Raw genomic sequence first — 57357 nt, 5'->3', positions numbered from 1 at the left:
GTACCGCCGCAAGGCCGAGCCGGAGACGCTCGCCGCCGTCCTGCGCGCCCTCGGGGTCGAGGATCCGTACGTCGTCCCCGAGGGCGGCAGCAACGTCCCCGCCGTACGCGGCTGCCGGGCCCTGGGCGAGGAGCTCGGCGACCGCGCCGACGTCGTCGCCCTGGCCTGCGGCACCGGCGGCACCCTGGCCGGTCTGGCCGCGGGCCTCCCGCCCGGCCGGCGCGTCCTGGGCGTGCCGGTCCTCAAGGGGGGCTTTCTGGCGGCGGACATCCAGGCCCTGCAGGAGCGGGCCTTCGGCGCCCGTCGCGGCACCTGGTGGCTCGACGAACGCTTCCACTTCGGCGGCTTCGCCCGCATCACACCCGAACTCGACGCGTTCGCCGAGGACTTCACCGCCCGGCACGGCGTCCCCGTCGAGTGTCTCTACGTCGCCAAACTGCTGTACGCCCTGGTCGCCCTGGCCGAGGAGGGCGCCTTCGCGCGCGGGACGACGATCGCCGCGGTCGTCACGGGCAGCCCCTTCCCGGAGCGGCCCTGACCCGTGTGCCCGGCTGCTTTCCCGCCCCGCTCACAGGGGCTCCCGGTGGGCGACCGCCTCCTCCAGGTCCAGCCTGCGCAGCAGGGTGCGCAGCATCTCGTCGTCGATGTACCGCTTGTCCCGCAGACGCACGAAGACCTCGCGCTCGGCGCCGATCACCTCCCGGAACAGCCGGCGGTAGGTGTCGTCCGCCGACTCGCCGGTGGCCGGATCGGTCTGGCCGAGGCGTTCCCACACGGAGTTGCGGCGGCGTTCCAGGGCCGCGCGGAGCCGGTCGGCGAGCGGCTGGGGCAGGGCGTTGCGCTCGTCCCTCAGGAGTTCCTCCAGTCGTCGCTCGGCGGCCCGGGAGGCCTGGGCCTGGGCGTTCGCCTCGGTCAGGGTCTCCTGCTGCGGGCTGCGGTGGGGGAACCTCAGCAGACGGATCAGCGGCGGCAGCGTCAGGCCCTGCACCACCAGCGTTCCGATGACCGTGGTGAAGGTCAGGAAGAGCAGCAGATCGCGCTTGGGGAACGGATCGCCGTCGTGCAGCACGGCCGGGATCGAGAAGGCGATGGCCAGGGACACCACGCCTCGCATCCCGGCCCAGGAGGTGACCATCGCGCCCTTCCAGGTGGGGTTCTCCTCCCGCTCGCGGATGCGCCGGAACAGCCCGCGGGGCAGGAACGTCGCCGGATACACCCACACGAACCGGGTGACGACGACCGCCAGGAAGACGGCGATCGCGTACCAGGCGGCCTCGGCGCCCGCGTGCGTCCTCAGAAGGCCCTCCAGGACGACGGGCAGTTGCAGTCCGATGAGGGCGAACACCGAGGACTCCAGGATGAACGCGACCATCTTCCACACCGCCTCCTCCTGGAGCCGGGTGGCGAAGTCGACCTCCCACGCGCGGTGGCCGAGGTAGAGGGCGACCGTGACGACGGCGAGGACACCGGAGGCGCCCAGCTCTTCGGCGACGCCGTAGGCGACGAACGGGATCAGCAGGGAGAGCGTGTTCTGCAGCAGCGGTTCCCTCAGGCGGGTGCGCAGCCAGTGCAGCGGCGCCATCAGCACCAGCCCGACGCCGACGCCGCCGGCGGCCGCGACCAGGAACTCCATGGCGCCCCCGGCCCAGGTCGCGCCCTCGCCGACCGCGGCGGCCACCGCCACCTTGTAGGCGGTGATCGCGGTGGCGTCGTTGAACAGGGACTCCCCCTGCAGGATCGTGGTGACCCGTGAGGGCAGCCCGAGCCGGCGGGCCACCGCCGTCGCCGCGACCGCGTCCGGCGGCGCCACCACCGCGCCCAGCACCAGCGCGGCCGTCAACGGCAGCCCCGGCACGATCAGATACACGGCCCAGCCGACCACGAAGGTCGCGAACAGCACGTATCCGACCGAGAGCAGCGCCACGGCCCGCAGATGCGCGCGCAGGCCGAGATAGGAGCTGTCCCGGGTCGAGGTGTACAGCAGCGGGGGCAGCAGCAGCGGCAGGACCACATCGGGGTCGAGGGTGTAGGCGGGGACCCCGGGGAGGGAGGAGACCGCCAGTCCGGTCGCGACCAGCAGCAAAGGCGCCGGTACGGGGGTGCGCCGGGCGGCCCCGGCCACCGCGGCGCTGCCCGCGACCAGCGACAGCAGCGGCATCACGTCCATCGCCCTCACCCGCCCGTCGTTCTCGCTTCTCTCCGGCTTTTCCGCACAGTTCCCCGCATACCCGTCGTAACCTGGCAACCATGAAACAGTGCACGCACGTCGGCACGCTGCCGCACCCGGAGCCCGCGCCCGCGAGCGAGACCTGTCCGGAGTGCCTGGCGGACGGCACGGATCCGGTGCAGCTGCGGCTGTGCCTGACCTGCGGGCATGTCGCGTGCTGCGACTCCTCGCCGGCACGGCACGCGACCCGGCACCACAAGGAAACGGGGCACCCGGTGATGCGGACCCTCGAGCCCGGCGAGAACTGGCGCTGGTGCTTCGTGGACCACGTGCTCGTGTGACCGCACCCCTGCGGCCCCTGCGACCCGTACAACGACTGCGCCCGTGCAACCGGCTTGTACGGCCACACCCCTGCGGCTGCGCTTCTGCGAGCAAGGCCGCGGCGGTTCGACGATTCGACCGTCCGGTGTCTGGGTACGAGATTCCGGCCCGCGCTGTTCCCCTTTGGGCCCGCAGACCTCTAGCCACGCAGTGTATTCGCGGCTTTACTACGAGTGACAGCGGGGGCTTGGGGTCCCGGGACAGGAATGCCGCGAGCGCGGTAGCGTCACCGCTGAACCATGAACCGCGTTACCCCGGGGGGCGACCCTCGGCCCTGAGAAAGCTTGTACCACCTTGGAGGTGAGGGTGTCCCAGATCGCAGGCGAGCCCGCGGCGAACCAGGACTTCGTGGAGGTCCGGCTGCCGGCTGCGGGTGCCTACCTGTCGGTGCTGCGGACGGCCACAGCCGGTCTCGCGGCCCGCTTGGACTTCACCCTCGACGAGATCGAGGACCTGCGCATCGCGGTGGACGAGGCCTGCGCGATCCTGCTCCAGCAGGCCGTGCCCGGCTCGGTGCTCAGTTGCGTCTTCCGGCTGGTCGACGACTCGCTCGAGGTGACCGTCTCGGCCCCGACCACGGACGGTCACGCGCCCTCGCGGGACACGTTCGCCTGGACCGTCCTGTCCGCGCTCGCGGGCAAGGTCTCCTCCGCCGTGGACGAGGACAAGACCGTGTCGATCAGCCTCTACAAACAGCGCGGCGCGGGACCAGGGCCGGCGTGAGGAACGGGGACGGGCCGGTGCGGGACGAAGAGCACGGCACACGGGAGCTGCCGGCCGAGGGCGGGACGTACGCCCGCACGGACGGGGCCAGGAGCCCGGGTGGTACCACCCCGGGCGGCCCGTCCGTGCCCCGGCGCGCGGCGGGCGGTATCGACGGCATCCCGGAGCAGGCCAGGCCGCACCCGGAGGACGAGCCGTCGGCGGCCGGCCGTACGGGCGGCAGGCGGGCGCGCGGCGGCGCCGTGCGGGGCACGCCCGCACGGGCGCGAGGTGGAGCCGGGGCCGGCCATGAAGGTCCTCCCCTTCACGGGGATTCCCCCCGTTCACGCGAAGACGCGAACGCGGGGAAGGAGGCGGGGGCTCGGGGAAGGGCAACGGGCGGGACGATGAGCGAGCACGAGCGAAACCCCGAGGACGACGGGCAGGGTGTGCCGAGCGTGCACGGCACGCGGCACGGTCCTCAGGACCGCAGTGGCGCACGCGAGATGTTCGTCAGGCTGCGCACGCTGCAGGAGGGCAGCCCGCAGTACGCGGAACTGCGCAACCAGCTGGTCCGCATGCATCTGCCGCTCGTCGAGCATCTCGCGCGCCGTTTCCGCAACCGCGGTGAGCCGCTGGACGACCTGACCCAGGTCGCCACCATCGGTCTGATCAAGTCGGTCGACCGGTTCGACCCGGACCGCGGCGTGGAGTTCTCGACGTACGCGACCCCGACGGTCGTCGGCGAGATCAAGCGGCACTTCCGGGACAAAGGCTGGGCGGTCCGCGTGCCGCGCCGGCTGCAGGAGCTGCGTCTGGCGCTCACCACGGCGACGGCCGAGCTGTCCCAGCTGCACGGCCGCTCCCCCACGGTGCACGAACTGGCCGAGAAGCTGGCCATCTCCGAGGAGGAGGTCCTGGAGGGCCTGGAGTCGGCCAACGCCTACTCCACCCTGTCCCTGGACGTGCCGGACACCGACGACGAGTCCCCGGCGGTCGCCGACACCCTCGGCGCGGAGGACGAGGCGCTGGAGGGCGTGGAGTACCGCGAGTCGCTCAAGCCGCTGCTGGAGGACCTCCCGCCGCGCGAGAAGCGGATCCTGCTGCTGCGCTTCTTCGGCAACATGACCCAGTCGCAGATCGCCCAGGAGGTCGGCATCTCGCAGATGCACGTGTCCCGGCTGCTGGCCCGCACACTGGCCCAGCTGCGGGAGAAGCTGCTGGTGGAGGAGTAGGCGGGCGGCTTTCCCGGGCGGGCCGTGCCGCCCCTGCCGTACGGCTGCCGCCGTCCGGTCACCGCCGTTCGGTCTCCCGGGTGCGGCCCGGACCCTTGATGCCGAGGGCCTGGGTCGTCGCCGGGTTCACGAGCAGCACCAGTGAGGTCACGGCCATGACGGCGAGCGCGATGCCGGCCCAGACGGCCATGCTGTCGGCCTGCAGCAGGCTGTAGGCCACGGGCAGCGCCAGGATCTGCGTGATGACCGCCGGTCCCCGGCTCCAGCCGCGGCGCAGCAGCAGCCCCCGGGCGGCGAGCAGCGGCAGCAGCGCGAGCAGGAGCAGCGTGATGCCGCCGGTGACGCCGCTTCGCCGGTCGCCCCCTCCGCCGGTGATGCCGAGGACGAGCATCCAGATCCCGCCCGCGAGCAGCGCGAGCCCCTCCAGCGCGGACAGCGCCGCCGCACAGGTCAGCCGCCACGGACGCGGGCCGGCGGTGTCCGTGGTCTCCGGGGTGGTCTTCTGCTCGCTGCTCACCCCAGCAGGGTATCCCTCGGGGCGCGGATTCCCGTGTGCGGGCCCGCGGCCGGATCCTTGCCCAATTCCTTCCTGGGTATGGGCCGGGTACTACCCGGTAGGTACGCTGCACCCCATGCGTGGACTTCTCGTGGTCAATCCGGCGGCAACCACCACAAGCGCGCGAACGCGCGATGTGCTGATCCACGCACTCGCCAGCGAGATGAAGCTGGAGGCGGTCACCACCGAGTACCGCGGCCATGCCCGCGACCTGGGCCGGCAGGCCGCGGACAGCGACGACATCGACCTGGTCGTGGCCCTCGGCGGCGACGGCACGGTCAACGAGGTCGTCAACGGCCTGCTGCACCGCGGCCCCGACCCCGAGCGGCTGCCCCGCCTCGCCGTGGTCCCCGGCGGCTCCACCAATGTCTTCGCACGTGCCCTGGGGCTGCCCAACGACGCCGTGGAGGCCACCGGCGCGCTCCTGGACGCCCTGCGCAACGGCAGCGAGCGGACGGTCGGCCTGGGCCTCGCCTCGGGAACGCCGGGCACCGACGACGCGGCCGTCCCGGAGCGCTGGTTCACCTTCAACGCCGGTCTCGGTTTCGACGCGGGCGTGGTCGGACGGGTGGAGCAGCGGCGCGAGCGCGGCAAGAAGTCCACGCACGCCCTGTACGTACGGCAGGTGGTCCGCCAGTTCCTCGGCGAGCCGAACCGGCGGAACGGGACGATCACCCTGGAGCGGCCCGGGGAGGATCCGGTCACCGATCTGGTGGTGGCCATAGTGTCGAACACCTCACCGTGGACGTATTTGGGCAATCGCCCGTTGTATACGTCTCCTAAGGCCTCGTTCGACAAAGGACTTGACGTACTCGGTCTCAGCCGTCTGTCCACCGCCGCGGTTGCCCGGTATGGGGCCCAGTTGCTCACTTCGTCCCCCGAGCGCGGACCCCGGGGCAGGCACGCCGTCTCCCTGCACGACCTGAGCGGCTTCACCTTGCATTCGAAGGTGCCACTGCCCCTTCAGATGGACGGTGACCACCTCGGGCTCCGCAAGAGCGTGACGTTCACAGGCGTTCGCCGTGCACTGCGTGTGATTGTGTGAGTAGAAGGGTCAAAAGTCCTTGCAGTCGAACGTTTAGGCCAGGATCCACCCCATGGAAGTATGGCTGTGACCTAGTCGACACCGAAGAATCAAAAAAAACTTTCCGGAAGGGGTTGTATCCGCAGCCGAGGTTTGCGAGTCTCTACGTGGCGATCGGGACGGCCCGCCACACGGGCCTCGGAGATCACCCGGAATCCCTCTTCAACCCACAGGACCACGCCAGGGAACCTGGTAGTCGGCCCTTCCCTTGTCGAGGGATTCGTGAAAGCGTTCACATTCACAAGCAACCTGCACGACACCAAGAGAGGTAGCAGCCATGGACTGGCGTCACAGCGCCGTTTGCCGCGAGGAAGACCCCGAGCTGTTCTTCCCCATCGGCAACACCGGTCCTGCGCTGCTGCAGATCGAGGAAGCCAAGGCCGTCTGCCGTCGCTGCCCGGTTATCGAGCAGTGCCTGCAGTGGGCGCTCGAGTCCGGCCAGGACTCCGGCGTCTGGGGTGGTCTCAGCGAGGACGAGCGCCGCGCCATGAAGCGCCGCGCCGCTCGCAACCGGGCCCGTCAGGCCTCCGCCTGACCGCGGCCACTCCACTGACAGCCTGAGCTTGGCGGCGCGTACAGCGCGTACGCATTCCCCGCCCCCGAGCCGCAGCGCGCAGTACTCCGGTGCGCACCCGAGCCGCAGCGAGCGACCGACCCCGGACCGCATCCCGGTCCGGGGTCTTTGCCGTGTGCGCCGCCTGTGTGCGTGCGTACGTCACTTGTGCGTCCGCACCGGGATGTCGAGGATCACACGCGTGCCGCGCTCCGGCGCCGGCACCATGTCGAAGGTGCCGCCCAGCTCGCCCTCGACCAGGGTGCGTACGATCTGCAGGCCGAGGTTGCCGGAGCTGTGCACGTCGAAGTCCTCGGGCAGGCCCACCCCGTCGTCCTGGACGGTCACGAGCAGACGGGTCTCGCGCGAGGTGCCGCCACGGACCGCGGAGACCTCCACGGTGCCGGTGTCGCCCTCGCGGAAGCCGTGTTCCAGGGCGTTCTGCAGGATCTCGGTCAGCACCATCGACAGCGGGGTGGCGACCTCGGCGTCCAGGATCCCGAAGCGGCCGCTGCGCCGGCCGGTCACCTTGCCCGGCGAGATCTCGGCGACCATCGCCAGGACCCGGTCGGCGATCTCGTCGAACTCCACCCGCTCGTCCAGGTTCTGCGACAGCGTCTCATGGACGATGGCGATCGATCCGACCCGGCGCACCGCCTCCTCCAGCGCTTCCCGGCCGCGCTCGGAGTCGATGCGCCGGGCCTGGAGCCGGAGCAGGGCCGCCACCGTCTGCAAGTTGTTCTTGACCCGGTGGTGGATCTCCCGGATCGTCGCGTCCTTGGTGATCAACTCCCGCTCGCGGCGGCGCAGTTCGGTGACGTCCCGCAGCAGTACCAGTGAACCGATGCGCGTGCCCTTGGGCTTGAGCGGGATCGCCCGGAACTGGATCACTCCGCCGTTGGCCTCGACCTCGAACTCCCGGGGTGCCCAGCCGCTGGCCTGCTTCACCAGTGCCTCGTCCACCGGGGTCAGGGAGGGGACGAGTTCGGCGGTGGTCTCGCCCAGGTGCTGGCCGACGAGGTCGGAGGCGAGACCGAGGCGGTGGTAGGCGGACAGGGCGTTGGGCGAGGCGTACTGGACGATGCCGTCCGCGTCCAGCCGGATCAGACCGTCGCCGACCCGCGGCGCCACGTCCATGTCGGCCTGCTGGTCCGGGAACGGGAACGCCCCGGCCGCGATCATCTGCGCCAGGTCCGAGGCGCTCTGCAGATACGTCAGCTCAAGACGGCTCGGGGTGCGCACGGTCAGCAGGTTGGTGTTGCGCGCGATGACGCCGATGACGCGGTCCTCCCGCCGTACGGGGATGGACTCGACGCGGACCGGGACCTCCTCGCGCCACTCCGGATCGCCCTCGCGCACGATCCGTCCCTCGTCGAACGCGACGTCCAGCATCGGGCGGCGGCCGCGCGGGACGAGGTGGCCGACCATGTCGTTCTGGTAGGAGGTCGGACCGGTGTTCGGCCGCATCTGGGCGACGGAGACATAGCGGGTGCCGTCGCGGGTGGGGATCCACAGGACCAGGTCGGCGAAGGAGAGGTCGGAGAGCAGCTGCCACTCCGACACCAGCAGATGGAGCCACTCGAGATCGGAGTCGTCGAGGGCGGTGTGCTGGCGGACGAGTTCGTTCATGGAGGGCACGAGTGCGAGCGTACTCGTGCGTTTGCGCGGTTCTGAAACGGTACGGGTGCATACCGCGGTGAACGGCGGCGTACGGCCCCGGCGACCGCGAGAACACCCGCGGGCCGCGGCGCCTGAGAGGGACCCTCAACCCTCCCGGCACCGCAGCCCGGAGCATTATCGGCCGTAGGGTGTGCGGTCCCGACCGGCCGAAGGGCGAGGAACCGGAGCAGTCAGGGCAGAGAACTCCGGATCCCCGGTCCGCCTTCCTGTGCGGAGAAGGCGGAGGCTCATCCGTTCATCCGTTGTGCACGGGCGGTGCCGCGTGCGCTGTTCCGAGACATTGTTGCGAGCATTCTGGACTAGACCACTTGCCCTGTCCATGCGCCGGACAGCGGTTGTTGCGGTTTCTTCATCAGCCGGCCGGACCGGCCCGGACGGGGCGGCCGGCCGCCGTGGCTTCCTGGCGTGCACCACGCAGCCTAGCCCGCCCGGCCCGGCCATGGGACCGGGTGGCCGGGGCATTTTCCGTGCACGCCTCGAGCGCCCCGGTCTCCTTGTGGCGCACGCCGTCGCACACCGGTCGCGCGTCCGCCCCGCGCCGGTGACATGTACGGCTGGAGGGAACGTAGGGTAGATTGGTCTAAACCAGATGCGTGCCGACCCTCGGCAACGGGTCCCGTCGTGCTCTTCCCGGACCCCTCGGACTCCTCCAGTCAGTTCCTCCAGACCCTTCGGTTCTCCTCAGATCGGCAGGCCCAGCGTGGAAGTTGTCATCGTTCCGGATGCCCGAGCGGGCGGCGAGCTCGTCGCGGAGGCCATGGCACAGCTGCTCCGCCGCAAGCCCGACGCCGTGCTCGGGGTGGCCACAGGTTCGACGCCGCTGCCCGTGTACGAGGCTCTGGCGGCCAAGGTGCGCTCCGGCGCCGTGGACGTCTCGCGGGCGCGGATCGCCCAGCTCGACGAGTACGTGGGGCTGCCCGCGGGGCACCCGGAGTCGTACCGCGAGGTCCTGCGGCGCCAGGTGGTGGAGCCCCTCGGCCTCGGGATGGACTCCTTCCTGGGGCCCGACGGCGCCGCGGAGGACATGCAGGCGGAGGCCGAGGCCTACGAGAGGGCGCTCGCCGAGGCCGGCGGCGTGGACCTCCAGCTGCTCGGGATCGGCACGGACGGGCACATCGCGTTCAACGAGCCGTGCTCCTCGCTGTCCTCGCGCACCCGGATCAAGACGCTGACCGAGCAGACCCGCAAGGACAACGCGCGCTTCTTCGGCGGTGACATCGCACAGGTGCCGACGCATGTCATCACCCAGGGCATCGGCACGATCCTCGACGCGCGGCACGTGGTGCTGCTGGCCACGGGCGAGAGCAAGGCCGAGGCGGTCGCGGCGGCCGTCGAGGGGCCGGTCGCCGCCGTCTGCCCGGCCTCGGCCCTGCAGCTCCACCGGCACGCCACGGTCGTCGTCGACGAGGCCGCCGCCTCCAAGCTGAAGCACACCGACTACTTCCGTCACGTCTACGCCAACAAGCCGGCCTGGCAGGGCCTCTGACTCCCGCACGCGCACACGAGGGTGCCGGCCGCCCCGGACGGGGGCCGGCACCTTCGGCGTCGGGCGACGGACCGGGCGAGAAACCGGGAGGGAAACCGGGAGAGAGACGGGAGGAAGGGGAGAAAGTCCGCCCCGCCCTCCCGTGACGCCCTCACACCCCCGCGATGACCTCCGCCGCCGCCCGGCCGCAGACGCGCGCCGCGCCATGGGTGGCGATGTGGAGCAGGGCCCGGGGGGCGGCCTGGGGGACGCCCATCTCCACGACGATCGTGTCGGGGCGGGCGGCGAGGAGGGTGTCGAGGGCGGAGGACATCCACGGGTGGCGGTGCTCGTCGCGGACGACGGCGACCACCCGCCGGTCCCCGGCCGCCTCCAGGACCGCGCGGCCCGCGTCCTCGCCGGAGAAGCTGCCCGTTTGCGTGCCCGGCAGGAGACGGGCGAGCTCGGCGGCCACGCCCCAGGGGGTCTCGTCGCCGACCGCGATGTTGGCGGCCGGGGTGAGGGCGGCGACATAGGGCGGTTCGGTGAGCGGGGTGAAGGTCTCGCCGCCGGTGATCCGCAGCGCGCGCCGGGCCGCCCGCAGACCGATCTCCTCGTCGGCGGGGCCGGCCGCTCCCGAGGGCGCGGAGGCCGTCCAGCGGGCGAGCGCGCGCACCCGTGCGGCCGCGTCCGCCAGCCGCTCCTCGGGCAGCTCACCGGCGCGGACGGCGGTGACGAGGGCGTCCCTGAGGCGCCGTACCGTCTCGTCGTCCGCCAGGCCGCCGCCCACGCAGATCGCGTCGGCGCCGGCCGCGATGGCGAGCACGCTGCCCCGCTCGATGCCGTAGGTGCCGGCGATGGCCCGCATCTCCATGCCGTCGGTGACGATCAGGCCGTCGTAGCCCAGTTCGCCGCGCAGCAGGTCGGTCAGGATCCGGCGGGACAGGGTGGCCGGGCGGTCCGGGTCCAGCGCGGGCACCAGGATGTGCGCGCTCATCACGGCCCTGGTGCCCGCGTCGATCGCCGCGCGGAACGGCGCGAGGTCGCGTTCCCGGAGCACCTGGTGGTCCACGTCGACGCGCGGCAGCGCGTGATGGGAGTCGACCGCGGTGTCCCCGTGCCCGGGGAAGTGCTTGGTGCAGGCGGCGACCCCCGCGGACTGCAGTCCGGTCACATAGGCGGCGGTGTGCCGGGCGACCAGCTCGGGGTCGGCGCCGAAGGAGCGGACCCCGATGACCGGGTTGCCCGGGTTGGAGTTGACGTCGGCGGACGGCGCCCAGTCGAGGTTGACGCCGCACTGTGCGAGCCGCCGCCCCAGCTCCAGGGCCACGCTCCGGGTCAGCTCCACGTCGTCCACCGCGCCGAGCGCGTGGTTGCCGGGGAAGCTGGAGCCGGTGCGCACCTCCAGCCGGGTGACGTCGCCGCCCTCCTCGTCGACGGCGACCAGGACGTCGTCCCGTTCCTGGCGCAGCCGTGCGGTCAGTGCGGCCAGTTGCTCGGGCGAGGTGATGTTGCGGCCGAACAGGCCGACCGAGGCCAGCCCCTCGTTCAGACGGCGCAGCAGCCAGTCGGGGGCCGTGGTCCCGGTGAAGCCGGGCTGGAGGACGGTCAGCGCGTCGCGGGTGAGGGTGTCGGTGCCGCCGGCAAGTGTCGTCATCGGGAGGCGTCATCCCTTCACGGCGCCGGCTGTCAGACCGCCGACGGCCCTGCGCTGCAGGAAGACGAAGAGGACCAGGATCGGGAGGGCGAACAGGGAGGAGGCCGCCATGGTCGCGCCCCAGTCGTCGCCGAACTGGGTCCGGAAGCCGGACAGCCACAGCGGCAGCGTCTTGGCCCCGGCCTCCTTGTTCAGCACCAGGACGAGGGCGAACTCGTTCCAGGCGGTGATGAAGCCGAACAGCGAGGTGGCCATCAGGCCCGGGGCGAGCAGCGGCAGGATGACCCGGCGGAAGGCCTGCACACGGGAGCAGCCGTCGACCATGGCCGCCTCCTCCAGTTCCCTCGGCACGGCGGCGACGAAGCCGCGCAGCGTCAGGAGGGTGAAGGGCAGGATCATCATCGTGTAGAAGAGCGTCAGCGGCACCAGGCTGTTCAGCATCGACGCGTCCCGCACGATCATGTAGATCGCGATGATCATGACTTCCCAGGGCGCCATCTGGGCCAGCATGAAGCCGATGACGAAGCCGCGCCGCCCCTTGAACCGCATCCGGGCCAGGGCGAAGGAACCGGCCAGCGCGATGATCAGCGAGAAGGCGACGGCCAGGACGGTGACGGTCAGCGAGTTGCGGACGTACGTCCAGAAGTGGTCGACGCCGGTCGCGGTCCTGAAGTGCTCGAAGGTGATGTCGACCGGGAACCAGACCGGGTCCTCGGCGATGATGTCGCCGGTCGGCTTGAAGGCCGTGGCGAACATCCAGTACACGGGGAAGACGAAGCCGGCGAACAGGACGACGGCCGTGACATTGGGCCACAGACGGCCGAAGAGCGAGCGCTTCACAGCTCGTCCTCCTCTTGCTTGAGCACGATCCTGAGGTAGTGGGCGGTCAGGCCGAGCAGGATCAGGATGGTCAGGACGGCGATCGCCGCGCCCATGCCGTAGTGCTGGTTGCCGACGCCCTCGACGTAGGCGTAGACGGGCAGGATCTCGGTGAGCCGGTCCGGGCCGCCGCCGTTGATGGCGAAGACCTGCACGAACGCCTTGAAGACCCAGATGATCTCCAGGAAGGTCGTGGCGTAGAGGAACGGCCGCAGAAACGGCAGGGTGACCGTGGTGAAGCTCCGCCAGGCGCCGGCGCCGTCGAGGGCCGCGGCCTCGTACAGCTCGGCGGGGATGGTGGTGGTCGCCGCGTACAGGTTGATCGCGACGAACGGGATGGACTGCCACACGATCAGCACGACGATGACGAAGAACGTCGACATCTGGCTGCTGGTCCAGCTGTAGTCGGCCATCGCGTGCCAGCCGAGCCTGTCCAGCACCCAGTTGACCACGCCGAAGCGCTGGGCGAACAGCCACTGGTAGACGGTGGTCGCCGCGATCACGGGCATCGCCCAGGCCAGCACGAGGCCGATCATCAGGGTGACCCGCATCCGCCTGCCGAGGCGGGCGAGCAGCAGGCCGACCAGCGTCCCCAGGACCATGATCAGGACGACGTTGACCGCCGTGAACAGGATCGAGCGCAGAGTGACCCGCCAGAAGTCCTCGCTGGTGAGGGCCTCCTGGTAGTTGTCGATGCCGTTCCACTCGGTGACGTGCTGGATCAGCTGCGTCATGTTGAGGTTCTGGAACGACAGCAGGAAGTCCTTCAGCAGCGGCCAGCCGAGCAGCAGCACGGTGGCCGCGCAGGCGGGCAGCAGCAACAGGTACGGGGCGAGTGCTCCGGCCCGCGGCACGGCGCGCGGTCCGGGCCTGCCGGGGGCCCCGTCGTCCCCCTTGCGGACGTCCGCCGTCCCGGAGGGCGGCCGTTCGATCTGCACGGTCATGCTCGCGATCTCTCTTCTCGGCCTGTGTACGTCGACCGCACACGGGCGCCGGGGCGGGCCGGCGTACGACGGCCCGCCCCGGCTCGTCCGGGTGCTACTGCTTCTGCGCCAGGCGCTTGTTGAACTCGCCCTCGACCTGCTTGGCGGCCTCGGCCGGGGACTTTCCGTTCAGCACGGCGGTCATGTAGGCCTTGATCGGGTTCGGCTCGTTCTCCACCGCGGCCCACTCCGGGATCAGCGGCGTGGTGCCGCCTCCCGCGGCGGCCGGGGCGGCGGCCTCGGCGGCGGGGTTGCCCTTGAGGTGGCTCTGCAGCGACTCCTTGTTCGGGATGACGCCGTTCTCCTCGGCCAGCCGGCCCTCGAACTCGTCGGACAGGGCGATCTTCAGGAACTCCTTGGCGAGCTCCTGCTTCTTGCTGCCCGCGGCGACGGCGAGGTTGGAGCCGCCGAGGAAGACGCCCTCGGGCCTGTCGGCCGTGGCACCCGGGATGGTGAAGTAGCCGATGTCCTTCTCCAGCTCCGGGTTGGCCTTGACGGCGATGCCGGCCTCCCAGCCCATGCCGATGATCGCGCCGACCTTGCCCTTGGCGAAGACCTCGCCCTGCTGCGGGGTGGCCTCGTCCTTGTCCTTGGGGGCCTTGGACAGGGCCTGGAACTTCTTGTAGGTCTCCATGGCGGCGGCGACCTTGGGGTCGTCGAGGTTGGAGACGTACGTGTCGCCTTCCTTCCTCACCAGCTCGCCGCCCTCGCCGATCACCAGGCCGACGAAGTGGTACCAGTTCTGGCCGGGCAGGTAGATCGGCTCGGCGTCGGTCTTCTCACCGATCTGCTTGAGCGCCGCGTAGAACTCGTCGCGGGTCCTGGGGACGTCCTTGATGCCGGCCTCGGCCCAGATCTTCTTGTTGTAGAGGACGACGCGGTTGGCGAAGTACCACGGTGCCGCGTACTGCTTGCCCTCGTAGACGGCGGACTTGTTGAGGGACTCGGTCCAGTCGGCGCCGATGGAGGCCTTCAGGTCCGCGAGATCGGCGAGGCCGCCGGTCTTGGCGTAGGCCGGGGTCTGGGTGTTGCCGATCTCGAAGACGTCCGGCGGGTTCTCCTCGGACAGGGCCGTGGTCAGCTTCTGCTGGATGCCGTTCCACTGCTGGATCTCGAACTTGACCTTCGCCTTGGTCTTGGCCTCGAAGGCCGCGGCGACGTCCTTCTGCCACTTGTCCGGGGAGGAGCCGTCCATCACCCACACCGTGAGCGTCTGGCCGGCGTAGCCGTCCTTGGCCTTGCCTCCCCCGTCGCCGCTGTCGCCGCCGCACGCCGCGATGGAGACCATCATGCCCGCGATACCGATCGCGGCAATCAGCTTGCGCTTCACGCCACCCTCCTCAGGGATGCCACAAACCCCCCTGCCTTCCCGCGGTTGAGCGACATACGAGCGTCGGCGCATCACCGCCCGTGGGGCCGGGTCCTGGACCAATGGTGTAGACCAGTAGGGGGAGCTTGGCTTAGACCAATAGGGCTGTCAAGGGTGCGCAAGCGGGCACGAGAAGCCCGTTATGGGACCGCGATATGCAGGGACCTTTCATTGCCCGACCGGCACCCGACCGGCCCGGACGGACGCCCTCGTTCCCCTGGACCACCGGCCGCCGCCTCCCGCCCGCGGCCCGTCCGCCGCCGTGGACCACCGGCCCCGTACCGGGGGATGGACTAGACCAACCGGGGTCACGGCGGTATACAGAGAAGATCACGGAGCGTGCGGGTGGACCACCGCGCACCGAGCCGTGCCACGATGTGAGCCGTGGCCGATGGGATGTCGGTCGCTTCGGCACAGGAGCCGGGAAGGCAGAGCATGAGCACCGACGTCAGCAGTGCGGAGAACGAGGGTGGGACGACCGTCCGTACCGCGCGTGTGCCCAAGTACTACCGTCTGAAGAAGCACCTGCTCGACATGACGGAGACCCAGGCGCCCGGTACGCCGGTCCCGCCCGAGCGGACGCTGGCGGCCGAGTTCGACACCTCGCGCACCACCGTGCGCCAGGCCCTGCAGGAACTGGTCGTCGAGGGCCGGCTGGAGCGCATCCAGGGCAAGGGCACCTTCGTCGCCAAACCGAAGGTCTCCCAGATCCTGCAACTCACCTCCTACACCGAGGACATGCGCGCCCAGGGCCTGGAGCCGACCTCGCAGCTCCTCGACATCGGCTACATCACCGCCGACGACCGGCTCGCGAACCTGCTGGACATCGCCACCGGCGGACGCGTCCTGCGCATCGAGCGGCTGCGCATGGCCAACGGCGAGCCCATGGCCATCGAGACCACGCATCTGTCGGCCAAGCGCTTCCCGGCGCTGCGCCGCAGCCTGACGAAGTACACCTCCCTCTACACCGCCCTCGCCGAGGTCTACGACGTCCATCTCGCCGAGGCCGAGGAGACCATCGAGACCGCACTGGCCACTCCGCGCGAGGCGGGCCTGCTCGGCACCGACGTGGGCCTGCCGATGCTGCTGCTCTCCCGGCACTCGCTGGACCAGGAGGGCCGGCCGGTGGAGTGGGTGCGGTCGGTGTACCGCGGGGACCGCTACAAGTTCGTGGCCCGGCTCAAGCGGCCCGCCGACTGAGGCGGGCGGTCACCGTCCGGCTCAAGACAACTGTGAACAAGGGGTTCCGTTCCCTCGGCACCGTGACCTAGATTTCCTGCGCACTTTGCCGGTGACCTGCGAGGGAGCGGAGCCGCACATGTCAGACGTCCCAGGATTCGGCAGAGGGGTGGTGACCCCCGCGCGGGTGGTCATCGGCCTCTGCCTCGTCGCACCGTTCGTGGCGATGCTGTGGGTCGGTTCGTACGCCAAGACCGACCCCGTGCTCATCGGGATCCCGTTCTTCTACTGGTACCAGATGCTGTGGGTGATCATCTCCACGGCGCTGACGATGGTCGCCTACAAGCTGTGGCAGCGTGACCAGCGCGACCGCGCCACCCGGTCCGAGGACGGAGGCGCGTCGAAGTGAAGGACGGCGTCAACGGCGTCGCGCTCGGCGTCTGCATCTTCTTCTTCCTGCTCGTCACCGTCATGGGCTTCATGGCCGCCCGCTGGCGCAAGGCCGAGAACGAGCACACTCTCGACGAGTGGGGGCTGGGAGGACGGTCGTTCGGCACCTGGATCACCTGGTTCCTGCTCGGCGGCGACCTGTACACGGCGTACACCTTCGTGGCCGTGCCCGCGGCGATCTACGCGACCGGCGCGGCCGGCTTCTTCGCGGTGCCGTACACGATCCTGGTGTACCCGTTGATCTTCACGTTCCTGCCGCGGCTGTGGTCGGTGTCCCACCGGCACGGGTACGTGACGACCTCGGACTTCGTCCGCGGCCGGTTCGGCTCCAAGAGCCTGTCGCTGGCGATGGCGCTCACCGGCATCCTCGCCACCATGCCGTACATCGCGCTCCAACTCGTCGGCATCCAGGCGGTGCTGGACGTGATGGGCGTCGGCGGCGGCGACAGCACCCACTGGTTCGTGAAGGACCTGCCGCTGCTGCTCGCCTTCGGTGTGCTGGCGGCGTACACCTACTCGTCGGGGCTGCGTGCGCCCGCGCTGATCGCGTTCGTGAAGGACACCCTCATCTACCTCGTCATCGCGGTCGCGATCATCTACATCCCGATCAAGCTGGGCGGCTTCCACGACGTGTTCGCCAAGGCGGGCGAGAAGTACGCCGAGGCGGGGGCGGGCGGTCTGGTGCCGGCACCGGCCGGCCAGTGGACGTACGCCACGCTGGCCCTGGGCTCCGCGCTCGCGCTGTTCATGTACCCGCACTCGATCACCGCGACGCTGTCCTCGCGCAGCCGTGAGGTGATCCGCCGCAACACCACCATCCTGCCGCTGTACTCGCTGATGCTGGGCATGCTCGCTCTGCTGGGCTTCATGGCCATCGCGGCCGGGGTGAAGGTGGACAACGGCCAGCTCGCCATTCCGCAGCTGTTCGAGAACATGTTCCCGGACTGGTTCGCGGGCGTGGCGTTCGCGGCGATCGGCATCGGTGCGCTGGTGCCCGCGGCGATCATGTCGATCGCCGCCGCGAACCTGTTCACCCGCAACGTCTACAAGGACTTCATCAGGCCGAACGCCACGGCCGAGGAGGAGACCCGGGTCTCCAAGATCGTGTCGCTGCTGGTGAAGGTGGGCGCGCTGGTCTTCGTGCTGGCCATGGACAAGACGGTCGCCATCAACTTCCAGCTGCTCGGCGGCATCTGGATCCTGCAGACCTTCCCGGCCCTGGTCGGCGGTCTGTTCACCCGCTGGTTCCACCGCTGGGCGCTGCTGGCGGGCTGGGCGGTCGGCATGGTCTACGGCACGGTCGCGGCCTACGGGGTCGCCTCGCCGACGCAGAAGCACTTCGGCGGTTCGGCGAAGGAGATCCCGGGCATCGGCGAGGTCGGCTACATCGGTCTGACGGCGTTCGTGCTCAATGCGGCCGTCGTGGTGGTCCTGACGGTCGTTCTGAGGGCGGTCAAGGCGCCCGAGGGCACCGACGAGACCAAGCCGGAGGACTACACGGCGGACGCGGGCGACCCGGGGGTCGAGGTGGAACTCCCGCCGGCCACCGCGGGAGCCGCCCGCTGAGGAACGGGTGTGACGCGGGCCGCCGGTTCTCCTCCGGCGGCCCGCTGTCGTATCCGTGCGGCACACTTCACGCCCATGGACTTCACGATCCGGCCGGTGGAACCCGGCGAGTACGACACCCTCGGGGAGATCACCGCCCAGGCCTATCTCCAGGACGGGCTCCTCGATTTCGGGGAGAGCGACGCGTACCTCGGCGAACTGCGCGACGTGGCCAAGCGGGCGGCCGCCGCCGAGGTGCTGGTGGCCGTGGCGGACGACAACGAGGTGCTCGGTGGCGTGACCTTCGTGCCCGCCGGAGGTCCCCTGGCCGAGATCTCCGGCCCGGGCGAGGCCGAGATACGGATGCTCGCGGTCGCGCACGCGGCCCGCCGCCGGGGTGTCGGCGAGGCGCTCGTACGGGCCTGTCTGGACCGGGCACGGGCCATGGACGGCTGTGTCCGCGTGGTGCTGTCGACCCAGAGCACCATGCACTCCGCCCACCGGATCTACGAACGCCTGGGCTTCGTCCGCACACCCGAACGCGACTGGAACCCCCTGCCGCACATCGACGACATCACTCTGCTCACCTACGCGCTGACGCTGAACTGACGACCGGACCGGCACCGAGCCGGCTCCGGGCCGACGCCACGTTACCCATCTGACCCAGGCTCAGCACAACATCTGGGGGTGCTTCCCCGCCCCGGCACAACATGTATGCTCATGCTCGCTGTCGCCGCAGGGGAATCCGGTGCGAATCCGGAACTGTCCCGCAACGGTGTATTCGCACACGTGTGCCCGCATGGCCGTGTACGTGCGTCAGTCCGAGTACCTGCCGGCAGTGCACCCGGCCGCCCGGTCCGGGTGCCCCGACGTCCAGGCCTCGTGGGGTGGGCCGGTGGACGCGACGCCGCGTGCGCTCGTGTGCTGCCCTGCCCTCGACGAGGCCCGTGCCGAGCGAGGGAGATCCCACGTGACCATCGCGTCAGCCGACCCGGCCTCAGCCACGGCCCCGGAGGCCGGCAGTCCCGGCGCCGCACTGCTGCAGACCCTGACCGAGTTGACCGCCGACCTTCCCGACGCCGACCCCGGCCGGGTCGCCGCCGCCGCGCTGCGCGGCCGGTCGGCCCACGCCGACGAGGCCGAGCTGCGGGAACTGGCCACGGAGGCGGCCGCCGGACTCATCTCCGAGGACCCCGCCTACTCACGGCTGGCCGCCCGGCTGCTGACCCTCGGCATCCGCGACGAGGTCGCCTCCCAGGGCGTCACGTCGTTCACCGGCTCCATCGCCGTCGGTCACCGCGAGGGCCTGATCGCCGACCGGACGGCCGCGTTCGTCCGCGTGCACGGCGAACGGCTGGACGCCCTGGTCGACCCGGCCGCCGACGACCGCTTCGGCTACTTCGGTCTGCGCACCCTGTACAGCCGCTATCTGCTGCGGCACCCGGTCAGCCGCAAGGTGATCGAGACGCCCCAGTACTTCCTGCTGCGGGTGGCGAGCGGCCTGGCCGAGGACGACACCGCGCGCTCCCTCGACGAGGTCGCGGAGCTGTACGGGCTGATGAGCCGCCTCGACTACCTGCCCTCCTCCCCCACGCTGTTCAACTCCGGCACCCGGCACCCCCAGATGTCGTCCTGCTATCTGCTGGACTCCCCCGGGGACGAGCTGGACTCGATCTACGAGCGCTACCACCAGGTCGCCCGTCTGTCCAAGCACGCCGGCGGCATCGGCATCGCCTACTCCCGCATCCGCTCGCGCGGTTCGCTGATCCGCGGCACCAACGGGCTCTCGGGCGGCATCGTGCCGTTCCTGAAGACCCTGGACGCCTCGGTGGCCGCCGTGAACCAGGGCGGCCGGCGCAAGGGCGCGGCGGCGGTCTACCTGGAGACCTGGCACGCGGACGTCGAGGAGTTCCTGGAGCTGCGGGACAACACCGGCGACGACGCCCGCCGCACGCACAACCTGAACCTCGCGCACTGGGTCCCCGACGAGTTCATGCGCCGGGTGGACGCAGACGAGCAGTGGTCGCTGTTCTCCCCCTCCGACGTGCCGGAGCTGACCGATCTGTGGGGCGAGGAGTTCGACGCCGCGTACCGGGCCGCGGAGGCCAGGGGCCTGGCGAAAAAGACACTGCCGGCCCGCGAGCTGTACGGCCGCATGATGCGCACCCTCGCGCAGACCGGCAACGGCTGGATGACCTTCAAGGACACCGCCAACCGCACCGCCAACCAGACGGCCGAGCCCGGCCACGTCGTCCACTCCTCCAACCTCTGCACGGAGATCCTGGAGGTCACGGACGACGGCGAGACCGCGGTCTGCAACCTGGGGTCGGTCAATCTGAGCGCGTTCGTGCGCGACGGGGACGGCGAGGACAGCAAGGACAGCGGGGACAGCGGGGGCGTCGGGAGCATCGACTGGGAGCGGCTGGACGAGACGGTCCGCACCGCCGTCACCTTCCTCGACCGCGTGGTCGACATCAACTTCTACCCGACCGAGCAGGCACGCCGGTCCAACGCCCGGTGGCGCCCGGTGGGCCTGGGGGTCATGGGCCTGCAGGACGTGTTCTTCAAGCTGCGGCTGCCCTTCGACTCCCCGGAGGCGAGGGCCCTGTCCACCCGGATCGCCGAACGGATCATGCTCGCCGCGTACGAGACCTCCGTCGCGCTCGCCGAGCGGCACGGCCCCCTTCCGGCCTGGGAGAAGACCCGTACGGCCCGGGGTGTGCTGCACCCCGACCACTACGACGTCGCGTTCACCTGGCCCGAGCGCTGGGCGGCCCTGCGCGAGCGCGTCGCCGCGGCCGGCATGCGCAACGCGCTGCTGCTCGCCATCGCCCCGACCGCCACCATCGCCTCGATCGCGGGCGTGTACGAGTGCATCGAGCCGCAGGTCTCCAACCTGTTCAAGCGCGAGACGCTGTCCGGGGAGTTCCTCCAGGTCAACTCCTATCTGGTGGCCGACCTGAAGAAGCTCGGCGTCTGGGACGCCCGGACCCGGGAGGCACTGCGCGAGGCGGGCGGCTCGGTGCAGGGCTTCGTCTGGATCCCCGAGGACGTACGGAAGCTGTACCGCACGGCGTGGGAGATCCCGCAGCGCGCCCTGATCGACATGGCGGCCGCCCGCACCCCGTTCCTGGACCAGTCGCAGTCCCTGAACCTGTTCATGGAGACGCCGACCATCGGCAAGCTCTCCTCGATGTACGCGTACGCGTGGAAGCAGGGCCTGAAGACGACGTACTACCTGCGTTCCCGCCCGGCCACCCGGATCGCCCCCGCGGCCCGGGCACAGCACCGCACCACCGCCCCCGCACCGCGGGCGACCGCGTCGGACGCCGTCGCCTGCTCCCTGGAGAACCCCGAGTCCTGCGAGGCCTGCCAGTGATGTCCACCCGTCCCCCGGCCGCCCGCCCCCAGAATCTGCTCGACCCCGGCTTCGAGCTGACCCTGCGTCCGATGCGCTACCCCGACTTCTACGAGCGCTACCGGGACGCCATCAAGAACACCTGGACCGTGGAGGAGGTCGACCTCCACTCGGACGTCCCCGACCTCGCGAAGCTGACGCCGGGCGAGCATCACCTCATCAGCCGGCTGGTCGCGTTCTTCGCCACCGGCGACTCGATCGTCGCCAACAACCTGGTGCTGACCCTCTACAAGCACATCAACTCCCCCGAGGCGCGGCTGTATCTGAGCAGGCAGCTCTTCGAGGAGGCGGTGCACGTCCAGTTCTATCTGACGCTGCTGGACACCTATCTCCCCGACCCGGACGACCGCGCCGCCGCCTTCGCGGCCATCGAGCACATCCCCTCCATCCGCGAGAAGGCCGAGTTCTGCTTCACGTGGATGGACTCGGTGGAGGAGCTGGACCGTCTGGAGACGAAGGCGGACCGCCGTCGCTTCCTGCTCAATCTGATCTGCTTCGCCGCGTGCATCGAGGGTCTGTTCTTCTACGGCGCCTTCGCCTACGTGTACTGGTTCCGCAGCCGGGGCCTGCTGCACGGGCTGGCCACCGGCACCAACTGGGTGTTCCGGGACGAGACGATGCACATGTCGTTCGCCTTCGACGTGGTGGACACCGTCCGCAAGGAGGAGCCGGACCTCTTCGACGACGCGTTGCAGCAGCAGGTCACCGACATGCTGAGGGAGGCGGTCGGGGCCGAGCTGCAGTTCGCGCGTGATCTGTGCGGTGACGGCCTGCCGGGGATGAACACCGACTCCATGCGGCAGTACCTGGAGTGCGTCGCCGATCAGCGTCTGACACGTCTCGGCTTCGCCCCGGTGTACGGCTCGGACAACCCCTTCTCCTTCATGGAGCTCCAGGGTGTTCAGGAGCTGACCAACTTCTTCGAACGGCGTCCGTCGGCGTACCAGGTGGCGGTGGAGGGCACCGTCGACCTGAACGAGGACTTCTGACCGGCGCACCTCTGCCGGGGGTCCCGGTTCTTCCGGGGCCCCTGGTCCTTCCGGGGCTTCCGGCCCTCCCGGGCCCGCCGGAGCTGACGGTCGATACGGAGGTCGCGGACGGCACCGATCGCCGCGGGCAGGACCATGAGGACCAGGAGCCCGAGGACGGTGATCAGGGTGATGAGACCTTGCAGCTGTGTCGTATCCATGGACACCACTGTCGCGCCGGGCACTCCCTTTCGTGAGTGGCAGGACTGCCGTACATCTTCAAATTCCTGCCACTGCCGCGGCATACTGGCAGCATGCTGAAGAACGTGGCCGCCGTCCTGCTGGACCAGGTGCATCCCTTCGAACTCGGCGTCGTCTGCGAGGTCTTCGGACTCGACCGCAGCGACGAGGGGCTGCCGGTGTACGACTTCGCGACCGTCTCCGCGGAGGGGACGCCGCTGCGCACCCACGTCCCCGGTCTCACGTTCTCGACGCCGTACGGCCTGGAGCGGCTGGAGGAGGCGGACCTGATCGTGGTGCCGGCCTCGGACGCGGCCCCCTCGTGCGACTTCCCGCCCGCGCTGCTCGACGCGCTCAACCGGGCCGTGGACCGCGGGGCGCGGGTGCTCAGCGTCTGCTCGGGCGTCTTCGTGCTGGGCGCCGCCGGGCTGCTGGACGGGCGGCGCTGCGCGGTGCACTGGCGGCACGCGGAGGAGCTGGCGCGGCGCTTCCCGCGGGCGGTCGTCGAGCCGGACGTGCTGTACGTGGACGAGGACCCGGTGATCACCTCGGCCGGGACCGCGGCGGGCATCGACGCCTGTCTGCACATCGTGCGCAAGGAGCAGGGCCCCCAGGTCGCCAACCGGATCGCCCGGCGGATGGTGGTGCCCCCGCACCGGGACGGCGGGCAGGCCCAGTACATCGAGCGGCCCCTGCCCACGTCTCCCTGCGACACGGTCGGCGAGGTGCTGGCCTGGATGGAGAGGCACCTCGACCAGGAGATCACCGTCGAGCAGCTCGCGGCCCGCGCGCACATGTCCCCGCGGACCTTCGCCCGTCGCTTCCAGCAGGAGACCGGTACGACCCCGTACCGCTGGCTCCTGCGTCAACGCGTGCTGCTGGCACAGGAGTTGCTGGAAGCGACGGACGAGACGATGGATGCGATCGCGAGCCGGACGGGGTTCGGGACGGCGGCGGCGCTGCGGCACCAGTTCATCCGCACGCTGGGCACCACCCCGAACGCCTACCGGCGCGCGTTCAGGGGCCCGCGGGCCGCCTGAACGCGTGGGTTCCCGCTCGCGTCACCTCGGCACCGGCCGGACCAGCAGATTCCGCGGACGCAGGGTGATGCCGATCTGCGGGGAGTCGTCCGACCCGGCGACCCGCTCCAGACGGAACCGTGCGGCCACCGCCGCCGTGAAGAGGCTCAGCAGCGCCATGGAGAAGTGGTCGGCGGGGCACTTCCGGTTGCCCACGCTGAAGGGGCTCATGGCGTATTTCGGTACGTCCTTGGCCCGCTCGGGAAGCCAGCGGTCGGGATCGAACGTCAGATGGTCCGCGTACGATCGCGGATCGCGCTGGATGGCGTACGGACTGTAGATGATGTCCGCCCCGGCGGGAATGCGCCATCCACCGAGTTCCGTGTCGGTGACCGCCCGCCGTGTCAAAACCCATACCGATGGCCGTAAACGCATCGTTTCCACGACGACATTGTTGGTGTGCGTGAGCATGCGGACGTCGTCGAATGTCACGGGTTTGCCGCCGGTCACGGTTTCAACTTCCGCGTGGATCCGGTCCGCGTGTTCCGGATGACTCACGAGTGTGTGCAGCAGCCACATGATCGTGGCGCCCACCGATTCACCGCCGGCGGTGAGTATCGCGACCACCTGGTCGTGGATCTCCTGCTCCCCGATCGGCTCGCCCGTGTCGTCCTTGGCCGTCAGCAATACCGTCAGCAAATCGTCCGGTTTTCGCCCTGACGCCCGGCGTTCGGCGACGACCTCGTCGACGAGGCGATGCATATCGGCCAATGCGCGGTTGAATGCGCGGTTGGCCGGAAACGGCAGCCGGTACAGCGGCCCGAGCGGCAGGACCATCCGCCGGTATGTACCGCGGAAAACAGTGGTGAGCGCTCCGCACAGCCTCTCGGCCCATGCGTCCGTGCACCGGCCGCTCAGCAGGCAGCGGGCCGAGGTGCGCACGGCGATCCGGAAGGCCTCCGAGGTGCTGTCGACCGGCCGGCCGGCGCTCCAGCGCTCGGTCAGCGCATGCACCTCCTCCTCCATGACCGGACCGTAGCCGGGGATGGCGTCGAGCCGGAAGGCGGGCTGGATGGTGCGACGCTGGCGGCGGTGCCGGGGGCCGTTGGAGGTGGCCACGCCCTCCTTGCCGAGCAGTGCCTCCAGGGACTCCCACAGCGGGCCGGAGATGATGTAGTCGGGGCTGAGGGCCACCGCTCCGGTGAGGGCGGGGGTGGTGACGGCGTACACCGTCTTGGGGCCGATCCTGACACGGACGACGTCGCCGTGGTCGCGCAGCCGGCTCATGAAGGCCAGGGGGTCGCGGACCAGTGCCGGACCGTGACCGAGAAGCGGTACCGCCCCCGGGGCCAGCGGTGGCTCATGCGCTTCTCCGGAATTCCGCCGGAATTCAGGGTTCGCCGACTCGACGGTCATTTCTCACCTGCCGCTTCATTGTTGACGTACGGGGGTGTGGACCGGTCTTCCCAGCTGTCGACCATGTACCGGCCGGACTCGTGATGGAACCAGTAGACGGAACTGAACCAGTTCCGCATGTTGCCGAGGCAGTCCCGTACGGCGGCACTCAATTCCTTTCCCCGCACCGTGCCGTCCGCGAGGTCGTCGGCGAAACGTAAGCCCTCCTGTTCGGCGACAAGGAATTCGGAAATGCAGTTCTCGATGCGCCGCCGCATTTCCTCCGTCGCCTCCTCGAGGGTCAGCCCGTCATGTCTGATGAGACTGATCCCGAGGTTGTGCACCTCGTTGCCCGCTAATTCCTTGGGCAGTGAGCACAGGTCGTTGTACCAGGCGGCGAATTCCTGGCTGAGCAGTGCCGGGCGCCGGTAGGCGGGGTTTTTCCTGACCTCGTCCGGGAGTTCGCAGCCGGCGCTCGGCTCCAGCAGGTCGGTCCAGATCCAGTGCGCGAAGGTGAGCCGGCGCAGGGCGAGGTACTCCTCGACCGTGGGCACCACGCCCTCGGTACGGTTGCGGAACTCCTGGTCGTACGCCTCGATCACCGCGTGGAAGTGCCGGGCGAAGCGGGCGTTCCAGGCCGGTGACAGGAACGAGTAGAGACGCAGCACGCTGTCCGCGAAGCCCGCGACCAGGGCGTCCCGGTGATGCAGATGGTCCCCGGGGGAGTCCAGGGCCGTGTGCAGCGCACTGCGCAGTCGCCGCCAGGCGGCGGACCGGCCGTGGACGATGTCGCGGTCGTGGCGGTCGTCCCAGACGAAGAACCACGCGCTGTAGTCCGCTATCGCCTGGAGCACCTCGTCGGGGGCGCCGATGTAGTACCCCGCCATGAGATCGGTGTAGCGCAGGCCGTCGACGTGTTCCTCGACCTTGTCGGCCGGCATGAGCCGCTTTTGCAGCAGCCAACTGCGGGTCTTCTCCTGGAGCTGGGGCCAATAGGTGTGCAGTTGCCGAGGAAAAGCGGCCTCGATCACCGGGAGAGCGAGTCGGGGCGGCACTTCGACCGCCTTCGGTATGGATGTCGTTGTGGTGCTGTTCGGGAAAGCTGGCACGGACAACCCCTCTCAGCCGCTGGTGACGTACACCCCTTCCGTTGGTGCCGAGCGCACGCCGTTGCGTATCCCCCTACCCCGATTCAGCGCCGCAACTGACCTTTCTGGGAACGGATTTGCTCCACTTGCCATTCCGGGATGCCGCGAATATCCCCTTGTGTGACTGATTATGAGGAAGGGAAGCGTACAAAGGATCGAATGGGCAACGCATCTGCACCACCCGTGCGACGGCATACGAACGGCGCCCGGACGGCTTTTCCTGCCGGCCGGGCGCCGTGGGGACAGGTCGCTTCCGTCCCGACTGCCGCGAGAGGTGTCAGTCGTTGGGGACGACGGGGTAGCGTGGCTCGTTCTCGGCCATCTGCCGCAGCGCCTCCTTGCGTTCGCGCTTGGAGAGCCGGTCGATGTAGAGATGGCCGTAGAGGTGATCGGTCTCGTGCTGCAGGCACCGCGCGAAGTACCCGGTGCCGCGCACCTTGATCGGGTTGCCCCGCTCGTCCTGGCCGATCACCTCGGCGTAGTCGGGGCGGGCGAGCGGCGCATAGGCGGTGGGCACGGACAGACAGCCCTCGTTGCTGTCGTCCAGGCGGCGGCGGTCGGCGGGCAGCTCGACCAGCTTGGGGTTGCAGACGACGCCGACGTGCCGGACGCCCTCGTCGTCGGGGCAGTCGTAGACGAAGACCTTCAGGTCCACCCCGATCTGGTTGGCGGCCAGGCCCACTCCCTCGGCGGTGCGCTGGCTGGCGAACATGTCCGCGATCAGCTGCTGGAGCTCCTCGCCGAAGTCGGTGACGTCCCTGCACTCCTTGTGCAGCACCGGGTTGCCGACGACCGTGATGGGCCGGGAGGTGCCGCGCTCGCGCCAGGCCGTCTCGCGCTCCTCGCAGTTCTCCGTGTCGACGACGTATCCCTCGTCGTCGACGGGGAGCACGCCCGCGTGCTGCTGATCGGTGTCCTGCTGCGCCATGACCGCCCTGTGCCTGCCTTCCTGAAACGACTGATGCTGTTAAAGAGTACGGGGAGTGTGCTCAGCAGACCTCTTCCAGGTCCCGCCAGTCCCGGGAGTCCGGGCTGTCGGCGACCCATCCGTCCAGCAGCCCCCTCACCAGCGAGGCGGGCGCGGCCACCCCGCACTCCCGCTCCGGCACCCACAGATGCCCGTCGGTGCGGTGGCCGAGGGGGCCGGGCTGCCCCGGTTCACTGTGGTCGTGCGGGTCGAGGTACTCGCCGTCGCCCTCGTCGGCCGGCATCCGCGACTCCGAGCACATCCGGCACAGCAGCCGTACGGACGACGACCAGTCCTCGGCGGCGAAGCCGGCGTCGGCGGCCAGTCGCTCCAGGGCGTCCCGGTCGGCCTCGGTGGCGGCCTCGATGAGGACCACCCAGGTGGGCACGGGCGAGGGCGCCCACAGCTCGATCTCGTCGAAGACGGGGTAGGTGTCGCCGGCCGCGGTGGTCCGCTCGCCGTGGGGCACGCCGTCGTGCAGCACGACCTCGCCCCAGCGCCGCCCCGAGGAGGGCAGCGGGATGGACAGCACCTCGATCCGGGCCGGGTCCAGGCGGCGGCCCCAGACCACCTCGGCCTCGCCCTCCGGCGACAGCCGCACGGCCGCGCTGCCCAGCTCCATGCCCACCGGCTCCCCGGCGGCGGCCGTGCCTCCGGGCACCTTCAGGCCGTACGCCTGCCAGGCCCGCCGGGCCAGCGGCCAGTCCTGCAGGGCGGTGGCGGCGATGCCGACGTTCCACCAGTCGGGCGCCCCGGTCTCCTTCTCCAGCAGGGCCACGGCCCTCAGCCCCGCCGCCCTGGCCTGCTCCCAGTCGTGGCGGAACTTGTGCAGCAGGGCGAGGTTGAACCAGGACTCGGACAGCCAGGGTTCCAGGTCGGCGGCACGCGTCAGCAGCCGGCCCGCGTCCTCGTACCGGCCGTCGCCGATCAGGGTGAAAGCGCGGTCGGTGGCCTGCCGCCAGGAGGCGGAGGGCCGGTGCCGTGCCTTGCCGAAGATCCTCACGATTCCCGCCTGCCAGTTCCGTTCAGTGGGCTGGCCTCTGCCCCCGGACACCCTCTTTCTCGCATCCAACCATGTACGGCTGGAAGGGCGCTCCTTACCCGTGGGTTACCCCACGACGGGCGACGCCGGACCGTCGCGTGAGAGTACACGGGCCAGCGACTCCACCACATCGGGGGCATGCTCGGCCGCCAGCCGCAGCTCCTCCAGGACCTTGAGCGACCCGCCGGGTCCCGCGTCGCGCACCTTCTCCTCGTAGGCGTTGACGGTCCGCACGATCCGCGCGGGCAGCGGCTGTTCCGGGCAGGGGTCGGCCTGGCGCTCCACCACGACCGCGACCCGCGCGTCCACCCCGGTCTGCCGGACGACGGCCCCGCCGAGCAGCGCGATGCGCCGCTGCTGCTCGGCGGGCAGACCGGCGGTGGCGCCCGCGGGAACCGGGTCGACCAGGCTGAGCTGGCCGATGTCATGCATGAGCGCCGCGTGCTCCAGCACGGTCAGCTCGGGCTCCGTCATCCCCAGCTCCCGGCCCACGGCCCGGCTGAGCGCGGCCACGCGCCGGGCGTGTCCCGGCGGGGTGTACCCGGCGACCTCGGTGGCCCGGGCCAGGGAGGCGATGGTCTGGCGGTAGGTGCTCCGCACGGCCGCGTACCGTCTCAGGGACAGCTGGGTGAGCAGCAGCGGCAGCGAGAACACGGGCAGCGCCCACAGCCCGGCCACGGCGACCGCGAGGGCCATGACCGCGCCGGTCGCGCACACCGCCGAGCCGATCCCGAGCAGCCCGCGCAGCTCCTCGCGCAGCAGCGGGCCGAACGGCCACCCGGTGCGGCAGTGCGCCGACACGGCGGACAGCACGGCGCCGCACAGCGCGGTGAGCACCAGCAGCGCGAGCAGCAGCAGGGCGTAGGCCGGGCCGATCCAGTCCCGGAACACCCCCGCGCCGTACAGCGGTTGGAAGCAGACGGCCGCGAAGGCGACGGTGAGGATCCGCCGGGTCAGGTGGCCGAGGGCCTGCTCCTCCCCGCGCGCGAGGTGCGGCACGCTGCCGAGCAGACACGCGCCGAGCACCACGGCGACGGTCTGGAAGACGCCGTGGTGACTGGCCCGCCCGGCGTCCTCGCCCAGCAGGGCGTACGACAGCGCTCCGGCGGCGCCCAGGGGCGCGGCCTCCCGGGCGTCGGTGCCGCTCCACCGCGCGAGCTCGCCGACGAGCACGAGCACCCCGAAGGCGAGGGCGGCCCCGCGCTCCTCCACACCGGTCCACAGGGTGACGCCGAGGGACAGCAGGGCGACGAGGGCGGCCGAACCGCGGATGAGGACCAGCAGCACGGACCGGCTCATCGGCGTGCTTCCTCACGGCCGGACGCGGACGACACCGGCGGGGAGGCGGACGCCCCGTCCTCGGCCGTGACCGCCGGATGCCAGCCGTACCGGTCCAGGGCCCGCGCCAGCGCCGCGACCATCCGTGGGTCGAACTGCGCGCCGGCGCAGCGCCTCAGCTCCTCCAGGGCGGCGTCGACCGGGCGGGCCCGCCGGTAGGAGCGGGTGGAGGTCATCGCGTCGAAGGCGTCCGCGACGGCCACCACCCGTGCGGACTCGGGGATCTGGGTGCCCGTCAGCCCGTACGGATAGCCGCTGCCGTCCAGGCGTTCGTGGTGGTGCAGGATCGCCGAGCGGGCCTCGCCGAGGAAGGAGATCCCGCGCACCATCTCGTGCCCGTACTCGGGGTGCAGCTCGATCACCCGGCGTTCCTCGGGGGTCAGCGGCCCGTCCTTGCGCAGCAGCCGGGTGGGCACGCCCAGCTTTCCCACGTCGTGCAGGATGCCGGCGAACCGCAGCACCTCGACGCGCTCGTCGTCCATGCCGAGTTCGCGCGCGATCATCATGGAGGCCCGGCCGACCCGCTCGCTGTGCCCGCGCGTGTATCCGTCCTTGAGGTCGACGGCCTGCACCAGCGCGCGGATGGTGGACTGATGGGCGGCCCGTTCCCGGTGGTACTGGGCGTACGCCCACCACGACACGCACATCGGCAGCAGCACCAGCAGCGCGGCGACCGGGCCGTAGGGGCTGCACCACAGCACGGCCATCATCAGTCCCGCGAGCCCGTGCACCCCGATCGGCGCCAGTGACCGGGTGAACATCCCCGGCCACGCCCTGTGCACCGGCATGCGCTCGGCGAGTCCGCGGATTCCGCCGTCCAGCGCCGTCAGCACCAGGCAGAAGGCGAGCACGGCGGCCCCGGCGGGGACGAGGGCACAGGGGAAGTCGGAGGCGACGACGGCCTCCGGACCGCCCAGTGCCCGGTGCGCCCGGGAGGCGGCCCACACGGCGAGGACGAGCTGGGCGGCCTGCCAGATCCGGCGCAGCGCCTCGGGCCGCTGCCCGGCGCGGGCGAACAGGGCGCCCGGCAGCGGAACCAGCGCGGCGGCGGCCGGCGGCAGCAGGAAGGCCGCCGCCAGCAGAACCGGGTAGAAGGGGCCGGCGAGGGTGCGCCGGGCGAAGTACCGGCAGCCGGCGTACACCACGGCGAGCAGGGCGACCGCCCACCAAGGGGTCCGGGTCACCGACAGCGGCAGCAGACAGGCCAGAGCCGCGAGAACCACACAGGCGACGTACGCACGGGCCCGCGGTGGAACCGCCTCCATGCCGCTCCTCCCCGGTCACGCCTGTCCACGCTGGGAGCGTAGGGCGGGCAGGGAGGAGTGCACGGGGCAAAGCCCCGTGGATTAGCACGTTCGGGTGAATACCCGGGCAGGCGTCCCCATGAGCGAGGGTCAGGACTCCTGCGGGGTCGGCGGTGTCGTCCTCGGCGCCGTCGGTGTCTTTTTCGGTGTTGCCGGTGTCTTTGCCGGTGTTGTCGATGCTGTCGGCGTTGTCGGTGTTGTCGATGCTGTCGGTGCCGCGGTCATGTCGTGCTCGGGAACCAGCTGCCCGGAGCGGATCAGTTCGATCCGCCCCATGACCTTGGCACGCAGGTCGGCCGGGACCTCGTCATGTCCGCAGCACCGCTTGACCAGCTTCTTCACGGCCTGCTCCAGGCCGTACTTCTCAAGGCACGGCGAGCATTCCTCGAAGTGGTGCTCGAACTTGGTGCGATCGGCTTCCGGCATCTCACTGTCGAGGAACTCGTAGAGATGCTCGAGTACCTCACGGCAGTCCGTCTCGTGCGGCTCTCCGCAGCTCATGAGCCCGAGCCTTTCGCTTCGTTCGACTCTCCGACACCGGCCGGGACCAGTCCGCGCTCACGGGCGTAGTCCTCGAGCATGCCGCGCAACTGGCGGCGGCCCCGGTGCAGCCGGGACATCACCGTACCGATGGGTGTCCCCATGATGTCCGCGATCTCCTTGTAGGCGAAGCCCTCCACATCCGCGAGGTAGACGGCGATGCGGAACTCCTCGGGGATCGCCTGCAGCGCCTCCTTCACGTCCGAGTCGGGCAGGTGGTCCAGCGCCTGCGACTCGGCGGAGCGCAGTCCCGTCGACATGTGCGACTCGGCCCGCGCGAGCTGCCAGTCCTCGATCTCCTCGGCCGCGCTGCGCTGGGGCTCGCGCTGCTTCTTGCGGTAGGAGTTGATGAACGTGTTGGTGAGGATCCGGTACAGCCACGCCTTGAGGTTGGTGCCCTCGCGGAACTGGTGGAAGGACCCGTACGCCTTGGCGTAGGTCTCCTGCACCAGGTCCTCGGCATCGGCCGGGTTGCGCGTCATGCGCAGCGCGGCCGAGTACATCTGGTCGAGGAATGCGAGCGCGTCCCGCTCGAAGCGCGCACTGCGCTCGGCACTCGATTCCGCGGACGCCTCCACACGCGCGTCCCGGCCCTCGGGCTGCTCCGCCTGGCCGTTGTCGGCCCCTGCGTCGGTACCGGGAACCGGACCCACCTCCTCAAGCAATGTCGCGGGGTCGAGAACGGCCCCACCCGAATCGGAGGATAGACGACGATCCGGTCCGCCCGCCGCCCGAACGGGGACGGTCCCGGCAGCGTGCAGCACCGTCCAGTCCAGGGCGGTACGGCTGCTGCGAGCGGGGCAGAAGGTCGAACCCATGGGGCGGACTCCCTCTCCTCTGACACGGCTGCCGGTGACCGGCACTTCCGTCCGCCTCAACAGCGCCCGGGGGCCGGACATTCCCGGGTGTCACCCGAGTGACGCGACCCACCGGGCGACGCCCCCGGTGATGATCTCCAGCGCCTGCTCCTGTGTGATGTCCGCCCGCTTCGGGACGGCGAAGCCGTGATCGGCGCACGGCACCTCGATGAGTTCGTACGCCCCCTGCGGGAACTCCTCGGGCCTGCCGAACGGGTCGTTGCCGCCCTGGACGACGAGAGCGGGCACCCCGGACGCGAGCAGTTCCTCCGCACGGGACTTCTCCGGCCTGCCCGGCGGGTGCAGCGGAAAGCTAAGCGCCAGAACGGCGTGCACGCCCAGCCCGGCCGCGGTGCGGCAGGCGACACGCGCGCCCGCGCTGCGGCCGCCGGAGATCACCGGCAGTCCGGGCGCGGTGAGCGCCGGCCAGAGCCCGCGCCAGCCGGTGTCCAGGGTCTTCGGCGCGGGGGCGACCTTCTTGCCGGCCACCCGCCAGGGCTGCTCGACGAGCGCGACGGTCACACCGTGCCCGGGGAGCGTCCTGGCCAGCGCCTGCAGGTCGCGGGCCTCGATGCCGCCGCCGGCACCGTGGCTCACGGCGAGGACGAGCCGCGCGTCGTCCGCCCGGTGCCAGGTGATGCGGGCCGGGCCCGCATCCGTCTCGACCGTCTCGACCGTCCCGGTGTTCTCCGCGTTCTCCGTTCTTTCCGTTTCCGTGCCTTCCGCGCCTTCTGCTCCTTCTGTTCTTGCTGTTCTTGCTGTTCTTGCTGTTCTCTCTGCTCTTGCGGTGTGCTCGCTCACGTCCACCGGAAACCTCCGGGGACGCCCCGCTCCGGCCGGGGAGTGAAGGACACCGCCCGCACGGCCGGACGCGCCGGCTGTCGTGCGGCATGAGGGTCGCGCACGCGTGACTCCTTGCTCCTCGCCTGCCCGAACCGCTCGGGCAGGAGCTCTCCCGCTTCGGCCGGGAGAGGCCCACGTCAGAAGAGTGTGCCCTCTTCCGGGGCGGGCAGCTCCCTGAGCAGCTCCGGGCCGTTGTTGCGGACATTGCTCACGGCCGTCGAGACGGGATAGGCGCGCATCAGACCGGGCGGCGGGGGCTCCAGCAGGGTGCGCAGGTCGTCCACGTCCGTGCGGGTCGGATCCAGCCAGGCGTCCCACCGGTCGGGGGTCAGCATCAGCGGCATCCGGGGATGGATGTCGTACAGCGAGCGCGGGCCCTCGGCCGGGGCGACCGCCAGCGGGGTCCGCTCGGCCTCCGTGGTGATCACCGCGCAGGTCACCCACCAGGCCTGCGGGTGGTCGTCGGGCAGCGTACGGTCCCGCCAGAACTCGTAGAGCCCCGCCATCGCGAGCACCGAGCCGTCCGCCGGGGTGACGAAGTACGGCTGCTTGCGGGGCCGCTTGCGCCTGCCCTCGACCTCCAGCTCGCGCTCCTGGGGGCCGGTGACCCACTCGTAGTAGCCGTCGGCGGGCAGGATGCAGCGCCGGGCGGCGAAGGCACGGCGGTACGACGGTTTCTCGTGCACGGTCTCCGCACGTGCGTTGATCATCCGGGCGGCGCCCTCGGGGGACTTCGCCCAGGAGGGGACGAGCCCCCACCGCAGCTTCCGCAGCTGCCGGACCGGGCGTCCCGCATCGGAGGAACCGGCCGCCGCGGCGTCGGCGCCCTTCAGGGGGCGGTCCAGGACGACGGGGACCTCCTTGGTCGGGGCCACGTTGTAGTCGGGTGTCAGGATCTCCTCCGGATCCCATTTCTCGATCCCGAAGATTTTCGCGAGATCCTCGGTTCCGCGACTCGCTGCATACCGTCCGCACATACGTGCAACACTGCCAGGCCCACCCGTCACCCGACCACCGCCCCTCAACGACGGCGCTGCGCGCCGACCCCTACTGACCCGTCACCCGACCACCACAACTCACAACCTCACAACGACGGCGCTGCGCGCCGACTCCTATTCACTGCGCGTCGCTTCGAGGACTTCGAGGACAGGGAGCCACTGGGAACCATGGCCAGCACCGCCGCCACCGCGCTGCCCGATCTCTGGGACCGGTTGACCGGTACCCAGCCCGACCCCGACCTGTGGGTGGTGATCGCCACAGCGGTCGCCGCGCTCGCCGCGGTCGTCCCGCACCGTCTGTGGCGCGTCTCCCGCAACGCGATCACCATCGCGCACGAGGGCGGCCACGGACTGGTGGCACTGCTCACCGGCCGCACGCTGACCGGGATACGTCTGCACTCCGACACCAGCGGCCTGACCGTCAGCCGCGGCAAGCCGTACGGCATCGGCATGATCCTCACCGCGGCCTCCGGCTACACCGCTCCCCCGCTGCTGGGCCTGGGCGGTGCGGCCCTGCTCGCCGCCGGGCGCATCACGCTGCTGCTGTGGGCGGCCACGGCGCTGCTGATGGCGATGCTGGTGATGATCCGCAACGCGTACGGGGCACTCACCGTGATCCTCACCGGCGGCACGTTCCTGCTGGTGTCCTGGCTGGCCGGGCCCCAGGTGCAGGCGGCGTTCGCGTACGCGGTGGTGTGGTTCCTGCTGTTCGGCGGGGTGCGTCCGGCCTTCGAGCTGCAGGCCAAGCGGTCCCGAGGGGGTGCCGGGGACTCGGACGCGGACCAGCTGTCGCGGCTGACGCACGTACCGGCGGGACTGTGGCTGTTCCTGTTCCACGCGGTGTCGCTGTGCTCGCTGATCGGCGGCGGCCGCTGGCTGCTGGAGGTGTGATCACCCGCCGGATCGGCCGACGGGCGGTCCGACCGCCTCCTTATAGAGTGGGGGCCATGCTTCCGAACCCCGCGCCCTCCGCCCTCTGGCCCGCCCCGCACGCGAGCGGAGCCGTCGATGCGACGGTCCACGTGCCGGGGTCCAAGTCCGTCACCAACCGCGCCCTGGTCCTCGCCGCCCTCGCCTCCGAGCCGGGCTGGCTGCGCCGCCCGCTGCGCTCCCGGGACACGCTGCTGATGGCGGGCGGCCTGCGGGCGATGGGTGTGGGCATCGAGGAGGGCGTCGGCCCGGACGGCACCGGAGAGGTCTGGCGGGTGATCCCCGCGGGTCTGCACGGCCCGGCCACGGTCGACGTCGGCAACGCGGGCACCGTGATGCGCTTCCTGCCGCCGGTCGCCGCGCTGGCCGACGGCCCCGTCCGCTTCGACGGCGACCCCCGGTCGCACGAGCGTCCGCTGCACGGGGTCATCGACGCGCTGCGCGCCCTGGGCGCCCGGATCGACGACGACGGCCGGGGAGCGCTGCCGATGACCGTGCACGGCAGCGGCGCGCTGGACGGCGGCCCGGTGGAGATCGACGCCTCCTCCTCGTCCCAGTTCGTCAGCGCCCTGCTGCTGTCCGCGCCCCGCTTCAACCAGGGCGTGGAGGTCCGGCACACCGGTCCGACGCTGCCGTCGATGCCGCACATCCGGATGACGGTGGACATGCTGCGCGCGGTCGGCGCCCAGGTGGACACCCCCGAGTCGGGCGGCGAGCCGAACGTGTGGCGGGTCACCCCGGGTGCCCTGCTGGGCCGGGACCTGACCGTGGAGCCGGACCTGTCCAACGCCCAGCCCTTCCTCGCGGCTGCGCTGGTGACCGGCGGCAGGGTCGTCATCCCCGACTGGCCGGCCCGGACGACCCAGCCGGGCGACCGGCTGCGGGAGATCTTCACCGAGATGGGTGGTTCCTGCGAGCTCACCGACCACGGTCTGGTGTTCACCGGTTCGGGTGCCGTGCACGGCATCGACGTCGACCTGGGCGAGGTCGGCGAGCTGACCCCGGGCATCGCGGCCGTCGCCGCCCTCGCGGACTCGCCCTCGACCCTGCGGGGCGTGGCCCATCTGCGGCTGCACGAGACCGACCGGCTGGCCGCTCTGACCAAGGAGATCAACGCGCTCGGCGGCGACGTGACCGAGACGGCCGACGGCCTGCACATCCGTCCGCGCCCGCTGCACGGCGGGATCTTCCACACCTACGAGGACCACCGCATGGCAACCGCCGGTGCGATCATCGGCCTGGTCGTGAAGGGCGTACAGATCGAGAACGTGGCGACCACCTCGAAGACCATGCCGGACTTCCCCGAACTGTGGACCGGGATGCTCGGGGAGTAAGGGCGCGGGGGACACGCCATGCGGCGCTACGGCAAGCACACCGACGAGGACGACATCCGCATCCGCCCGGGCCGCCGGGGCAGCCGACCACGTACGAACATCCGTCCGAAGCACGAAAATGCCGTCGAGGGCATGGTGCTCACCGTCGACCGGGGCCGTCTGACCTGCCTGGTCGACGGTCGTACGGTCGTCGCGATGAAGGCCCGCGAACTGGGCCGCAAGGCCGCCGTCGTGGGTGACCGGGTCGCCCTGGTCGGCGACCTGTCCGGGAAGAAGGACACCCTCGCGCGCATCGTCCGCATCGAGGAGCGCACCTCCGTCCTGCGGCGCACGGCGGACGACGACGACCCGTACGAGCGCGTGGTCGTGGCCAACGCCGACCAGCTGGCCATCGTCACCGCGCTCGCCGACCCCGAGCCGCGCCCGCGTCTGATCGACCGGTGCCTGGTGGCGGCGTACGACGGCGGCCTGGACCCGCTCCTGGTCATGACCAAGTCGGACCTGGCCCCGCCGGACAAGCTCCTGGAGCTGTACGGCACGCTGGACATCCCCCATGTCGTCATCAACCGCGAGGAGCTGGAGAAGGGGGACGCGGCGGACCGGGTGCGCGAGCACCTGGCCGGAAGGATCACGGCGTTCGTCGGTCATTCCGGCGTCGGCAAGACCACGCTCGTCAACGCGCTGGTGGCCGAGGAGAGGCGGCGGGAGACGGGCCGGGTGAACGCGGTGACCGGCCGCGGCCGGCACACCACGACCTCGGCGCTCGCACTGCCGCTGAAGGGCGCGCCCGGCTGGGTCGTCGACACCCCGGGCGTACGGTCGTTCGGCCTCGCGCACGTCGACCCGTCCCGGGTCATCCACGCCTTCCCCGACCTGGAGCCGGGCACGGAGGGGTGCCCGCGCGCCTGCAGCCACGACGAGCCGGACTGCGCGCTGGACGAGTGGGTCGCCGAGGGCCACGCGGACCCGGCGCGTCTGCACTCGCTGCGCCGGCTGCTGGCCTCGCGGGAGCGCAAGGAGGGCGACTGACCTCCGCCGAGGCCTTCGCGTTGTTTGCACGGGCATGGTCCGGCACGTGCATAATCGCTCGGAGCCGGACGGGGGACCTGCCCCGAACGCGATCGAGCGGTCACGGCGCGCGGACCCACGGGAGGACAGCACATGGCGTGGCTGCTGGTCATTGTGGCCGGGTTGCTCGAGACGGGCTTCGCCGTGTGCCTGAAGCTGTCGCACGGTTTCACCAGGCTCTGGCCCACCATCGGCTTCTGTGTCTTCGCGCTGGGCAGTTTCGGGCTGCTCACCCTGTCGTTGAAGAAGCTCGACGTGGGACCGGCGTACGCGGTGTGGACCGGCATCGGTGCGACGGGCACCGCGATCTACGGCATGGTCTTCCTCGGCGACCTGGTCTCCACCCTGAAGATCGTCTCGATCAGCCTGGTCATCATCGGCGTGATCGGGCTGCAGCTGTCCGGTTCCGCGCACTGAGGGCCCGTCCGGCCCCCGGGCGGATCAGGCGGGCCGGCGGTGCAGGGCACCGCGGACGAGTCCGGCGACCCCGCCCTCGCCCGGTGGCACCATCACGCACGACAGGGCGAGACGGAGCACCAGTTCACAGGTGCGGGCCAGGTCGGCGGTCTCCGCCCCGGAAGCACCGGGCGCGGACAGCAGGGCCACGGCACGGTCGCGGACGGCCGCCGCCAGGTCCTCGGGCGACGGCAGCGGGCCGTCCGCCCTGCGCTGCGCCGGCACCACGGAGGAGGACGGCACCGCCGAGAGCGTGGGCGCGGGCAGCCGCTCACTCCAGCAGCCGGTGAGCACCGCTCTCATCAGCGCGTTGTCACGGGCTGCCGACACGATCCACTCGGCGACGGCGACGAGCCGTTCGCATGTGTCCCCCTGGGTGGCGAGAGCGCGTTCGACGCCGGCGAGACAGCCGTCCGCCTCTCTTCTGACGAGCGCGCGGGCGAGTCCCTCCTTGCTGCCGAACTCGTTGTAGAGCGTCTGCCGGGAGACTCCGGCCGCCGCGGCCACGTCCACCATCCGCACGTCGGACCACGGCCGGCGCAGCAGCGCCGTACGGGCGGCGTCCAGCAGGGACTCCCGGGCTGCAGGCATCATCGCCTCCCTGGGGCGGAGCAACTCTGGGCCCAGATTTGACGTAGGGGAACACAGTGTCAAGGGCGCATGACGGGTTGTGGAGGAGCACCGTCCCGCGGCCGGCGGCCCACCCCCGAACCGCCCCTTGCTCCACTCACGTGCACCGCCGTACCCACACCCCCGGTAGCCCCGCACCCGTGGGGCGGATACCGTGCCTTACATGTCCGACTACCTCGATGACCTGCGTCTGGCCCACGTTCTCGCCGACGCCGCCGACGCCGCGACCATGGAACGCTTCAAGGCCCTCGACCTCGAAGTCGAGACGAAGCCGGACATGACCCCTGTCAGCGAGGCGGACAAGGCGGCGGAGGAGCTCATCCGCGGCCAGCTGCAGCGCGCCCGCCCCCGCGACGCGATCCTCGGCGAGGAGTACGGCATCGAGGGCACCGGACCCCGCCGCTGGGTCGTCGACCCGATCGACGGCACCAAGAACTACGTCCGCGGTGTACCCGTCTGGGCGACGCTCATCGCCCTGATGGAGGCATCCGAGGGCGGCTACCAGCCCGTCGTCGGTGTCGTCTCCGCGCCCGCGCTCGGCCGCCGCTGGTGGGCCGCGCGGGGCCACGGCGCCTTCACCGGCCGCGGCCTGACGAAGGCGAGCAGGCTGCGGGTCTCGCGCGTGGCGAAACTCGCGGACGCCTCCTTCGCGTACTCCTCGCTCAGCGGCTGGGAGGAGCAGGGCCGCCTGGACGGCTTTCTGGACCTGACCCGTGCGGTGTGGCGCACGCGCGCGTACGGCGACTTCTGGCCGTACATGATGGTCGCCGAGGGTTCGGTCGACCTCTGCGCCGAACCCGAGCTGTCCCTGTGGGACATGGCCGCCAACGCGATCATCGTCACCGAGGCCGGCGGCACCTTCACCGGACTGGACGGCCGCCCCGGCCCGCACAGCGGCAACGCGGCGGCGTCCAACGGACTGCTGCACGACGAGATGCTGGAGTACCTCAACCGGCGCCACTGAGAAACGCCCGGTGCCCCGCGTGCTCCCCGACGAGCCGCGCGTGCCCTCTTGTTGGCTCCCGCTTTGCCTGCGACTCTGAGAGTCCCCCCACTTGTGAATTTGTGAATCCGCGAACTATCCGGATTCCCCGAGGAGGTGGCTCCAGCCATGCTCGTCCGTGACGCCATGAGCACCGTGGTTCTCACCATCGGCCCCACGCACACCCTCCGCCAGGCGGCGGCCCTGATGTCCGCGCGCCGCGTCGGCGCCGCCGTGGTCTACGACCCCGACGCCGGGGGCATCGGCATCCTCACCGAACGCGACATCCTCAACTCCGTCGGCCTGGGCCAGAACCCGGACACCGAGCACGCGCACGCCCACACCACCACCGACGTGGTGTTCGCCGCTCCGACGTGGACCCTGGAGGAAGCGGCCCGGGCCATGACGCACGGCGGCTTCCGGCATCTGATCGTCCTGGACGGCGGCGAGCCGACGGGGATCGTCTCCGTCCGCGACATCATCCGCTGCTGGGTGACGGCCCGGCAGCAGGCGACTCGGATACCGGCCTGATGGCTCCGGCGGGACCCTGACGTTCCGGTCCCGGCGGACACGACGGCGGGCCGGCCCCGGAGGAACCCGGCCTGCCCGCCACGGCAGGCGGTCCGGCTCCCGGCCGGACGTCCGGTCGCTTCTCTTGACCGCCGCCGGGATCGACCTCACGCTGGACAGCGTCAAAGTCAAGCAAAACTCCAAAGTCACACCCATTCGGGGGGCTATTCCCCTGCTGTTAGGCTGGTCCGCATGAGTGACCTTCTGGAACGGCTGCGTGGACGCGGGTGGCGCATGACCGCGCAGCGGCGCGTCGTGGCCGAGGTACTCGATGGTGAGCACGTTCATCTGACGGCCGACGAGGTTCATGCGCGGGCCGTCGCGAAGCTGCCCGAGATCTCTCGCGCAACCGTCTACAACACGCTGGGCGAGCTGGTCTCCCTCGGCGAGGTCCTCGAGGTGACCACGGACAAGCGCGCCAAGCGGTACGACCCCAACGCCCACCGGCCGCACCACCATCTGATCTGCTCCGGCTGCGGCACGATCCGTGACGTCCACCCGAACGGCAATCCGCTGGCCGACCTGCCCGACTCGGAGCGCTTCGGCTTCACGGTCTCGGACGTCGAGGTGACGTACCGCGGCCTGTGTCCGAAGTGCGCGGCGTCCTGACCGCGACGACGCCTTCCGCGGCCTGTGAGGTTCGCGGGGACCCCGGCACCGTCGAGGTGCCGGGGTTCTTTCGTTCTCTCGTGACGCGTGCGGCGGCGCCGGAAGGCCGCGCCGGAAACACCGAGGGCCGGAATCCTCGATCGGATTCCGGCCCTCGGCCTTCAGTAGCGGGGACAGGATTTGAACCTGCGACCTCTGGGTTATGAGCCCAGCGAGCTACCGAGCTGCTCCACCCCGCGTCGACGACTGCAACATTACGTGAACGACGGGGAGAGAAGCAAATCACCCGGGCCGCGCGCGGCGCGATGTACGTCACATCGCGTACATCCGCCCCGCGCCCTCGCCCCCCTGCGTCGCATTCTGCGTGCACACAACATTCCGTGCACCACTCCTGTGTCACGCTCCGTGACGCCATGCCGCGGATCATGCCCCAAAGGTCACGCCGACAGCTCCTCGCGCAGTGCGTCCCGCAGCCGCGCCGCCCGCTCGGCGACCGCCGCCGGCCCCAGCTCCACGGCCCGGTCGGCCCACCGCTGGCCCTCGGACAGCTCGCCCCGGCGCGCGTGGACCAGGGCGAGCCGGAGCGCCGCCCGTCCATGCCCGGCGTCGGCGGCCCGTTCCCACCACACGGCGGCCTCCGGCTCGCTGCCCTCCCGGGCGAGCAGCAGCCCCAGGTTGAACGCACCGTTGCTGGAGCCGGCCTCCGCCGCCGTCCGGTACCAGCGTGCCGCCTCCACCACGTCCCCGCGGGCCGCGGCCAGCATCCCGACCCGGACCTGTGCGCGCCGGTGCCCCTGGGAGGCCGCCCGCTCGTACCACTCCTCGCACTCGGTCTTGTCACGGAACGCGGGCTCGCCGAGCTCGTGCGCGCCCGCCGGCGGCCGGCGGGCGTCGAGCAGGGTGGCCAGCCGGTACGCGGCCTCCGCGCTGCCGCCGCCGGCCGCGCACCGCAGGTACCGCTCGGCCTCCTGCTCGTCCCCCGCGCGCAGCCGAGCGATCCCCACCTGCAGCGCCGCCTCCGTGTGCCCGGCGGCCGCCGCCCGCTCGTACCAGCGCAGGGCCTCGGGCTCCAGCTCCCGCCCCGCGTAGAGAATTCCCAGGTTGAACGCGGCGTCGACGCTGCCGGCCTCGGCCGCCTTGGAGAACCACGGCTCGGCACCGCCGGTGTCGCCGCCCTGCATCAGCAGGACGGCGAGTGCGTTCGCCGCCTCCCGGTGCCCGGCGTAGGCCGCGCGCCGGTACCACTGCTCGGCCTGGGTGATCCGGCCCTGCTCGGCGCAGAGCAGCCCGAGGTTGTAGGCGCCGTTGATGTCGCCCGCGTCCATCGCCGCCCGGTACCACCGCTCGGCGGTCTGTGTCTCGCCGCGCTCGGCGTGCAGGGCGCCCAGCGCGTTCGCCGCGTTGCCGTCGCCGTTCTGCGCGGCCCGCAGCCACCACGCGGCGGCGCCCTCGAGGTCGCCGGCGTCCCTCAGCAGGAATCCGAGTGCGCAGGCGGCCCGCACCTCGCCGTCCTTGGCGGCGGTCAGGTACCAGCGGCCGGCCTCCTCGATCTCGCCGCGCTTCTCCAGGATCGCGCCGAGGTGCAGCGCGGCCCGGCGGTGCCCGCGTGCGGCGGCCTGCCGGTACCACTGCTCGGCCTCCGTTCTGAGGGCGACGACGTCGTCACCGGCGGCCCGTCGCGCGGCCCGCCGCTCCAGTGTCCGTGCCAGCCGGTACCCGGCCTCCCGGTGGCCTCGCTCGGCGGCGGCCCGCATCCAGCGCTCGGCCTCGGCGTCACCGCGGTGCTCCAGCAGGTCGGCGAGCGCGTAGGCACCGAGGACGTGCCCCTGCTCGGCGGACTGGCGCAGCCAGTACTCGGCGGCGGGCTCGTCGCCGCGCTCACGGTGGTGGCGCCCGAGCGCGTGCGCGGCCGCCGCGGATCCGGCGACGGCGGCGATCCGCCACCATCCGGCGGCCTCGTCGGCGTATCCCCGCTGATGGAGAAGGACTCCCAGGTTGTTGGCGGCGGCGCGGTCACCGGCCGCGGTGGCGGCCCGCAGATGGGGTTCGGCTCCGTCGAGATCGCCGCGGCGCAGCAGCATGGCCCCCAGGACGCTCATGGCCTCGACGTCCCCCGACTCCGCGGCGAGGCGACGACGTGCCAGTTCCGCGACCTCCTCGGCGGCCACTCCGGTCTCGTCCCGATCGTCGCTTCCGGTCCCCTCGGAGTCGGAAGCCCGTACAAATCGCCCCGTCTCGAACAGAGTTGCCTTGTCCCCCATAACGTCCATCGTCGCACCACCTGCAACCTGGGTACACCTGGTATACCGCAGTCAGTGAGGTCACTTCAGCGTTTTGTCGACATGCCCACAGAGAGACAAGTCAAACACAGACGGCCCAACTCCCCACGGTGGCGCGGCCGCAGAACATGTCGGCACATGCGTTCGTACACCGCGAAGGGCCCGGATCCACGGCACGGATCCGGGCCCTTCCTCGGCTCGGCCGGAGCGGTCAGCCGTCGACCGCGCCGGGACCGGCGCCCGAACTCTGCTGCGTCGCCGGTGTGTTGGCGTCGCCTCCGCCGGCGTTCTCGCCGGCGCTCTCGTCGGCGTTCTTGTCGGTGCTCTTGTCGGTGCTCTTGTCGGCGTTCTTGTCACCGCCGCCGGACTTCTCCGCCTGCGCCTGCGCCTCCGCGGCCCGCTTCAGCGCGTCCTGAAGGTCCTTCTGCGCCTGGCCGTAGGCCTGCCAGTCGCCCTTCTTCAGGGCCTCCTGCCCCGCGTCGAAGGCCTTCTGCGCGTCCTTCAGCGCCTGCTGGACCGTCGGGTTGCCGCTCGCCGGGGGCGGCGGGGTCTCGCCGGTCCCGGTGTCCTCGGACGGCGGCGGTGCCGAACCCGAGGTGCCGAAGACCTTGTCGAGGGCCTCGTCGAGGGTGTTCTCGAACGCGGTGACACCGTCGTAGGTCACCAGCACCTTCCGCATCAGCGGGTACTTCAGCTGTCCGCCGCGCACGTAGACCGGCTCCACGTAGAGCAGCCCGCCGTCCAGCGGGACGGTCAGCAGGTTGCCGTACTCGATCTCCGAGTCACCGCCCCGGATGAGCCGGACGAACTCGGCGATGTTCTGCTGCGAGTTGGAGTTGAACTGGCTCTGCACCTGCTTGGGACCGCCGACCGTGGTGCTCGCCGGCAGCTTCAGGATCCTGATCTGGCCGTAGCCGGGCGTGCCCGCCTCGGCGTCGACCGCCATGAAGGCGCTCAGGTTGTCCCGGCCCGTCGGCGTGAACGTCGTCGTCAGCGAGAACGCCTGGGACTCCTGGTCGGGCATCTTCATGGTCAGGTAGTACGGCGGCACCGCGTTGCCCGACTTGGTGGTCGGGTCGTCCGGCACCTGCCACACCTCGCTGCCGCTGAGGAAGGTCTGCGCGTCCTGCACGTGGTAGCGGGTGAGCAGCTCACGCTGGACCTTGAACAGGTCCTGCGGGTAGCGCAGGTGCTCCATCAGCGCCGGCGAGATGTTCTCCCGGGGCTCGACCGTGCCGGGGAACGCCTTCATCCAGGTCTTCAGGACCGGGTCCTCGGTGTCCCACTCGTACAGCTTGACCTCGCCGCTGTAGGCGTCGACGGTCGCCTTCACCGAGTTGCGGATGTAGTTGACCTGGTTCTGCTGGGCCACCACCGCGCGCTGGTTGTTGTTGAACGTCAGCGAGTCGGCCGTGGTGTCCCCCAGCGTCGTACGGGAGGAGTACGGGTAGCCGTTCGTCGTCGTGTAGGCGTCGACGATCCACTGGATACGGCCGTCGACCACCGCCGGGTAGGCGTCGCCGTCGATGGTCAGCCAGGGCGCCACCGCCTCGACGCGCTCCTTGGGCGTGCGGTTGTACAGGATCCGCGACCCCTCGCCGATCGCGCCGGAGTAGAGGATCTGCGGCTCGCCGAACGCCACCGCGTACGCGGCCCGGTTGACCGGGTTGGAGAGGCTGACACCGCTGTTGCCCTGGTAGCGGGTGGTCTTCTCACCGCTGTCGTCGGAGTAGTCGACCTCCTTCTGGGGGCCGCCGACGATCGAGTACGTGGTGGTCTTCTCGCCGTAGTAGATCCGCTGCTCGTACTTCCCCAGCTCGCCGGTGGAGGGCAGGTCGGACTCGATGAAGGACGGCTGGCCGTTGTCGTTGGCCTCGGCGCCCTTGGCCGCGACGACGCCGTAGCCGTGGGTGTAGCGGAAATGGTTGTTGATCCAGTTCTTCTTCGGGATGCCGTCGAGGTTCAGCTCGCGCAGGCCGACGACCGTGTCCTGGCTCCTGCCGTCCTTGGTGGTGTAGCGGTCGACGTCCAGGTTGGCCGGGAATCCGTAGAAGTTCCTGATCTGCTGGAGCTGCTGGAACGTCGGCGAGACGACGTTCGGGTCGAGTATGCGGATGCTCACGGTCTTCTCGACCTCGTCGCGCAGCTTCGTCTTGTCCGCGGTCTGGCTCTTGCCCGCGTACTCGGACACCTTGGTGTTGTCGATGCCGTACGCCTCACGCGTCGCCTTGATGTTCTTCGCGACGTAGGGTGCTTCCTTGGCCTGCTCATTGGGCTGGACCTGGAACTTCTGCACGATCGCCGGGTACAGGCCGCCGATGAGGACGGCCGAGAACACCATCAGGCCGAAGCCGATGACCGGCAGCTGCCAGGTGCGCCGCCACAGGGTGGCGAAGAACAGCAGCGCGCAGATGACCGCGATGCAGAACAGGATCGTCTTGGCCGGCAGATAGGCGTGGGCGTCGACGTACCTCAGCCCCGTCCAGTTGCCGGCCGCCTTGAAGTCGCTGGACTTCACCGCCAGCCCGTAGCGGTCCAGCCAGTACGCCACCGCCTTCAGCGCCACGAAGACGCCGAGCAGTACCGACAGGTGCCCGGTGGCCGCGGCCGTGGCACGCGTGCCGGGGCTGGTGACGCGCAGCCCGCCGTACAGGTAGTGGGTGAGCGCCGCGGCGATCAGGGACAGGATCGTGGCGGCGAAGCCGAAGCCCAGCAGGAACCGGTACCAGGGCAGGTCGAAGGCGTAGAAGGAGACGTCCAGGTTGAACTGCGGGTCCCGCTTGCCGAACGGCACGCCGTTGACCCACATCAGCCAGGTCCGCCACTGGCTCGCGGCGGAGGCCCCGGCGACCAGGCCGACCAGCGCCGTGATGCCGAGCAACAGCCACTTCTTGTACGGCGCGATGCCCATCCGGTAGCGGTCCAGGCTCTGCTGCTCCAGCGACATGGCGCTCAACGGCGGCCGCAGCCGGTGCGCGAGCCAGATGTTGAACCCGACCACGCCCGCCATCAGCAGGCCGAAGACGAAGAACAGGCCGATCTTGGTCCACAGCGTGGTGGTGAACACGGACGAATAACGCACCGACCGGTACCACAGCCAGTCCGTCCAGAAGCCCGCGAACATGGCGAACGCCATGCCGAGGCCGGCAAGGACGCCCAGCGTCATGAGCAGGGTCCTGGCACGCCGGGACGGGCGGCCCACTCTCATCCGCGGCCCTGTCGGGCCTCCGCCGCGGTCCGGCATCTGGAAAGCCAAGGGTGTGCACCTCGAAGTTCGCTGTTGGATTGGGTCTCGTTTGCGTCAGGCCCTGTCCGTGGACCGTACGGTGCGCCCCCGCGAACGTGGGCCCACACTTATGCAACTTACTCACCCTTTACTCAGTTCCCGGTTCCGGCCGAGAACGAGGCAGGATTGTGACCATGTCCAACACTCCCATGGCAGCGAGCCCGCTCACCCGGGCCGTGCTCGAGATCGACGAGTACGCCTCCGGCCTCGGCTGGGATCAGCCCGCTCGTCTCTTCGCGCTCGTAGACACCGCACGCCTGCGGGCCCAGGAACCCGCCCTCGCGGCCCAGCTCGGTCTGGGGGACGAGCAGGGGGCCGCCGGTTTCACCCCGATCGAGCAGGACGAGGTCCCGACGGACCGGCCGCTCGACGAGTTCCTGGGCACGATCGCCTGGCCCGAGACGGTGACCGGCTGCGCGCTGACCGTGGAGCGCCTGATGCTGCCGCCGTCCGCCGAGGAACAGATCCCCAAGGGGCTGGACGAGGCGGCGCTGGCGCAGTGGGTGGCGGACCACCCCGAGCGGCAGGAGGTCCGCATGACGGTGGCGGTCCTGCGCGACGGCACCCGGGAGTCGGCTCTGCGGCTGCGGGAGAAGGACTCCCCGACGGAGGTCCTCACGGGCGCGAACCTGGTGCCGGGGCTGGCGGAGGCGCTGGCGGCGACGTTCGAGGAGTGACGGCGCTCAGGGCCGGCAGGGACCGCCGGCGAGGGCCGGCGAGGACCGGTGCCGACGGCCGGTGCTGACGGCCGGCACCGGCGGCTGACACCGGCGGCCGGCACCGGCGGCTGACGCCGATCGATACCGATCGACGCCGATCGATGCTGATTTACATCGAAAAGAACCGATAAGAGCCGACAAGGGCCGGATGGCGTCCAAGGGCTGAGGCCCCTCGCGGGCCGGTGACCGCCCGCCGCCCCCGAGGGGCGCCGCCCGTCAGCCCTTGGTCGTGCACTTCGGCAGATCGGCGGTGTTGCCGCCGCGGATGTCCTCCAGGGCGGCGAGGGCGTCGCGCAGGGTGTTCACCTTCACGAGGGTGAGCCCCGGAGGCGTGTCCTTGACGGCGGACGCGCAGTTGTCGGCGGGGGTCAGGAAGAACCGGGCGCCCTTGTCGTGCGCGCCGACGATCTTCATCTCGATACCGCCGATCGGACCGACCTTGCCGTCGTTGTCGATCGTCCCGGTGCCGGCCACGAACTTGCCGCCGGTCAGGCTGCCCGGGGTGAGCTTGTCGTAGATGCCGAGAGCGAACATCAGTCCGGCGCTCGGTCCGCCGACGTCGGCGAGCTTGATGTCGATCTTGAACGGGAAGGTGTGATCGGTCCCGGCGGAGATCCCGACGATGGCGCGCTTGGCGCCGGCGTCGTTGGACTGCGCCGTGGTGATGGTCACGTCCTTGGTGACGGTTGCCGTCCTGCGCTGCTTCTCGGCGGCGGCCTGCTCCTTGGCGGGCACGATCGTGAAGACGACGTCCTGCCCGGGCTTGTGCTTGGTGACCAGCTTGGCGACGTCGGAGGGCTGCTTGACCTCCGTGCCGTCGACGGCCTTGATGACATCGCCCGCGTGCAGCTTGCCCTGGGCAGGGGTGCCCTTGACGACCGTGGAGACGATCACCCAGGACCGCACCGGGAGACCCAGCTCCTTCAGTGCGGCGACCTTGGCGCTCTCCTGGGACTGGGTGAACTCCTCGGCGTTCTCCTGCGTCGACTGCTCTTCCGTCTTGCCGTTGGGGTAGAGCGTGTCGTGCGGGACGATCTTGTTGTTGTGCGCCAGCCAGCCGTAGATGGCCTCGACGAGGTTCATCCGGTAGTCAGCGCTGGTGACCCGGACGGTGGTCATGTTGAGATGGCCGTCCGCCGGGTAGGTCTTGTGCCCCGAGATCTGCAGCACCGGCTCACCGTTGTGCTCACCGAGGGTGTTGACCGTCGGTCCCGGAGACATCTCCGAGTACGGCACGGGAAGGAAGACTCCCGCGCACAGGAGCACGATCAGCATCAGTGTGGAGGCGAGCATCGTCGCGGTGCGGCGTGGCATGACTCGACAGTACGGGACGCGCCTGTCAGAGCACCGTCAGGGCAGCCTCACTCACGTACGGGAGTGCGTCCGCTCCATGGCCTCGCGGAATCGGGCATATCCGTCCAGCTCGGGACCGTCGCTGCGTGCCTTGCGGGTTCGGTTCGCCCAGCTCCCCCACAGTCCTGCGCCTATCGCGGCCACAAACGGAATCAGCAACCAGGCGAGAGCCGCCATGCCGACCTCCCAACCCCGACCGAATGAGGGCAACTGACTGATCAGCAGATTAACCATCCGCAGTGACAACGCTCACGTCCAGGGTGCGGTTACGCAACCGGAACTACGCCGAAGGAGTGCGGGCCCGGTGGACGCGTGGGATGAGCGGATACGTGTGGGGCGGCAGACATGCGTGGGCCGGCAGAGGCATCCGGGGCAGCAGACACGCATGAGCCGGCAGGCTCACGGGCCTACGGGTGCACGCGGGCCGGCCGGTGCACGCAGGCCGGCGGATGCCGGCGAGTCAGCAGGCGCCCACCCACTCCTCGGTGCCGTCGGAGAACTTCTGGTGCTTCCAGATCGGCACCTGGTGCTTGAGGTCGTCGATCAGTTTTCGGCAGGCCTCGAACGCCTCGGCCCGGTGCGGACACGACACCCCGACCACGACGGCGAGATCCCCCACCTTCAGATCTCCCACGCGGTGCACCGCCGCCAGCGCCCGTACCGGGTACTCGGCGACGACCTTCTCGGCGATCCGCCGCATCTCCGCCTCGGCGGTGGGGTGGCAGGAGTATCCGAGCTCCTCGACGTCGGCGCCCCCGTCGTGGTTCCGTACGGTCCCCACGAACAGCGCGGTCCCGCCGGCGGCCTCGTCCCCCACGGCCCTGAAGACCTCGTCCACGGAGAGCGGGGTCTCCCTGATGCCGATCAGTTTGATGGGCTCGTCGGCGGCGTACTCGCCGGGGTGATCACAGGTGGCTGCCATGGTTCCATCGTGCCGCACCACCTGCCGGCGTGCCGCACCGCCTGCCGGCGTGCCGCACCGCCTGCCGGCGTGCCGCACCGCCTGCCGGCGGCCGTCCTCAGATCCGCCGCCGGGCCTTCCGGGCCCGCCGTACGACCGCTGCCGCACCGAGCAGCGCGACCGTCGCCCCCGCGGCTCCCGCGGCCGTCGCGTCCTTCCGTCCCAGCCGCCGCCCGGCGACGGTGTGCCGTCCGGACACCTCCTCCAGCAGCGCCGCGAGGACCTCCTCGTTCGTCCACTTCGGCCGCCACCCGGCATCGTGCAGCCGGCTCCCGCTCACCACCCACGGGTACATCGTGTACGCCAGGTCCCCCGCCGGCGACGGGGTGAGCCCGATCCGGTGCAGCCGGGCCGCCGCCCCCAGCGCGATCGCCGACGGCAGCTCCATCCGCCGGATTCCGCTGAGCTCCTCGACCTCCTCCTGCTCCAGCCAGCCGTCGCACCCGACGGCCAGCTCCCCCTCGACCTTCTCCAGCACGGCGTACTCCAGCGCGCTGCACAGGTCCTCGACGTGGCAGAACTGCCACGCGGGCCGCGACCCGGCCACGACCAGCAGCCGGGGTGACTCGAAGTACCTGGTCAGCGCGGTGTCCGTGCCTCCGACCAGCACGGCGGGCCGGACGACGGTGACATTCAGCCCCGGATGGGCCCGCGGCGCGCGGCGCGCCAGCCGTTCGATCTCCAGCAGATCCCCGACCCCGGTCGCCTCGGCGGTCGCCCTCAGCTCCGCGTCCTCCGACAGCGGCAGCTCGTTGTCCGGCAGGGCTCCGTACACCATCGCGGAGGTGCAGAGCACCACACGGCGCACCCCGGCCGCCGCGGCCGCGGTCAGCACGGTCTGCGTTCCCCGGACGTTGTAGGCCGTACGCGCGGCCGGGTCGGTTCCCAGGTTGAGGTCGAGCGCCAGGTGCACCACGACGTCCACGCCGCGCAGCCTGTCCGCGATCGCCGGGTCCCGCACGTCGAGGATGTGCCACTGCGCCGCCGCGCACTCCCCGCGCCGCTCGTCGATGGCGACGACCCGCCTGATCTCGCCGGATGCGGCCAGCCGCTCGGTGAGCAGCGCGCCCACCCCGCTCGCGGCTCCGGTGACCGCGACGACGGGCCCTCGGGCGGCGGGGGTGCTTTCATGGTTTCGCGCTGCGCGAACCTGCGGATCTGGGGAACTCACCGGGCGTCTCCAGAGGTTGTGTTCCATACGGGCGCGAAGGACGCGTACGTACCAGGTGGCATCCATCCTGCCGCAGGCGTTCTGCCGGCGGAGCACTGAGGCTCGAACGGCCCTCGGTGTCTACGCTGGGTGGTGTTGTCGGGCAGCCGCGCCGCCGGAGGGAACCGGTGGCCCTACCAGCCGAGGAATCCCGTGAGTGACACCCCATTCGGATTCGGCCTTCCGCCGGAGGAGCCGGACGACGGCGACGAGGGCAAGAAGAAGGACCAGCAGAGCGGTGGTGGGCAGGGACCGGCCAATCCGTTCGGTTTCGGGCTGCCCGGTGCCGGAGGCTTCGGCGGCCCCGGGGCCGACAACCCGTTCGCAGCCGTGTTCGGCTCCCTGAACCCCAGCGACCTGGGCGCCGCGTTCCAGCAGCTCGGCCAGATGCTCTCCTACGAGGGCGGGCCGGTGAACTGGGACATGGCCAAGCAGATCGCCCGCCAGACGGTCTCCCACGGCACCCCGGACGGCACCAAGGACGCGAGCGTCGGCCCCGCCGAGCGCACCGCGGTCCAGGACGCCGTCCGCCTGGCCGACCTGTGGCTGGACGATGTGACGTCCCTGCCCTCGGGGGCCGCCTCCGCGGTGGCGTGGTCCCGCGCGGAGTGGGTCGAGGCGACCCTGCCGGCCTGGCAGGAGCTCGTCGACCCGGTCGCCGAGCGCGTCGGCAACGCCATGGCCGACGTGCTGCCGGAGGAGATGCAGGCCATGGCCGGCCCGCTGATCGGCATGATGCGCTCCATGGGCGGCGCCATGTTCGGCACGCAGATCGGACAGGCTGTCGGCGTGCTGGCGGGCGAGGTCGTCGGCTCCACCGACATCGGCCTGCCGCTCGGCCCGGCCGGCAGGGCCGCGCTGCTGCCGGTGAACATCGAGGTGTTCGGCAGGGACCTGGGCGTGCCCATGGACGAGGTGCGGCTGTACCTCGCCCTGCGCGAGGCCGCCCACCAGCGCCTGTTCGCGCATGTGCCGTGGCTGCGCTCGCACCTGTTCGGTGCGGTCGAGGGGTACGCGCGCGGGATCAAGGTCGACACCGCGCGGCTGGAGGACGTGGTCGGCCAGTTCGACCCACAGAACCCCGAGCAGCTGCAGGACGCCCTGCAGCAGGGCATGTTCCAGCCGCAGGACACCCCCGAGCAGAAGGCCGCCCTGGCCCGCCTGGAGACCGCCCTGGCGCTCGTGGAGGGCTGGGTGGACGCGGTGGTGCACGCGGCCGCGAAACCGCGTCTGACGTCCGCGGACGCGCTGCGCGAGACGCTGCGCCGGCGCCGTGCCTCGGGCGGCCCGGCCGAGCAGACGTTCGCCACGCTGATCGGTCTGGAGCTGCGTCCGCGCCGGCTGCGCGACGCCTCCCGTCTGTGGGCCTCGCTCACCGACGCGCGCGGGATCGACGGCCGTGACGCCCTGTGGGCCCACCCGGACATGCTGCCGACGGCCGCCGACCTGGACGACCCCGACGGCTTCGTCCACCGTGAGCAGATGGACTTCTCCGAGCTGGACAAGATGCTCGGCGAGGCCGCGAGCGGCTCCGCGCCCGGGCCGGACCTGCGGAAGAAGGACGGAAAGGACGGAAAGGGCGGAAAAGGCGGGGAAGAGGCGCCGGACACGCCGGACGCGAAGGCCGAGGGCGACGAGGGCGACAAGGGCGACAAGGGGGACCGGGGCGACGGGGGCGACGGCACCGAGTGAGCCTCCACGACGACGCGGTCCTCGTACTGAAGGAGTACAAGGAGCACGGGGACCAGCCCGAGCTGTGCCAGGTCTACCTGGACCATCTGGCGGCGCATCCGGACGGTGTGTGGAAGGCCTGCCACGCGGGCCACATCACCGCGAGCGCCCTTGTGATCGACCCCGAGCACGAGCGGGTGCTTCTGACACTGCACCGGAAGCTGCGGATGTGGCTGCAGATGGGCGGCCACTGCGAACCCGGCGACACCGCCCTGGAGGCCGCCGCCCTGCGGGAGGCCACGGAGGAGTCGGGCATCGCCGGCCTGGCGCCGCTGCCCGGCGGGCCGGTGCGGCTGGACCGCCACACGATCCCGCCGCCGTGCCACTGGCACCTCGACGTCCAGTACGCCGTCCTGGCCCCGCCCGGCGCGGTCCAGAAGATCAGCGACGAGTCCCTGGACCTGCGCTGGTTCGCCTACGACGAGGTGGCCGACGTGGCCGACGAGTCGGTCGTACGGCTGCTGGAGGCGACACGCGCCAGGCTCTGAGGGCTCCGAGGGTCCCGAGGGCTCCGACGAGGCGAGGGGCGACCGTCGTGACGGTCGCCCCTCGCGCCTTGTTCCGTGTCTCGTCCCGGCTCGGCGTTCCGGATCAGCTCCAGACGTTTCCCGGGTTCTGCCCCCGCGCTCCCTGCATGCCCATGCCGAACTGTGCGGCGAGGCCCTGCCCGGTCATCGCGTTCTGCGGCGGCAGCAGCTCGCTGGGCTGGACGAGCACGTACCCGCTGCCCATGAAGCTGAGCTCCCAGCCCTCACCGGTGGTGCCGCGGCGCCGCCACACCCCGGCGGAGTGCGTCTGGGCCTGCATCTGCACCCGCAGGCCGGTGGACCAGGCGACGATCGCGTCGGCGTCACAGCTGACGTACTTGTCGGGGGTCACCTGCATCAGCAGCGGCGCGCCCGAGGTCATCAGGGCGACCCGGCCGTGGCCGGTGATGTTCAGCTGGTACTTCCCCGAGCCGGAGATGCCGTACAGGCTGTCGACGGCGACGACCTCGTGGTGCAGCGAGGAGTCCATCGCCAGCACATAGCTGCTGTCGACGGACAGACCCTCATGGTCGACCTCCATGATGTGCACGTACTGGGCGAGGTTGGCGAAGTAGACCGTGCCCTGCCCGTGACAGCGCATCAGGTCCAGGCCCTCACCGGTGTACGCATGGGTGCGCGCCTGGGCCTGGCTCCGGTACTCGGCGTCGAACTCGATCATGCCCTGGTAGGCGACCATCGTGCCCTTGCGGGCGAGAACGTCGTCGTGCCCCTGCAGGGCGACGCGCAGCATCTGCTCGTTCTGCAGGCTCCAGCGCTCCTGGGTCTGGACCTCGTTGAAGGCGAAAAGCGGGCTCTGCATGGTGTTCTGTCTCCCCCTCAGCCCCGGAACCGGAGGCGGTCGGTGCTGTCCTCGCTGGGCTGGACGACGACGATGCCCTGGCCGGAGAAGGCCATCTGGAAGGCCTCGCCGCTGCCCCGGCCGATCAGGGACTGCGCCTTGAAGCTGCGCTTGCCCTTCACCTTCAGGTTCGGCGACCAGGCGATGAGCGCGTCCGGGTCGACGTAGGTCTCGTTCTCTCCGTCGCCGCAGTCGACGACGATCGGTTCGCCCCGGGAGGTCAGCGCGACCCAGCCCTGCCCGGAGATCGTGGTGTTCCACAGGCCCTGTCCGGCGAACTTGGCCAGTCCCTTGACCCGCTCGACGCCCCAGGTCAGATGGGCGTCGAAGGCCAGCAGATTGGTGGCGTTGACGGAGATGGCGTCACCGGCCAGGTTGATGACGACGACGTCGGCCCCGTAGTCGGCGAGGTAGAGCAGTCCGTCGCCGGAGCACCTCATCAGCGGGGCGCCCTCGCCGGTGATCCAGTCGCGTGCGATCTGGCGCACGGCGGCCGGGTTGGGCTCGTACCGGATGAAGCCCTCGTAGGCGACCATCGACCCCGCGCGCGCGAAGAGGTCGTTCCCGGTCTGCATGGCGACCTTCAGCATGTGGCTGCCGTGGTTCTCCATGCGGGCGGTGACAGGTGCGGGGGCGTAGCCCGCGAGCGGCTGGTTCATGACGGGCTCCCTATCAGACCTCGTAGGGCTGGACGACGACGAAGTTGCCGGGGGCGGCCCGGAACTGGAGGTTGACGCCCTCTCCGGTGGCGCCGGGGTAGGCGCCGCGGCGCATGCGCACCTGGCTGGAGACGATCACCTGGGCGGCGGCCGACCAGGCGACGACGGCGTTGGAGTCGACGAACGTCGTCGGTGTCACGGGCAGGACGACGGGCTTGCCGTGCGTCTTGACGACGACCGTGCCGGTGCCCTGGAACTGCATGGTGAACAGGGCACCGCCGGGGATGCCGTGTCCGTCGATGCGGCGCACCTCGTACCGCAGGCTCTCGTCGAAGGCGAGGACGTTCTCGGCGGAGACGCAGATGGCGTCGCCCTGGAGCTCGACGGGGTGCAGATGGGCGGAGTTCTCGGCGAAGAACACCTGGCCCTGGCCGGTGCAGCGCATCAGCTGCATCTCCTGGCCGGTGGCGTTGCCCACGATCCGGCCCATGAAGCCGGCGCCCTTGTAGCTGAAGTCGACCTTGCCCTGGTAGAGCACCATGCTGCCCTGCCGGGCCAGCACCGGCTCGCCTCCCGTGCCGAGGTCGGCGCGGATCAGCTTGCTGTTCTGCAGCGTCCAGCGCTGACCGGCGGGCTTCTCCTTGTAGAGCTGCAGTGCCCCGGCCACACCGGCGGCCTGGGCGGTGCCCTGCGGGGTGCCGTGGGGCGCGCCCTGGCCGGGGACCTGTCCGAACGGCGGCGGCTGCTGCCCGTAGCCCGGGGGCGGGGTCTGCGGCACCTGGGGCTGGGGGTGGCCGGGCGGCGGGGTCTGCCCGTGAGGAGGACCGTACGGCGGCTGCTGGCCGGGGTGCCCGTACGGCGCGGGCGCCGGGGCGGGCGGCGGCACGGTGCCGCCGGGCGGGGTCATGGGGGCGACGACCGTCGGCGCGGCGTGCGTCTGGGGTGCGGGCGGCGGCGGGGTGGCCCCTGGGGGCGCGGGCGGTGGGGTGGCTCCCGGTGGCGGCGCGAAGCCCTGCGGGGCGGGCTGGGGCGCGGGAGCCGCCGGGGCCGGCGCGGGTGCGGCGGGGGTGACCGGAGCGGAGGGTCCGGAGGGAACGGCGAACGGCGGAGGCGGGGCGGCCTGGGCGGGCGGGGCGAAGCCCGGGGCCGCACCGGACTGCTGCTGCGGGTCCTGGGCGGGGGCGCTCTCCTCCTCCAGGACCTCGCCGCCGAAGTTCTTCAGCAGCGCCTCGAGGCCGCCGTCGAAGCCCTGGCCGACGGCCGCGAACCGCCATACGTCCTTGAAGTAGAGGTCGCCCAGCATCACGGCCCGCTCGGTGGAGAACTCCGAGCCGTCGAACGCGTACCGGGCCACCTCCTCGCCGCCCGCCACGATGCGCAGGTAACCGGGGTTGATCTGCGACATCTGTCCGGCGCCGTCGATGGTCGCGGTGAACGACAGCTTCCGGATGTGCGGCGGGATCTTCTCGAGCGTGACCCGGAAGGACTCCGTGTCGCCCGCCTGCGGCCCCAGCAGCTGGATGGCTTCCTCGGGGGATTTCGGCTGGTTGTAGAAGACGAAGTACCGGTCGTCCGAGAGGCGTTCGTCGGCGTCCAGCCCGAAGCAGCTGATGTCGAAGGTCAGTCCGGGAGCCGAGATCTGCACGCCCACGTACAGATCCGTGCCCGCGGTCAGGTCACTGAGCCTGGCCTTGTGGCCGCGCTGGAATTCCCTGGGCATACGCAACGACCGTCCCCCATACCGAAGTGCGAGTACGTCGGGTCAGGCTAACCGCAAACCCTGACATCGGATGAAGTCGGTACAGATCCGGTACACAGCCCCGGTCCGGTGGTCCGGTGGAGTCCTCCGGGATCCCGGGGGCCGGGGTCACTCGCCGCGGGCGTCCGGCCCCTGCGGCAGCCGTCCGGCGGCGGCCACTCCCTCGAGGCAGCCCCGGGCCCGCTCGGTGCGCGGACAGGCCTCCAGCAGTCGCCAGAAGTCGGGGCCGTGACCGGGGACCAGCAGATGGGCGAGCTCGTGCAGGAGGACGTAGTCCACGACGTACTCGGGCATCCCCCGCAGACGGTGCGAGAGCCGGATGCTGCCCTCCGCCGGTGCGCACGAGCCCCAGCGTGTGTTCTGGTGGGTGACCCAGCGCACCGAGGCGGGCCGGGCCCGGCCGTCGAGGAACCGGGCCGACAGCCGCTCGGCCCGCTCGGCGAGCTCCGCGTCACCGAGCGGGTGCCGGCTCTCCCGCGCGGCCGGCTTGTCGAGCATGACGGTCACCCAGCGCCGCTCCTCCGCCTCGGACATCCGGGCAGGAATCAGCACAATGGTGCGATCGCCCTCGCGGTACGCGGAGACCGTCCGGCGGCGACGGGCGCTCCTGCGGACCTCGATCGCGCCCGCCGCCGGAAGGCCGGGCGGCGGGGTCGTCTTGCCGCGCCGGGGCGTCCCGGCGCGGCACGGTGGATCGGCGGACACACCCCGACGTCACCGGGTGCGGGTGCGGGAAGTCCCGGGTCCGGAACAGTTCCCTGCGGACGCCTCACCCGGCGTCATGCTTGTACGACAAACATCCCCAGCCTGTGGACAACTTTCGGCGCCGGCCGGCGGAGGCGGGCATGCTGGCACTCACTTCGTTCTTCGGGCTACGGGGGCTCGCATGCATCCGATGGTGAAACCCGCGCTCCGGCGCGGCTGGCGTGATCTCAACACCGTGCAGTTCGGGATGACACCGGCGCACGCGCTGACACTGGGCCCGGTGGACACCGCGACGGGCAGCTTCCTGGAGCTGCTCAACGGCACGCGCGGACTGCCCCTTCTGCGCGAGGAGGGGCGGCGCATGGATCTGCCCGACGGTCATGTGGACCGCCTTGTGGAGCGGCTGGCCCGGGCGGGGCTCCTCGACGACGTCCGGGGCGGCGGCGCGGAGGCGGACGCGCTGAGGGAGAAGAAGGAGGTCATGGACCGGCTGGCACCCGATCTGGCCTCGCTCTCCCTGGTCACGCGCGAACCGGGCGAGGCGATCGGGCGTCTGGCGGCCCGGCGCGGCCTGCGCGTGCAGGTCCGGGGTGCGGGCCGGGTGGGTGCCGTGCTGGCCGCGCTGTTGTCCGGCGCGGGGGTGGGCGAGGTCGATGTGCGCGACGGCGGCCGTGTGGAGCCGTGGGACGTCGCCCCGGGCGGCCTGCCCGCCGAGGCCGTCGGCGACTGGGGGGCCGGCCGAGCAGGACGCCTCCGCCGAGCAGGGCT

The 57357-nt window shown here is 70.9% G+C and carries 52 protein-coding genes, 1 tRNA gene and 1 riboswitch (1 of these 54 only partly in view); of the genes, 25 read left to right on the top strand and 28 right to left on the bottom strand.

Annotation, left to right across the window (positions count from 1 at the left end):
* On the top strand, nt 1–538 hold the 3' portion of the coding sequence (locus ABD224_RS17205) for a 1-aminocyclopropane-1-carboxylate deaminase/D-cysteine desulfhydrase (protein ID WP_344050658.1). The gene continues 380 nt to the left of window position 1, outside the view; the window shows 538 of its 918 coding nt (coding positions 381–918); its start codon lies off the left edge, out of view; the stop codon is at nt 536–538.
* A gap of 30 nt (nt 539–568) precedes the next feature.
* Here ABD224_RS17205 and ABD224_RS17200 read toward each other — a convergent pair whose 3' ends face one another.
* A complete protein-coding gene (locus ABD224_RS17200) occupies nt 569–2167 on the bottom strand; it encodes a Na+/H+ antiporter (protein WP_344050656.1) in 1599 nt (532 codons plus the stop codon).
* An 80-nt stretch (nt 2168–2247) separates the two neighbouring features.
* Between ABD224_RS17200 and ABD224_RS17195 the strand changes: the two genes are divergently transcribed.
* The 3 genes from ABD224_RS17195 (at nt 2248) to ABD224_RS17185 (ending at nt 4485) form a co-directional block, all read left to right on the top strand.
* A complete protein-coding gene (locus tag ABD224_RS17195; protein WP_344050654.1) occupies nt 2248–2508 on the top strand; it encodes a UBP-type zinc finger domain-containing protein in 261 nt (86 codons plus the stop codon).
* Between the two features lie 346 nt (nt 2509–2854).
* A complete protein-coding gene (locus tag ABD224_RS17190) occupies nt 2855–3271 on the top strand; it encodes an ATP-binding protein (RefSeq protein ID WP_009190566.1) in 417 nt (138 codons plus the stop codon).
* A 17-nt stretch (nt 3272–3288) separates the two neighbouring features.
* Entirely contained in the window at nt 3289–4485 is a 1197-nt protein-coding gene (locus tag ABD224_RS17185; protein WP_344050651.1) for an RNA polymerase sigma factor SigF, read from the top strand.
* A 58-nt stretch (nt 4486–4543) separates the two neighbouring features.
* Here the strand turns inward: ABD224_RS17185 and ABD224_RS17180 are convergent, their stop codons facing one another.
* The gene (locus ABD224_RS17180; RefSeq protein ID WP_344050649.1) at nt 4544–5002 is read right to left on the bottom strand and encodes a hypothetical protein; all 459 of its coding nucleotides are present in this window, start codon (nt 5000–5002) and stop codon (nt 4544–4546) included.
* 115 nt (nt 5003–5117) lie between these two features.
* Between ABD224_RS17180 and ABD224_RS17175 the strand changes: the two genes are divergently transcribed.
* On the top strand, nt 5118–6086 hold the full coding sequence (locus ABD224_RS17175; protein ID WP_344050647.1) for a diacylglycerol/lipid kinase family protein: 969 nt from the start codon (nt 5118–5120) through the stop codon (nt 6084–6086).
* A 316-nt stretch (nt 6087–6402) separates the two neighbouring features.
* Complete coding sequence (locus ABD224_RS17170; RefSeq protein WP_344050645.1) at nt 6403–6660, top strand: WhiB family transcriptional regulator; 258 nt, start codon at nt 6403–6405, stop codon at nt 6658–6660.
* Between the two features lie 180 nt (nt 6661–6840).
* Here the strand turns inward: ABD224_RS17170 and ABD224_RS17165 are convergent, their stop codons facing one another.
* Complete coding sequence (locus ABD224_RS17165; protein WP_344050643.1) at nt 6841–8316, bottom strand: sensor histidine kinase; 1476 nt, start codon at nt 8314–8316, stop codon at nt 6841–6843.
* A gap of 742 nt (nt 8317–9058) precedes the next feature.
* On the opposite strand from ABD224_RS17165, the gene nagB reads away from it, so the two are divergent.
* Nucleotides 9059–9844 (top strand): glucosamine-6-phosphate deaminase, encoded by a 786-nt coding sequence (gene nagB, locus ABD224_RS17160; protein ID WP_344050641.1) that lies wholly within the window; start codon nt 9059–9061, stop codon nt 9842–9844.
* A gap of 151 nt (nt 9845–9995) precedes the next feature.
* On the opposite strand, the gene ABD224_RS17155 is transcribed toward nagB, so the two are convergent.
* The 4 genes from ABD224_RS17155 to ABD224_RS17140 form a co-directional block, all read right to left on the bottom strand.
* On the bottom strand, nt 9996–11480 hold the full coding sequence (locus tag ABD224_RS17155) for a glycoside hydrolase family 3 protein (protein WP_344050639.1): 1485 nt from the start codon (nt 11478–11480) through the stop codon (nt 9996–9998).
* A 9-nt stretch (nt 11481–11489) separates the two neighbouring features.
* Nucleotides 11490–12320, bottom strand: a complete 831-nt coding sequence (locus ABD224_RS17150; RefSeq protein WP_344050637.1) for a carbohydrate ABC transporter permease — start codon at nt 12318–12320, stop codon at nt 11490–11492.
* Entirely contained in the window at nt 12317–13303 is a 987-nt protein-coding gene (locus tag ABD224_RS17145) for a carbohydrate ABC transporter permease (protein ID WP_344050635.1), read from the bottom strand. Before ABD224_RS17145 ends, ABD224_RS17150 begins: the two co-directional genes overlap by 4 nt.
* A 94-nt stretch (nt 13304–13397) precedes the next feature.
* Nucleotides 13398–14672, bottom strand: a complete 1275-nt coding sequence (locus tag ABD224_RS17140) for an extracellular solute-binding protein (protein WP_344050633.1) — start codon at nt 14670–14672, stop codon at nt 13398–13400.
* Nucleotides 14673–15146: 474 nt separating this feature from the next.
* On the opposite strand from ABD224_RS17140, the gene ABD224_RS17135 reads away from it, so the two are divergent.
* From ABD224_RS17135 to ABD224_RS17105, 7 genes are all read left to right on the top strand, one after another.
* A complete protein-coding gene (locus ABD224_RS17135) occupies nt 15147–15911 on the top strand; it encodes a GntR family transcriptional regulator (RefSeq protein WP_344050631.1) in 765 nt (254 codons plus the stop codon).
* A 118-nt stretch (nt 15912–16029) separates the two neighbouring features.
* Nucleotides 16030–16299: a DUF3311 domain-containing protein gene (locus ABD224_RS17130; RefSeq protein WP_344050629.1), complete on the top strand. Its 270-nt coding sequence runs from the start codon at nt 16030–16032 to the stop codon at nt 16297–16299.
* Nucleotides 16296–17906, top strand: coding sequence for a monocarboxylate uptake permease MctP (mctP, locus tag ABD224_RS17125; RefSeq protein WP_344050627.1), 1611 nt, complete (start codon nt 16296–16298; stop codon nt 17904–17906). The genes ABD224_RS17130 and mctP overlap by 4 nt, the downstream gene beginning before the upstream one ends.
* Before the next feature lie 75 nt (nt 17907–17981).
* On the top strand, nt 17982–18494 hold the full coding sequence (locus ABD224_RS17120) for a GNAT family N-acetyltransferase (RefSeq protein ID WP_344050625.1): 513 nt from the start codon (nt 17982–17984) through the stop codon (nt 18492–18494).
* Between the two features lie 118 nt (nt 18495–18612).
* Nucleotides 18613–18724, top strand: a riboswitch (adenosylcobalamin-variant (AdoCbl-variant) riboswitch).
* A gap of 131 nt (nt 18725–18855) precedes the next feature.
* On the top strand, nt 18856–21264 hold the full coding sequence (locus ABD224_RS17115) for a ribonucleoside-diphosphate reductase subunit alpha (protein WP_344050623.1): 2409 nt from the start codon (nt 18856–18858) through the stop codon (nt 21262–21264).
* The gene (locus ABD224_RS17110) at nt 21264–22292 is read left to right on the top strand and encodes a ribonucleotide-diphosphate reductase subunit beta (protein ID WP_344050621.1); all 1029 of its coding nucleotides are present in this window, start codon (nt 21264–21266) and stop codon (nt 22290–22292) included. Before ABD224_RS17115 ends, ABD224_RS17110 begins: the two co-directional genes overlap by 1 nt.
* 293 nt (nt 22293–22585) lie before the next feature.
* Nucleotides 22586–23551: a helix-turn-helix domain-containing protein gene (locus ABD224_RS17105; protein WP_344050618.1), complete on the top strand. Its 966-nt coding sequence runs from the start codon at nt 22586–22588 to the stop codon at nt 23549–23551.
* Nucleotides 23552–23572: 21 nt separating this feature from the next.
* Here the strand turns inward: ABD224_RS17105 and ABD224_RS17100 are convergent, their stop codons facing one another.
* From ABD224_RS17100 to ABD224_RS17055, 10 genes are all read right to left on the bottom strand, one after another.
* Nucleotides 23573–24946 carry a bifunctional albaflavenone monooxygenase/terpene synthase gene (locus tag ABD224_RS17100; RefSeq protein WP_344050613.1) on the bottom strand — a complete coding sequence of 458 codons (1374 nt, stop codon included), beginning with the start codon at nt 24944–24946 and terminating at the stop codon, nt 23573–23575.
* A complete protein-coding gene (gene cyc1 / locus ABD224_RS17095) occupies nt 24943–26034 on the bottom strand; it encodes an epi-isozizaene synthase (RefSeq protein ID WP_425580991.1) in 1092 nt (363 codons plus the stop codon). The genes ABD224_RS17100 and cyc1 overlap by 4 nt, the downstream gene beginning before the upstream one ends.
* Before the next feature lie 316 nt (nt 26035–26350).
* Nucleotides 26351–27001, bottom strand: coding sequence for a peptide deformylase (gene def / locus ABD224_RS17090; RefSeq protein ID WP_344050609.1), 651 nt, complete (start codon nt 26999–27001; stop codon nt 26351–26353).
* Nucleotides 27002–27062: 61 nt separating this feature from the next.
* Entirely contained in the window at nt 27063–28043 is a 981-nt protein-coding gene (locus ABD224_RS17085; protein ID WP_344050607.1) for a tetratricopeptide repeat protein, read from the bottom strand.
* 105 nt (nt 28044–28148) lie between these two features.
* Entirely contained in the window at nt 28149–29381 is a 1233-nt protein-coding gene (locus tag ABD224_RS17080) for an HD-GYP domain-containing protein (protein WP_344050605.1), read from the bottom strand.
* A complete protein-coding gene (locus ABD224_RS17075) occupies nt 29378–30685 on the bottom strand; it encodes an HD-GYP domain-containing protein (protein ID WP_344050603.1) in 1308 nt (435 codons plus the stop codon). The genes ABD224_RS17080 and ABD224_RS17075 overlap by 4 nt, the downstream gene beginning before the upstream one ends.
* A 129-nt stretch (nt 30686–30814) precedes the next feature.
* Complete coding sequence (rsrA, locus tag ABD224_RS17070; RefSeq protein ID WP_344050601.1) at nt 30815–31225, bottom strand: mycothiol system anti-sigma-R factor; 411 nt, start codon at nt 31223–31225, stop codon at nt 30815–30817.
* The gene (locus ABD224_RS17065; protein WP_344050599.1) at nt 31222–31917 is read right to left on the bottom strand and encodes a sigma-70 family RNA polymerase sigma factor; all 696 of its coding nucleotides are present in this window, start codon (nt 31915–31917) and stop codon (nt 31222–31224) included. Before ABD224_RS17065 ends, rsrA begins: the two co-directional genes overlap by 4 nt.
* A gap of 255 nt (nt 31918–32172) precedes the next feature.
* Nucleotides 32173–32760, bottom strand: coding sequence for an alpha/beta hydrolase family protein (locus ABD224_RS17060; protein WP_344050704.1), 588 nt, complete (start codon nt 32758–32760; stop codon nt 32173–32175).
* A 341-nt stretch (nt 32761–33101) separates the two neighbouring features.
* Nucleotides 33102–33941 (bottom strand): SOS response-associated peptidase, encoded by an 840-nt coding sequence (locus ABD224_RS17055; RefSeq protein ID WP_344050597.1) that lies wholly within the window; start codon nt 33939–33941, stop codon nt 33102–33104.
* Nucleotides 33942–34130: 189 nt separating this feature from the next.
* Here ABD224_RS17055 and ABD224_RS17050 point away from each other — a divergent pair, with 189 nt between their 5' ends.
* The 4 genes from ABD224_RS17050 (at nt 34131) to ABD224_RS17035 (ending at nt 37711) form a co-directional block, all read left to right on the top strand.
* Nucleotides 34131–34853, top strand: coding sequence for a M50 family metallopeptidase (locus ABD224_RS17050; RefSeq protein ID WP_344050594.1), 723 nt, complete (start codon nt 34131–34133; stop codon nt 34851–34853).
* Between the two features lie 56 nt (nt 34854–34909).
* Nucleotides 34910–36226 (top strand): 3-phosphoshikimate 1-carboxyvinyltransferase, encoded by a 1317-nt coding sequence (gene aroA / locus ABD224_RS17045; protein WP_344050592.1) that lies wholly within the window; start codon nt 34910–34912, stop codon nt 36224–36226.
* 18 nt (nt 36227–36244) lie between these two features.
* Nucleotides 36245–37255, top strand: coding sequence for a ribosome small subunit-dependent GTPase A (rsgA, locus tag ABD224_RS17040; protein ID WP_344050589.1), 1011 nt, complete (start codon nt 36245–36247; stop codon nt 37253–37255).
* Nucleotides 37256–37387: 132 nt separating this feature from the next.
* Complete coding sequence (locus tag ABD224_RS17035) at nt 37388–37711, top strand: DMT family transporter (RefSeq protein ID WP_067391600.1); 324 nt, start codon at nt 37388–37390, stop codon at nt 37709–37711.
* A gap of 24 nt (nt 37712–37735) precedes the next feature.
* Here ABD224_RS17035 and ABD224_RS17030 read toward each other — a convergent pair whose 3' ends face one another.
* Entirely contained in the window at nt 37736–38344 is a 609-nt protein-coding gene (locus tag ABD224_RS17030; RefSeq protein WP_344050586.1) for a TetR/AcrR family transcriptional regulator, read from the bottom strand.
* Between the two features lie 199 nt (nt 38345–38543).
* Between ABD224_RS17030 and hisN the strand changes: the two genes are divergently transcribed.
* From hisN to ABD224_RS17015, 3 genes are all read left to right on the top strand, one after another.
* Entirely contained in the window at nt 38544–39344 is an 801-nt protein-coding gene (hisN, locus tag ABD224_RS17025) for a histidinol-phosphatase (protein WP_344050584.1), read from the top strand.
* 147 nt (nt 39345–39491) lie between these two features.
* Nucleotides 39492–39893, top strand: a complete 402-nt coding sequence (locus ABD224_RS17020; RefSeq protein ID WP_344050582.1) for a CBS domain-containing protein — start codon at nt 39492–39494, stop codon at nt 39891–39893.
* A 231-nt stretch (nt 39894–40124) separates the two neighbouring features.
* A complete protein-coding gene (locus tag ABD224_RS17015; protein WP_344050580.1) occupies nt 40125–40541 on the top strand; it encodes a Fur family transcriptional regulator in 417 nt (138 codons plus the stop codon).
* 165 nt (nt 40542–40706) lie between these two features.
* On the opposite strand, the gene ABD224_RS17010 is transcribed toward ABD224_RS17015, so the two are convergent.
* From ABD224_RS17010 to ABD224_RS17000, 3 genes are all read right to left on the bottom strand, one after another.
* Nucleotides 40707–40780: transfer RNA gene (locus ABD224_RS17010), tRNA-Met, on the bottom strand.
* Nucleotides 40781–40978: 198 nt separating this feature from the next.
* Complete coding sequence (locus ABD224_RS17005; RefSeq protein WP_344050578.1) at nt 40979–42811, bottom strand: tetratricopeptide repeat protein; 1833 nt, start codon at nt 42809–42811, stop codon at nt 40979–40981.
* 220 nt (nt 42812–43031) lie between these two features.
* Nucleotides 43032–46064 carry a UPF0182 family membrane protein gene (locus ABD224_RS17000; RefSeq protein ID WP_344050702.1) on the bottom strand — a complete coding sequence of 1011 codons (3033 nt, stop codon included), beginning with the start codon at nt 46062–46064 and terminating at the stop codon, nt 43032–43034.
* Between the two features lie 176 nt (nt 46065–46240).
* Here ABD224_RS17000 and ABD224_RS16995 point away from each other — a divergent pair, with 176 nt between their 5' ends.
* Nucleotides 46241–46783, top strand: coding sequence for a PPA1309 family protein (locus ABD224_RS16995; RefSeq protein WP_344050576.1), 543 nt, complete (start codon nt 46241–46243; stop codon nt 46781–46783).
* Nucleotides 46784–47041: 258 nt separating this feature from the next.
* On the opposite strand, the gene ABD224_RS16990 is transcribed toward ABD224_RS16995, so the two are convergent.
* From ABD224_RS16990 to ABD224_RS16980, 3 genes are all read right to left on the bottom strand, one after another.
* Entirely contained in the window at nt 47042–48139 is a 1098-nt protein-coding gene (locus ABD224_RS16990) for a YlbL family protein (protein ID WP_344050574.1), read from the bottom strand.
* A 499-nt stretch (nt 48140–48638) separates the two neighbouring features.
* Nucleotides 48639–49100: a molybdenum cofactor biosynthesis protein MoaE gene (locus ABD224_RS16985; protein ID WP_344050572.1), complete on the bottom strand. Its 462-nt coding sequence runs from the start codon at nt 49098–49100 to the stop codon at nt 48639–48641.
* A 97-nt stretch (nt 49101–49197) separates the two neighbouring features.
* Entirely contained in the window at nt 49198–50310 is a 1113-nt protein-coding gene (locus ABD224_RS16980; RefSeq protein WP_344050570.1) for an SDR family oxidoreductase, read from the bottom strand.
* A 192-nt stretch (nt 50311–50502) separates the two neighbouring features.
* On the opposite strand from ABD224_RS16980, the gene ABD224_RS16975 reads away from it, so the two are divergent.
* Nucleotides 50503–52041 (top strand): zinc-dependent metalloprotease, encoded by a 1539-nt coding sequence (locus tag ABD224_RS16975; protein ID WP_344050568.1) that lies wholly within the window; start codon nt 50503–50505, stop codon nt 52039–52041.
* Nucleotides 52038–52568, top strand: coding sequence for an NUDIX hydrolase (locus tag ABD224_RS16970; protein WP_344050566.1), 531 nt, complete (start codon nt 52038–52040; stop codon nt 52566–52568). Before ABD224_RS16975 ends, ABD224_RS16970 begins: the two co-directional genes overlap by 4 nt.
* A 103-nt stretch (nt 52569–52671) precedes the next feature.
* On the opposite strand, the gene ABD224_RS16965 is transcribed toward ABD224_RS16970, so the two are convergent.
* The 4 genes from ABD224_RS16965 to ABD224_RS16950 form a co-directional block, all read right to left on the bottom strand.
* Nucleotides 52672–53427 carry an AIM24 family protein gene (locus ABD224_RS16965; RefSeq protein WP_344050564.1) on the bottom strand — a complete coding sequence of 252 codons (756 nt, stop codon included), beginning with the start codon at nt 53425–53427 and terminating at the stop codon, nt 52672–52674.
* A 17-nt stretch (nt 53428–53444) separates the two neighbouring features.
* On the bottom strand, nt 53445–54125 hold the full coding sequence (locus ABD224_RS16960; RefSeq protein ID WP_344050562.1) for an AIM24 family protein: 681 nt from the start codon (nt 54123–54125) through the stop codon (nt 53445–53447).
* A 13-nt stretch (nt 54126–54138) separates the two neighbouring features.
* Complete coding sequence (locus ABD224_RS16955; protein ID WP_344050560.1) at nt 54139–55845, bottom strand: TerD family protein; 1707 nt, start codon at nt 55843–55845, stop codon at nt 54139–54141.
* 147 nt (nt 55846–55992) lie between these two features.
* Nucleotides 55993–56589: a M48 metallopeptidase family protein gene (locus tag ABD224_RS16950; protein ID WP_344050558.1), complete on the bottom strand. Its 597-nt coding sequence runs from the start codon at nt 56587–56589 to the stop codon at nt 55993–55995.
* 181 nt (nt 56590–56770) lie between these two features.
* Between ABD224_RS16950 and ABD224_RS16945 the strand changes: the two genes are divergently transcribed.
* The coding region (locus ABD224_RS16945; RefSeq protein WP_344050555.1) for a ThiF family adenylyltransferase at nt 56771–57357 on the top strand (587 nt) is incomplete at its 3' end.

Source organism: Streptomyces thermoalcalitolerans (assembly GCF_039525155.1).
Classification (GTDB): Bacteria; Actinomycetota; Actinomycetes; order Streptomycetales; family Streptomycetaceae; genus Streptomyces; species Streptomyces thermovulgaris.
Note: the sequence above shows the minus strand (reverse complement) of the source record. Positions and strands in the feature narration are given on the sequence as shown.

Excerpts from the sequence above, each read along its gene's own strand:
- ABD224_RS17200 (WP_344050656.1), bottom strand. The coding sequence starts at position 2,167 with ATGGACGTGATGCCGCTGCTGTCGCTGGTCGCGGGCAGCGCCGCGGTG.
- ABD224_RS17195 (WP_344050654.1), top strand. The coding sequence starts at position 2,248 with ATGAAACAGTGCACGCACGTCGGCACGCTGCCGCACCCGGAGCCCGCG.
- ABD224_RS17175 (WP_344050647.1), top strand. The coding sequence starts at position 5,118 with ATGCGTGGACTTCTCGTGGTCAATCCGGCGGCAACCACCACAAGCGCG.
- ABD224_RS17170 (WP_344050645.1), top strand. The coding sequence starts at position 6,403 with ATGGACTGGCGTCACAGCGCCGTTTGCCGCGAGGAAGACCCCGAGCTG.
- ABD224_RS17155 (WP_344050639.1), bottom strand. The coding sequence starts at position 11,480 with ATGACGACACTTGCCGGCGGCACCGACACCCTCACCCGCGACGCGCTG.
- ABD224_RS17145 (WP_344050635.1), bottom strand. The coding sequence starts at position 13,303 with ATGACCGTGCAGATCGAACGGCCGCCCTCCGGGACGGCGGACGTCCGC.
- ABD224_RS17135 (WP_344050631.1), top strand. The coding sequence starts at position 15,147 with ATGAGCACCGACGTCAGCAGTGCGGAGAACGAGGGTGGGACGACCGTC.
- ABD224_RS17130 (WP_344050629.1), top strand. The coding sequence starts at position 16,030 with ATGTCAGACGTCCCAGGATTCGGCAGAGGGGTGGTGACCCCCGCGCGG.
- ABD224_RS17120 (WP_344050625.1), top strand. The coding sequence starts at position 17,982 with ATGGACTTCACGATCCGGCCGGTGGAACCCGGCGAGTACGACACCCTC.
- ABD224_RS17110 (WP_344050621.1), top strand. The coding sequence starts at position 21,264 with ATGTCCACCCGTCCCCCGGCCGCCCGCCCCCAGAATCTGCTCGACCCC.
- ABD224_RS17105 (WP_344050618.1), top strand. The coding sequence starts at position 22,586 with ATGCTGAAGAACGTGGCCGCCGTCCTGCTGGACCAGGTGCATCCCTTC.
- ABD224_RS17100 (WP_344050613.1), bottom strand. The coding sequence starts at position 24,946 with ATGACCGTCGAGTCGGCGAACCCTGAATTCCGGCGGAATTCCGGAGAA.
- def (WP_344050609.1), bottom strand. The coding sequence starts at position 27,001 with ATGGCGCAGCAGGACACCGATCAGCAGCACGCGGGCGTGCTCCCCGTC.
- ABD224_RS17080 (WP_344050605.1), bottom strand. The coding sequence starts at position 29,381 with ATGAGCCGGTCCGTGCTGCTGGTCCTCATCCGCGGTTCGGCCGCCCTC.
- ABD224_RS17075 (WP_344050603.1), bottom strand. The coding sequence starts at position 30,685 with ATGGAGGCGGTTCCACCGCGGGCCCGTGCGTACGTCGCCTGTGTGGTT.
- rsrA (WP_344050601.1), bottom strand. The coding sequence starts at position 31,225 with ATGAGCTGCGGAGAGCCGCACGAGACGGACTGCCGTGAGGTACTCGAG.
- ABD224_RS17055 (WP_344050597.1), bottom strand. The coding sequence starts at position 33,941 with ATGTGCGGACGGTATGCAGCGAGTCGCGGAACCGAGGATCTCGCGAAA.
- ABD224_RS17050 (WP_344050594.1), top strand. The coding sequence starts at position 34,131 with ATGGCCAGCACCGCCGCCACCGCGCTGCCCGATCTCTGGGACCGGTTG.
- aroA (WP_344050592.1), top strand. The coding sequence starts at position 34,910 with ATGCTTCCGAACCCCGCGCCCTCCGCCCTCTGGCCCGCCCCGCACGCG.
- rsgA (WP_344050589.1), top strand. The coding sequence starts at position 36,245 with ATGCGGCGCTACGGCAAGCACACCGACGAGGACGACATCCGCATCCGC.
- ABD224_RS17035 (WP_067391600.1), top strand. The coding sequence starts at position 37,388 with ATGGCGTGGCTGCTGGTCATTGTGGCCGGGTTGCTCGAGACGGGCTTC.
- ABD224_RS17030 (WP_344050586.1), bottom strand. The coding sequence starts at position 38,344 with ATGATGCCTGCAGCCCGGGAGTCCCTGCTGGACGCCGCCCGTACGGCG.
- hisN (WP_344050584.1), top strand. The coding sequence starts at position 38,544 with ATGTCCGACTACCTCGATGACCTGCGTCTGGCCCACGTTCTCGCCGAC.
- ABD224_RS17020 (WP_344050582.1), top strand. The coding sequence starts at position 39,492 with ATGCTCGTCCGTGACGCCATGAGCACCGTGGTTCTCACCATCGGCCCC.
- ABD224_RS17015 (WP_344050580.1), top strand. The coding sequence starts at position 40,125 with ATGAGTGACCTTCTGGAACGGCTGCGTGGACGCGGGTGGCGCATGACC.
- ABD224_RS17005 (WP_344050578.1), bottom strand. The coding sequence starts at position 42,811 with ATGGACGTTATGGGGGACAAGGCAACTCTGTTCGAGACGGGGCGATTT.
- ABD224_RS17000 (WP_344050702.1), bottom strand. The coding sequence starts at position 46,064 with ATGCCGGACCGCGGCGGAGGCCCGACAGGGCCGCGGATGAGAGTGGGC.
- ABD224_RS16995 (WP_344050576.1), top strand. The coding sequence starts at position 46,241 with ATGTCCAACACTCCCATGGCAGCGAGCCCGCTCACCCGGGCCGTGCTC.
- ABD224_RS16990 (WP_344050574.1), bottom strand. The coding sequence starts at position 48,139 with ATGCCACGCCGCACCGCGACGATGCTCGCCTCCACACTGATGCTGATC.
- ABD224_RS16985 (WP_344050572.1), bottom strand. The coding sequence starts at position 49,100 with ATGGCAGCCACCTGTGATCACCCCGGCGAGTACGCCGCCGACGAGCCC.
- ABD224_RS16965 (WP_344050564.1), bottom strand. The coding sequence starts at position 53,427 with ATGCAGAGCCCGCTTTTCGCCTTCAACGAGGTCCAGACCCAGGAGCGC.
- ABD224_RS16960 (WP_344050562.1), bottom strand. The coding sequence starts at position 54,125 with ATGAACCAGCCGCTCGCGGGCTACGCCCCCGCACCTGTCACCGCCCGC.
- ABD224_RS16955 (WP_344050560.1), bottom strand. The coding sequence starts at position 55,845 with ATGCCCAGGGAATTCCAGCGCGGCCACAAGGCCAGGCTCAGTGACCTG.